Here is a 55,763-nt window from a genome sequence, read left to right on the forward strand (position 1 = left end):
CAAGATAAAAGCTCCTGAAAGGTTATTCAATAACCTTTCAGGAGCTTTTTTTGTATGTCTTGCTTTATACCCTTGGCAATTGGGGAATATAAATACTTCATACTATTATGTCGATATTCATATACTGCAAGAGAGAGAAAGAAGGGAAGCATAGATGGAGCATTACTTTAATGATCAATTTCTAACCGTAATGATGAAAATTATAATAGCAGTATTCCTTTCGGGGGCTATCGGGATGGAACGGGGAATGGGCAATCACCATGCGGGTTTGCGCACACATATTCTTGTAGGTGTCGGGTCCTGCCTGATGATGATTTTGTCCCTATATGGCTTTACAGACTTCAGTGAGGAACATGATTATGTTCAATTCGACCCCGCACGTATACCTTCGTATGTGATCAGCGGTATCGGATTCCTCGGAGCAGGAACAATACTGGTTAATGGTACGACTGTACGAGGACTTACGACAGCTGCCTCTGTCTGGACAGTAGCAGGACTTGGACTTGTTATAGGAGCAGGAATGTATATGGAAGCAGTATTCACTACTATCATCATCCTGCTGATTCTAATTTTCCTGAATAATTTTGAGAAGCTGTTTTTATCAAGTAAAAAGCAAAAAGCTTACTGCTTGGATATCGAACTAGATAGAGATGAAAGTGTAGGTCCTATCATGGAAATCCTCGAACGTCATCATATGGCATTAACTAACATGGAGATGAGAAAACATCATCATGACAGCAGAATGCTTCATATTGAGCTGGCAACGCGCCATGCTATTAATGAAATGGAACTCTTTGAGGAAATAACTAACCTGACAAATATCCGATCAGTGAGCACAGTAAAAAGTTAAAACCCTTTTAAGGGTTTTTTTCTGTTATTAGAGGCTATGCTATGGGAGAAGAGCTTTGCATTCCTCCTGCAAAATGTATATAATAAAGTCAAAGATAGTCAAAGTCAAAGGGAAGGGAGGCGACTTGTGTGAGCAATATATCGGACATCATTGAAGCTTACCTAAAGCAGATTCTTCAATCGACGGATACGCAGGAAGTGGAAATAAAGAGAAGTGAAGTAGCTAATCGTTTTCAGTGCGTGCCATCACAAATAAACTATGTAATAAAGACGAGATTCACTGTTGAGAAAGGGTATCTAGTCGAGAGTAAGCGTGGCGGCGGCGGTTATATTCGTATCATTCGGGTAAAGCACCATACAGAAGCAAGTTTGATAGATGATGTAATCGAGATGGTGCAGCCGCGTGTATCACAGCAGACTGCCAATAGTATTATTGAACGGCTTGCTGAAGAGAAGATACTGACTGAAAGGGAAGCGAAAATCATGCTTAGAGCAACCAGCCGGGAAACACTAGCCTTTCCTCTTCCGCTTCGTGATGAAGTCAGGTCCCGTATTTTAGTTTCAATGCTGACTGCTATCAAGTACTAGTCAGATAAGGAGGGCATCAGGATGGAATGTCAAGAATGTCATATAAGACCAGCAACCTTGCATTTAACAAATGTCGTCAACGGACAGAAGACAGAAATGCATGTTTGCGAGCAATGTGCAAAAGAGAATGGATATGTCTCCTACGGCCAAGAAGGGTATTCCCTGCATAACTTATTATCTGGTCTATTCCATATGAACCCATCGACTGTTCAAGGACATAAACACTTCTCACAAGTTCCATCAGCACTTGCTTGCCCCAAGTGCGGACTGACATATAATGAGTTCACCAGATTGGGGAAATTCGGCTGTGCTTCCTGCTATGAAACTTTTGAAGATAATCTGAATCCAATCTTCCGCCGTGTACACAGTGGTAATACAAAACACGAAGGGAAGATACCGAAGCGGATGGGAAGCGGTATAGAGAAAAAACGGAAGATCGCAGCATACCGGGAATCCATGCAGCAATACATCCAGGAGGAAGAATTTGAGAAAGCAGCAGAGCTCCGCGATAAAATACGCTCGCTGGAGCAGCAGACAGATGGACAGGAAGAGGGTGAAAGCTAATGTCACTTGAAAAGTTCATGAGTGATGCTATCAGCCCTTGGATGAAAGAAAATGGACCAGACTGTGATATCGTCATGAGCAGCCGAATCCGGCTGGCCAGAAACTTTGAAAATCGCACCTTTCCACTGATAGCTAAAGCAGAGGATTTGGATGATGTACTGAATTTCTTCCAGGAAAGTTATCAGGATACTGATTTTAATGATCGAGGGAAGATGCAATTCTTACGTATAGCTGATTTATCTCCGATTGAGAAGAAGGTATTCGTCGAAAAACACTTGATAAGTCCGCATTTGGCAGAACATGCGGAGGAGGCAGGAGTTTTGCTATCCGAAAGCGAACAAGTCTCTATCATGGTAAATGAAGAAGATCACCTGCGCATCCAGCTGTACCTGCCTGGCTTCCAGCTGAAAAAGGCACTTACAGAAGCTTTTGAGGTGGACGATTGGCTTGAGCAGAAGATAACTTATGCATTCGATGAGGAAAGAGGATATCTTACTACTTGCCCGACGAATGTAGGAACTGGACTGCGGGCCTCGGTAATGATGCATCTGCCTGCATTGACCATGACACATCAAATGAATCGGCTGACACCTGCAATCAACCAGCTCGGACTTGTCGTACGCGGCATCTACGGCGAAGGCACAGAGGCGCAAGGCAATATTTATCAGATTTCCAACCAAATCACTTTAGGGAAATCAGAACAGGATATTGTAGAGGATCTGGAGAGTGTAGTGAGCCAGTTGATCGAGCAGGAGAGGCAGGCTCGCCAGACTTTGACAGAGGAGCTGAGCATCCAGCTGGAGGATCGGATCTTCCGGTCTTACGGTACATTGCGGTACAGCCGTATTATTGAATCGAAGGAAGCAGCAACCTGTTTATCGGATGTTAGATTAGGCATTGATATTGGGTATATAAAAGATATGCCTCAATCCATACTTAATGAATTAATGGTATTGATACAGCCAGGCTTCCTGCAGCATTACGCAAAAAGGAGCTTATCTGGCAGAGAACGAGATGTATTACGTGCTTCCCTCATCAGAGAGCGGATGCATTTAGAAAATAACTGACTGACCAAGGAGGAATTCCTATGATGTTTGGACGCTTTACAGAAAGAGCACAAAAGGTCCTTGCACTTGCACAAGAAGAAGCAGTGCGCCTGGGACATAATAATATCGGTACAGAACATATCCTATTGGGTCTTGTGAGCGAAGGAGAAGGCATAGCCGCTAAAGCTCTGACAACACTAGGATTGGAAACAGAACGTATTCAGGAAGAGGTCGAGCAGCTGATTGGGCGCGGCCAGAAAATCACGGGCACACCTTATTACACACCTCGTGCGAAGAAAGTAATTGAACTTTCCTTGGACGAAGCAAGAAAACTTGGTCATTCCTATGTGGGTACAGAGCATATCCTTCTTGGTTTGATTCGTGAGGGTGAAGGGGTTGCAGCACGTGTGCTGAATAATCTCGGTGTAAGCTTGAATAAAGCTCGTCAGCAAGTGCTCCAGCTTTTGGGAAGCAATGAGTCTTCTGCTGGGAAACAGCGCGGCAGCCAGTCTGCTAGAGCGAATACGCCCACACTGGACAGTTTGGCAAGGGATCTTACGGCTATCGCTAAAGAAGGCAATATCGACCCGGTCATCGGCCGTGAGAAAGAGATCGAGCGTGTCATTCAAGTGCTCAGCCGCCGGACTAAGAACAACCCTGTCTTGATCGGGGAGCCAGGTGTCGGTAAAACGGCAGTAGCGGAAGGACTTGCGCAGCAAATCATCAATAACGAAATACCAGAAATCCTTCGGGATAAGCGCGTCATGACGCTTGATATGGGTACTGTCGTAGCGGGTACGAAATATCGCGGGGAATTCGAGGATCGTTTAAAGAAAGTAATGGAAGAGATTCGCCAAGCAGGCAATATCATCCTCTTCATCGATGAGCTGCATACACTTATCGGCGCAGGTGGAGCAGAAGGAGCGATTGATGCTTCCAATATTCTGAAGCCATCCCTTGCACGTGGTGAACTGCAGTGTATCGGTGCTACCACTTTGGACGAATACCGTAAATACATCGAAAAAGATGCAGCATTGGAGCGTCGTTTCCAGCCAATCCAAGTGGATGAACCATCTGTTGAAGAATCCGTTCAGATCCTTACTGGTCTGCGTGACAGATATGAAGCCCATCACCGTGTTACGATTACAGATGAAGCTATCCGTGCAGCAGCAGAGTTCTCTGATCGCTATATCACAGATCGCTTCCTTCCGGATAAAGCAATCGACTTGATCGACGAAGCTGCTTCCAAAGTGCGCTTGCGCTCTTACACAGCTCCGCCAAACTTGAAAGAGCTTGAGCAGAAGCTAGAGGAAGTACGCAAAGAGAAAGACGCAGCTGTGCAAAGCCAGGAATTCGAAAAAGCGGCTTCCTTGCGCGATACAGAACAGCGATTGCGTGATCAGCTGGATCAGACAAAGGATCAGTGGAAAGAAAAGCAAGGTCAGGAAAGCAGTGAAGTCACTGTAGAAGATATTGCTTCTGTTGTTTCCATCTGGACGGGTGTACCTGTTGCCAAGCTGACCAAGGATGAGTCGGAGCGTTTGCTTAATATGGAGCAGACACTGCATGGACGTGTCATCGGACAAGAGGAAGCTGTTGTGGCTATCTCCAAAGCAATTCGCCGTGCACGTGCTGGCCTTAAAGATCCGAAACGCCCTATTGGTTCATTCATCTTCCTTGGGCCTACTGGTGTCGGTAAAACAGAATTAGCACGAGCATTGGCTGATTCTATGTTTGGTGATGAAGATGCAATGATCCGTATCGACATGTCGGAATACATGGAACGCCATTCCACAGCACGTCTTGTCGGTTCTCCTCCAGGATATGTAGGGTATGAAGAGGGCGGACAGCTTACAGAGAAAGTCCGTCGGAAACCATATTCCGTTGTGTTGCTTGACGAGGTGGAAAAAGCGCACCCAGAAGTATTCAACATCTTGCTTCAAGTATTGGAAGATGGCCGTTTGACGGATTCCAAAGGTCGCTTGGTCGATTTCCGCAACACGATTCTGATCATGACTTCCAATGTCGGTGCCAGTGAGCTGAAACGCAGCAAGTCACTTGGGTTCACAATGGATAGCGAAGATCAGAACTTCAAGGATATGAAAGCGAAAGTAACAGAAGAGCTGAAAAAAGCCTTCCGTCCGGAGTTCTTGAACCGTATTGATGAAACGATCGTATTCCATCCGCTTGAAAAGAAACATATGAAGGATATCGTGACGTTGATGGCAGATCAGCTTAAGAAACGTCTTGCACAGCAGGATATTGAATTCACGCTGACAGATGCTGTTATCGAGAAGATTGCTAATGATGGCTTCGATGCGGAATATGGCGCTCGTCCATTGCGCCGTGCAATTCAGAAGAATATCGAAGATCTATTATCAGAGGAACTTCTGCGCGAGAATATCAGCAAAGGACAACAAGTGAATATTGATGTAGATAAAGAAGGTAAGTATGTCGTTACAGGCAAATAATGAATAGGGAGGTGTTTTTCGCCTCCCTTTTTGCTTTGATTTGTGTAATTTTTTCTATAATAATAATTTTGTTTGATATATTTCTGTAACTTTTATGCCGTAATTATCGTATAAAATGATGAAGAAGGATTTGATAGGTTTGGCAAAAAGAAAGACAAAGTATGTATGTCAGGAATGTGGATATGAATCTGCAAAATGGATGGGCAAATGCCCAAGCTGCAATAACTGGAATACCTTTACGGAAGAAGTTGTTACACCAGCTAGCAGCGGAGCCTTCCGCCATTCAAATACAACAACTACAGCTGCAAAGCCTCAGTCGATTACAGCCATTCACTCTGAAAAGGAACCGAGAGTAACAACAGATCTCCCGGAGTTCAACAGGGTGCTCGGCGGCGGAATCGTAGCAGGATCACTTGTGCTTATCGGGGGAGACCCTGGTATCGGTAAATCCACATTGCTTTTGCAAGTCAGTGCACAGCTGGCAGAAAAGGAATTGCCGGTCCTATATATATCAGGTGAGGAATCTGCCCGTCAGACGAAACTCAGAGCAGATCGCCTCGGTGTAAAGGCAGATCAGCTCTATGTATTATCGGAGACTAATCTGCAGGACATCACACGGCATATTGAAGAAGTGAAGCCGGCGTTTGTGGTAGTCGATTCCATCCAGACCGTGTATCGGGAAGAAGTCACCAGTGCACCGGGAAGTGTTACGCAGGTACGGGAATGTACAAGTGAGTTAATGCGGGTAGCCAAGACGAATGGCATTCCGATTTTCCTCGTTGGTCACGTAACGAAAGAAGGCGCCATCGCTGGCCCTAGAATGCTCGAACATATGGTGGATGCAGTTCTTTATTTCGAAGGGGAACGTCATCATACATTCCGAATCCTGCGCAGTGTAAAGAACCGGTTTGGAAGTACGAATGAAATGGGTATTTTCGAGATGAAGGAAGAAGGATTAAGGGAAGTGACGAACCCGTCTGAAATCTTCTTAGAGGAAAGATCGCAGGGTGCAGCAGGATCAACAGTTGTTGCATCGATGGAAGGGACACGTCCTGTTCTTGTCGAGATCCAGGCACTTATCTCCCCGACCAGCTTCGGAAACCCTCGTCGTATGGCTACCGGTACAGATCATAACCGGGTGCCGCTTTTAATGGCGGTTTTGGAAAAACGAGTCGGGCTTATGCTGCAGAATCAGGATGCATACGTGAAGATTGCCGGCGGTATGCGGTTGGATGAACCTGCTATCGATCTTGCGGTAGCTGCGAGCATCGCATCCAGTTTTAAGGACAAGCCGACAAAGCCAGACGACGTCTTAATCGGGGAAGTGGGTCTGACTGGTGAAGTGAGACGTGTATCCCGGATTGAACAGCGTGTCCAAGAAGCGGCCAAGCTTGGCTTCAAGCGGGCTATCGTACCGAAGAAGAATCTGGATGGCTGGACGGTTCCGGCAAGTATTAAAGTAGTCGGAGTGAACTCGGTAAGTGAAGCACTTCATATTGTCTTGGGAGAGGATTAACCTCTCCTGAATTGGTAATATTTTTTGACAACTTCTCTGAAACTATGCTACTATGTAATGTTTCCTAAATTGACTGGGAATCTAAAACGTGCTACGGTTAAACTGCAATTATTTATTTTTACGTCTAATATATTTTATTTCAGGTAATACTTTCTGTTAGGAGGTGACAGTAATGTTAAAGCGAATCGTGCAATTATTTATTATCGTTGCAGGCGGTATGGTCGGGTTTCTCTATATTCCTAGATTGATGGATCTAGTTAACCTGACCAACATTGGTTGGCTTGATTCCCCAATCGTCGGATTGATTGGCGGAGCTATTCTATTATTCTTATTACTGTTTTGGGTGGTCGATTATATTGTCGGCTTCATCCATTGGGTGGAGGACTCACTAGTCAAGACACCTGCTGCTGATTTATTCTTTGGCAGCATCGGGCTCATTATCGGATTGGTCGTAGCTTACTTGATTACGATTCCGATCCGAGGTATCGGTTTTGTGCTTGTTTCGGAGGTATTGCCGCTGTTTGTCACAATTTTCCTTGGCTACATCGGATTCCAGGTTGGTTTCAAGCGCCGTGATGAATTCCTGAATATGATGACGTTGGCGAAAAAGGATAAGAAGAAGACAGCAGATGAGCAAGAAGCTGGAGAAGAGAATGTCCAGGCTGTTCAGCCTAAATCAAAATTGCTTGATACGAGTGTTATCATCGATGGACGTATCGCGGATATTTGCGAAACGAATTTCTTGGAGGGTACGATTGTCATCCCGCAATTCGTATTGAATGAACTTCAGCATATTGCTGATTCTTCCGATGCGTTGAAGCGGAACCGCGGCCGTCGCGGTCTTGATGTCCTGAATCGCATCCAAAAAGAAATGCCAAGTGTCAAAGTGGAATTCTACGAAGGTGATTTCGAGGATATTCCGGAAGTGGATTCCAAGCTTGTCAAATTGGCAAAGGTAATTGATGGTATAGTCGTTACAAATGATTTCAATTTGAATAAGGTATGTGAGTTCCAAAACGTACCGGTGCTGAATATCAATGACTTGGCGAATGCCGTGAAACCCGTTGTCATTCCAGGCGAGGAATTGACCGTCCAGGTGATCAAGGACGGGAAAGAACATAATCAAGGTGTGGCTTACTTGGATGACGGTACGATGATCGTTGTCGAGGAAGGCAAGAATTATATCGGTAAGACAATCGAGGTGCTTATCACGAGTGTATTGCAGACATCTGCAGGCCGAATGATCTTCGCTAAGCCGAAATTACTTGAAAAAGCATTGTAAAAAAGTATAACATGATAGAAGTAAACAAAAGTGATAACATGGGATGTTATCGCTTTTGTTTGGATTCGACTTAAAATAAGGCGGTAAATATAGATGTATTATCAAGCTATCGTGTTAGCTGCCGGGCAAGGTAAACGAATGCAGGCTGGCCAAAACAAACAATTCCTTACAATTGGGCAAAAGCCGCTCATTGTACATACGCTGAATGTTTTCGATCAGGATCCTTGGTGTGCATCGATTACACTTGTTGTGAGCAATTCAGATCGTGAATTGATGCAGCAGCTATTGTCAGCACAGAAATGGACAACCCCAATAAACCTGACAGAAGGCGGAAGCGAGCGGCAGGAGAGTGTCCTGATGGGTCTGGAAGCATTGCCTGATAAGTCCGGTATCGTTTTTATACACGATGGTGCGCGGCCATTTGTCACAGTCGAGAGACTTCATGCCTTGGCTGAGGCTTGTCAGGAGCATCGGGGAGCGATACTTGCGGTGCCTGTCACAGATACAATCAAGCTTCGCCGTGGTAATCGTCTGGAAACGATGGACCGAGGGCTCCTGTGGGCTGCTCAGACACCGCAGGCTTTTGATTACCAGCTTATCTACGATGCCCATGTAACAGCCAAAGTTGACGGGGTGCTGGGAACAGATGATGCCTCATTAGTGGAGCGCCTCGATCAGGATGTGTTCATCGTAGAAGGCAGCTATGATAATATGAAGCTCACGACACCAGAGGACTTATACAAAGCGGAAGCATTTTTAAATGGAAAATAAAGCGAGGGTCACATTATGTTTCGAATTGGACAAGGATTTGATGTACATGCATTTGCAGAGAATAGACCGTGTATCATCGGCGGGATCACAATCCCTTACGAACTTGGATTGCTAGGCCACTCGGATGCGGATGTACTATTACATACGATTGCGGATGCGTGTCTTGGCGCATTGGCGCTGGGCGACATCGGCAAGCATTTCCCCGATACTGATCCTGCTTTCAAGGATGCGGATTCGGAAGTATTGCTGCGTCATGTATGGCAGCTTGTAAAAGAAAAAGGCTATAAACTAGGGAACTTGGATTGCACAGTTATTGCACAAGCACCTAAAATGGCACCATATATCGATCAGATTCGTGAAAATGTAGCGGGTATGCTCGATGCAGAACCGGGTCAGATCAATGTGAAAGCAACAACGACAGAACAGCTTGGCTTTACTGGCCGTAAAGAAGGAATCGCTGCGCAAGCAGTCGTCCTTTTGCAGCAAGCCTAACATAATCGAAAGGGAGTTATTCATATGTCAAAACCTGTACGTGTGCGCTATGCGCCGAGTCCGACTGGACATTTGCATATTGGAAACGCACGAACTGCACTATTCAACTACTTATATGCCCGTCACCATGACGGCAAATTCATCGTCCGCACAGAGGATACGGATCAGAAGCGGAATGTAGAGGGCGGCGAGGAAAGCCAGTTCAGCTATTTGAAATGGCTTGGTATCAAGTGGGACGAAGGCGCCGATATCGGCGGCGAATACGGACCATACCGTCAATTGGAGCGTCTGGATATATATAAGAAATATGTAGATGAATTGCTGGATCGCGGTCTTGCTTACAAATGCTACGTGACAGAAGAAGAGTTGGAAAAAGAGCGAGAAGAACAAAAAGCGAATGGACAAGTTCCTAAGTATTCTGGTGTGCACCGTGATCTGACACCGGAACAGCAAGAGAAGTTCGAAGCGGAAGGCAGACAGCCTAGTATCCGTTTCCGAGTTCCGGAAAATAAAACATATAAATTCAACGATATTGTTCGTGATGAAATCAGTTTCGAGTCCAGTGATTTCGGCGACTGGGTTATCGTGAAAAAGAACGGTATCCCAACATATAACTTTGCTGTGGCAATCGATGACCATTTGATGGAGATCTCTCATATCCTTCGCGGAGAAGAGCATATCTCCAATACACCGAAGCAGCTTATGATTTACGAAGCATTCGGTTGGGAACCGCCAGAGTTCGGACATATGACATTGATTCTTAACGAAAACCGCAAGAAGCTGTCCAAACGCGATGAGCATATCCTGCAGTTCATCGAGCAATATAAGAACTTAGGTTATCTGCCTGAAGCGATGTTCAACTTCATCAGTTTGCTTGGCTGGTCACCAGTCGGAGAAGAAGAGATCTTCTCCAAAGATGAAATCATCAAGATTTTCGATCCGAATCGTCTATCCACTTCTGCTGCAATCTTTGATCCGCAGAAGCTGAAATGGATGAACAACCAATATATCAAGTCGGAAGATGCGGGGCGTATCGAGAAGTTGACATTGCCTCATTTGATCCAGGCTGGCAAACTTCCTGAAAACATGGAAGATTCCCGTCGTGATTGGGCAGCAGAGCTTATCGCTCTTTACAAAGACCAGTTGAACTATGGTGCGGAGATTGTCGAGTTGACGGAGTTATTCTTCCAGGAAGAAATCGCTTATGATGAAGAAGCAATGGCAGTACTTCAGGATGAGCAAGTACCGGAAGTATTGAAGGCATTCTCCGAACAGCTTTCAGCATTGGAAGCATTCGAACCGGATACAATCAAAGGTGCAATCAAATCGACGCAAAAACAGACGGGTCAAAAAGGCAAGAAGCTCTTCATGCCGATCCGTGTTGCTACAACAGGCGCAACACACGGTCCGGAGCTGCCAAACTCCATCCATTTGCTTGGCGAGACAGTTGTCCAAAACCGTCTTCGTGCAGCAATCGAACAGCTGACAAAGTAAAATATTCACTTTTTTGCTGAAATATAATATAGTAGTACTACACATTCGAACGTTGAAGAGGAGAAGTATGCATCTGCCTTTCCATCCAGAGAGAGCCGCATTCGCTGCGAGCGGCTTTGGAGAGCTTTTGCTGAAATGCGCCTCGGAGTCTTTTGCCGAAATGATAGTAGGTAAAAGCGGTTCTCGCCGTTATCTGAGTGAAGCTGGGGAACGCCATAGGCTTTCCCAAATAGAGTGGAACCGCGCAAAAAGCGTCTCTGTCATTGTACAGGGGCGCTTTTTTTCGTGAAACGGTAGAAGCGGAAAGGAAGGGGAAAATGGGATTTTTCAAGATGCTGAAAGAGGATGTTATGGTAGTCTTCGACCAGGATCCAGCTGCTCGTTCTTATCTGGAAGTTATCCTAACGTATTCCGGTTTGCATGCCATTTGGGCACATCGAATCGCACACCAATTCTACAAGCATAAATTCTATTTCCTTGCCCGTGTTGTTTCACAAGTGAGCCGTTTCTTCACCGGCATTGAAATACATCCCGGAGCCACGATAGGCAGACGATTTTTCATCGATCATGGCATGGGTGTCGTCATAGGTGAAACGTGCGAAATCGGAGATAATGTAACGATCTTCCAAGGCGTGACTCTAGGAGGTACGGGGAAAGAAAAAGGCAAACGACATCCGACCGTCAAAGACAATGCGCTTATCGCGACAGGAGCTAAAGTGTTAGGTTCTATTACGATTGGTGCCAACTCGAAGATAGGTGCGGGTTCCGTTGTACTGCATGATGTTCCGGATTGCTCGACAGTAGTCGGCATCCCTGGACGTGTCGTCATAAAAGATGGGGAGCGTATCAGAAGAGATCTGGATCATCAGGATTTGCCAGACCCAGTTGCGGAGAAGCTAAGGAAAATGGATCAGGAAATTAAAGAACTACAGCGGGAATTAGCCGCAGCAAAAGGAGAGAAGCATCATGTCGGTAAAAATTTATAATACACTGAGCCGTAAAAAGGAGCCTTTCGTTCCGCTTGAAGAAGGAAAGGTAAGTATGTACGTCTGCGGCCCAACTGTTTACAACTATATTCATATCGGTAACGCAAGACCGCCGATCGTTTTCGATACAGTACGGCGATATCTTGAATATCGCGGTTATGATGTCAAATATGTCATGAACTTCACTGATGTGGATGACAAGATCATCAATGCGGCAAAAGAGATGGGCGAGGATGTTTACGCGGTTGCAGAGAAATTCATCCAGGCTTATCAGGAAGATACGTCTGCACTTGGTGTCAAAGAAGGCGCGCTTCACCCGCGTGTAACGGAAAGTATGGAAGAAATCATAGACTTTGTGCAAGGCTTGATCAATAAAGGGTATGCGTATGTATCAGAGGGGGATGTCTACTTCCGTACACGTTCCTTTGACGGCTACGGTAAATTGTCACATCAGTCCATTGATGAGTTGCGCTCAGGGGCCCGTATTCGTGTGGGTGAGCAGAAGGACGATCCACTTGATTTTGCTTTATGGAAAAATGCAAAGCCAGGAGAGATTTCATGGGAAACGCCATGGGGCGAGGGGCGCCCGGGCTGGCACATCGAATGCTCCGCTATGGTGAAAAAGCATCTCGGTGACACAATCGATATCCATGCAGGCGGAACCGATCTTACATTCCCGCACCATGAAAATGAGATTGCACAATCAGAGGCCCTTAATGGAAAGTCATTTGCGAACTACTGGATGCATAACGGTCACATCAATATCGATAACGAGAAAATGTCCAAATCACTTGGCAACTTCATTCTTGCCCATGATCTGATCAAAAAACATGATCCGCAAGTATTACGATTCTTTATGCTGAGCGTACATTACCGCAATCCGATCAATTTCACGGATGAATTATTGGAAAGTGCGAAGACTGGTTTGGCGCGAATCAAAAATGCTTATGATAATCTGCAGCATAGAAAAGCTGCCAGTACAAACCAGGATAATAATGCGGATGGTGTTATGGGAACGATCCAAGAGCTAAGGACTCGGTTCGAGGAAGAAATGGATGATGATTTCAACACAGCTAACGCTATATCCGTCCTATTCGATTTAGCAAAAGAAGCAAATGTTTATCTGCAGCAGGAGCAAACATCCGAGCCAGTGATCGAAGCCTTTATCAAGGCATTCGAAGAGCTTGGCAGTGTGCTTGGCATCAAATTTGCTGCTGAGACAGAATTGCTCGACGATGAAATTGAGGGCTTGCTCACGCAGCGTGTGGAGGCCCGTAAAAATCGTGATTTCCAGGAAGCAGACCGGATCCGTGATTTGCTTAAGGAGAAAAATATTATCCTTGAGGATACTTCACAAGGTACACGCTGGAAAAGAGGATAACTCATGGACGTGAAACAAATGAAAAGTCTGGCGCTCGCTTATATGGGGGACGCTGTATATGAGATTTATGTCCGCCGGCACCTCCTGCAAAAAGGAGAAGTAAAACCGAATCATCTGCACCAAGCAGCAGTCACCTTCGTTTCTGCAAAATCACAAGCGAAGGTGATTCGGGATTGGCTTGAACAGGACATGCTATCGGAAGGAGAACAAGCGGTCTTCCGGAGAGGGCGTAATGCCAAGTCGGGTACGGTGCCTAAAAATACGGACGTGCAGACTTACAGATATAGCACAGGCTTTGAAGCGCTAATTGGGTACCACTATCTTCTGGAAGATACAGAGCGTCTTGAAACCCTTATACAAGCAGCTATCAAACATGTAGAAGAAAGGAGTCAGCAGCATGGCAGATGAATGGATAATCGGAAAGAACCCTGTAACGGAAGCATTGCGGTCTGGCCGCTCCATTAATAAAATCATGGTTTCGGAGCATTTACAGCCAAAAACATGGCAGTCGATACAGGAACTTGCAAAAGCAAGCGGTACAATCGTGCAGAAAGTACCGAAAAGAAAATTGGATCAATTGATTGAGGGGGCTCACCAAGGGATTGTTGCTTCGGTCGCAGCCTACGAGTACAGCTCAGTGGATGATCTATTCCGTGTAGCGGAGGAGCGGGGAGAGGAGCCATTCTTCATCATCCTTGATGAAATGGAGGATCCGCACAATCTTGGTTCTATTCTGCGTACAGCGGATGCAGTCGGTGCTCATGGCGTCATTATTCCGAAGCGGCGTTCAGTCAGCCTGACAGCTACGGTAGCCAAGACATCTGCAGGAGCCATCGAGTATATTCCCGTCGCGCGCGTCACGAATCTGGCCCAGACGATCGATCATTTGAAGGAACGGAATGTATGGGTTGCTGGTACGGCAGCAGAAGGCGCGATAGATTATCGCCGTCTGGATGCAGTCGGAGCAATTGCCCTTGTAATCGGAAATGAAGGAAAAGGTATCAGCAGGCTTGTCCGGGAGAAATGTGATTGGACAGTCTCGCTGCCTATGCATGGTAAAGTCACTTCCCTTAATGCGAGTGTCGCGGCAAGTCTTCTCATGTATGAAGTAAACCGTCAGCGTCATCCCCTAGGGGAATAAAGATGGTCATTTTGGTGGTCGATGGCTATAACGTCATCGGGGCATGGGAAGAACTGCATGCACTCCGCGATACGGATTTTGAACAATCCCGCCAGCTGCTGATCGAGAAGCTGGCCGAGTATCAGGCTTACACAGGACATCGGGTAATTGTCGTATTCGATGCCTATCATGTGAGGGGATTAGAGAAAAAATACGAAAATTATAAAGTAGAAGTTCTCTATACAAAAGAAAAAGAGACGGCGGATGACCGTATCGAAAAACTGATTAAAACGTTGAAAAATGTCAAGACACAAGTTTACGTCGCAACTTCTGATTACGCAGAACAGAGTACTATATTTGGGCAAGGAGCTCTTCGTAAATCATCCAGGGAACTATATCTGGAGATAAAGCAGATAGAGCGTGAAATCGACCAGGAAATCAGAGAGTACAATACTCGACAATTTCCGCCAAAAATCCCTTTAAAACCCGAAGTAAGGGATATACTCGAAGCATGGCGCAGAAGGAAGAAATAACCAAAGTAGTATATTGACGGTTATTTGGACCGCCTGTATAATGACCCTATAAATTCGCGGTATATGGTCAGGGGGAATCCTTAAGTGACAATTGTCAAGCAGCGGACGGTAGGCCAGGATTACGCAGTGATGGAAGATAGTGCTCTTGTAGATTTAGTTAAAGCAGGTCATGTTGATGCCCTAGATTTTCTGATTAACAAGTATCGAAATTTTGTCAGAGCGAAAGCTCGCACGTATTTTCTGATTGGAGCCGACCGGGAAGACATTGTCCAGGAAGGGATGATCGGTCTTTATAAGGCCATTCGTGATTTTAATGGAGAGAAGCTTGCTTCATTCAAGGCGTTCGCCGAACTCTGTGTAACCAGGCAGATCATCACAGCAATCAAGACGGCGACCAGACAAAAGCATATTCCGCTCAATTCTTATGTATCGCTGGACAAGCCAATCTATGATGAGGAATCCGACAGGACTTTGCTTGATATCATAGTCAGCTCAAAAGCGGGTGATCCGCAAGACGTTTTGATTAATCAGGAACGGTTCCTCGATATGGAGGAGAAGATGGCACAGCTGCTCAGTGAACTGGAGAGACAGGTATTGGCTCTCTATCTGGACGGCAGATCCTATCAGGAGATTTCTGAGGAGCTGAAGCGGCATGTCAAATCGATTGATAATGCCCTGCAGCGGGTGAAGCGAAAGCTCGAGCGATATCTTGAAATAAGCGAAGTGACATTATAAGCTTCGTTGACAAGCTATTTCATGCGTGCTACAGTAAAATTGTGTCAAAATACCCGAGAGGGTGGAGATTTTTGCGTAAAACAATTACATTAGCGTGCTCGGAATGTTTGAGCCGCAACTATTCCACAGCAAAGAGTGGGAATCAATCACAGCGCTTAGAGACTAGGAAATTCTGCAAACGGTGCGACAAGCATACAGTCCATCGGGAGACAAAATAGACAACAATGCCTGTCGGCGAGAGTTTGGGGGTAGTACCATGAATCCTGTTACGTTTTTGAAAAATGTATCTAAAGAGATGAAGAAGGTTAGTTGGCCAACTGGTAAAGAGCTATATCGCTATACGATCGTGACAGTTTTAACAGTAGTGTTCGCTGCTATATTCTTCGGTTTAGTTGATTTAGGGATCTCTGAGATTTTAAATTTATTCTTTTGAATAATGCCCGCTGATATATGCTATAATGATATTAAATATTGCTCGTAGAAAAAAACCCGTTCCGTACGGGTTTTTTAAATTGGTCTTTTTGCCAGCATCGGCAATAACTAAACCAAAGGGAGGGAAGGACAAGCGTTTGTCCTGACAGCATGGAAAAAAGATGGTATGTCGTACACACCTATTCTGGATATGAAAACAAAGTAAAGGCCAACCTGGAGAAAAGACTCGATTCCATGGGAATGGAAGATAAAATCTTCCGCGTCGTCGTTCCTGAGGATGAAGAGACAGAAATCAAGAACGGTAAACGTAAGACAGCGATGAAGAAAGTCTTCCCTGGTTACGTATTGACTGAAATGGTCATGACGGATGATTCCTGGTATGTGGTCCGTAATACACCGGGCGTAACTGGTTTCGTCGGATCCACTGGTTCTGGTTCCAAGCCGACACCGCTTTTGGATGAAGAAGTCGAAACAATCCTCAAACGGATGGGTATGGAAGAGACACTGACAGAGTTCGATTTTGAAGAGAAAGAAAGCGTACGTGTAACGGATGGACCATTCAACGACTTTACTGGAACGATCGAAAATATCGACATGGATAAACAGAAAGTAAAAGTTCATGTAAATATGTTCGGACGGGAAACACCAGTGGAGCTTGATTTCTCCCAAATTGAAAAATTATAATCCTGCATCCGGAATTTATTTGGAAGCCCCTTGCATTGTTTATAGATAAATGCTAGAATCTTAATGTTAATGACTATAGTCTATAATATATAGCTATACAGACATGTTGAGTGGGAGGGTGACAAACCCTATTACCACATCACGGACTTAAGGAGGTGTGTCTCGTGGCTAAAAAAGTAATCAAAGTTGTAAAATTGCAGATCCCTGCAGCTAAAGCGAATCCAGCTCCACCAGTTGGACCGGCACTAGGTCAAGCAGGTGTGAACATCATGGGATTCTGTAAGGAATTTAACGCCCGCACGCAAGAACAAGCAGGCTTGATCATTCCAGTTGAAATCACGGTATTCGAAGACCGTTCATTTACATTCATCACTAAAACTCCGCCTGCTGCAGTCTTGCTTAAGAAAGCAGCTGGTATCGAATCAGGTTCAGGCGAACCGAACCGTAACAAAGTCGCTACTGTTAAACGCGATAAAGTAAGAGAGATTGCGGAATCTAAAATGCCTGACTTGAATGCTGCAAACGTTGAATCAGCAATGCGTATGGTTGAAGGTACTGCTCGCAGTATGGGAATTGTCATCGAAGACTAATTCTGATTCAATCATAGAAACTGACGAGGTTGCGTGAATGGAGTATACCATTTCGCAGCCTTTTTAAAAGCCGGCATTTCCGGCAATAGCGGACACTCGTCCGCTCCGCTTTAACAAGTGGGAGGTCCTACCGTTAAAACCACAATCCGAGGAGGAAAAGGAAATGGCTGTAAAAAGCAAAAAGAAACAAGAAGCACTTAAGCTTGTTGACCGTACTGCATTGTACGAAGTAAAAGAAGCTGTTGAGCTTGTCAAAAAGACTGCTACTGCTAAATTTGACGAAACAATCGAAGCTGCTTTCCGTTTGGGAGTAGACCCTAAGAAAGCTGACCAGCAAATCCGTGGCGCAATGGTATTGCCACACGGTACTGGTAAATCTCAACGCGTATTGGTATTCGCTAAAGGCGATAAAGCAAAAGAAGCGGAAGCTGCTGGTGCTGACTTCGTAGGCGAACAAGATCTAATCGCGAAAATCAACGGAGGCTGGTTCGATTTCGACGTTATCGTTGCAACTCCGGACATGATGGCTGAAGTTGGTAAATTGGGCCGTGTACTAGGACCAAAAGGTCTTATGCCTAACCCGAAAACTGGAACTGTTACATTCGACGTAGAAAAAGCTATCCAGGAAATCAAAGCTGGTAAAGTTGAATACCGCGTTGACAAACAGTCCAACGTCCATGTACCAATCGGTAAAGCTTCCTTCTCTGAAGAGAAATTGGAAGAAAACCTTGTTGCATTGATCGAACAACTTATTAAAGTGAAACCACAAGCTTCCAAAGGCCTTTACATGAAGAACGTAGCAATCGCTTCTACTATGGGTCCTGGAATCAAAGTTGACGTAGCACCATTCCGTTAATTGTCTGTTGACATCTAATTGGAAACACTATATAATCAACTGTGGTTAAAACCTAATAAACGTTATACCTAAGACAGCAGGTGCCCTAGGGCTTAATCTCCTGCCGAGGTGTGTGAGATATAAAGGCAGTCTGTTCCGACTGTTCCTTGTGATCATGCCTCCATGTCGAATGGAGGCATTTTTCATGTTAACTCCAGGTATAATTGTGAACAAGCTAACAGGAGGTGGAACATATGTCCAAGATCATCGAACAAAAGCAACAGGTTGTAACAGAAATCGCTGAGAAATTCCAAGCGAGCCAATCTACAATCGTAGTAGACTACCGAGGTCTTACTGTTTCTGAGGTGACTGAACTTCGCAAACAGCTTCGTGAAGCTGGAGTGGATTTCAAAGTCTACAAAAACACGTTGACTCGCCGTGCTACGGAAGTTGCTGGTTTGACAGAACTAGACGAGAACTTGACAGGCCCAACTGCTATTGCCTTCAGTAATGAAGATGTAATTGCTCCTGCTAAGATCTTGAACGACTTCGCGAAAAAGAACGAAGCACTAGAAATCAAAGCTGGTGTCATCCAAGGCAATGTAGCTTCTGTAGAACAAGTTAAAGAACTTGCGGATCTACCGAACTACGAAGGTTTGCTTTCTATGTTGCTTAGCGTGCTACAAGCACCAGTTCGCAACTTCGCTTACGCTGCGAAAGCAATCGCAGAACAAAAAGAAGAGCAAGGCGCTTAAGGCTGCCTGAGACTTCAAAACAAAATAAAACATTCCCCAAGGAGGAAATATCATGTCTAAAGAGACAATCATTGAAGAGATTAAAGGTATGTCCGTTCTAGAATTGAACGATCTTGTTAAAGCTATCGAAGAAGAATTCGGCGTAACTGCTGCAGCTCCTGTAGCTGTAGCTGGTGGCGGAGCTGCTGAAGCTGCTGAAGAGCAAACTGAATTTGACGTTGTTCTTACAAGCGCTGGCGCTTCTAAAATCAAAGTTGTTAAAGCTGTACGCGAAGCAACTGGCCTAGGTCTTAAAGACGCTAAAGATCTTGTAGATAACGCTCCTGGAAACATCAAAGAAGGCGTTTCTAAAGCTGATGCTGAAGAACTTAAAGCTAAACTTGAAGAAGCTGGAGCTTCTGTAGAAGTTAAGTAATAACAAGAAAGCTCGCCCTCGGGCGAGCTTTCCTTTTATCTATTTCTCCATGGCAATCGTGAATGGATCCTGAATAAAGAAGGTGACCAATATGTCGGATCATTATTATACCAATCAGCCGCAATCTAAAAGTGCTCCTGCTACATGGCGATTCACTTTAAAAGGCAATGAACTTATGTTCACTTCGGATAGCGGAGTATTTTCCAAGAAGGAAGTGGATTTTGGTTCCAGGGTTTTGATTGATGTCTTCAGGGAGCCTGAAATAGAAGGGGATATACTGGATCTTGGCTGTGGATATGGACCGATCGGCATTTCATTTGCGAAAGCATTCGCAAATCGCGAGATTGTGATGAGTGACGTCAATGAACGCGCAGTAGCACTTGCGAAACAGAATGCTGAGGCAAATGGAGCGGAAAATACACATTTTTATGTGAGTGATCGCTTAACCGCTTTTTCGGACCGGAAATTCGCGGCAATTGCCACCAACCCTCCAATCCGGGCAGGCAAGAAGGTTGTACATCAGATATTTGAAGAGAGCTACCAGGCACTGCTTCCACAGGGCGAGCTCTGGGTTGTCATTCAAAAGAAACAAGGTGCCCCATCTGCTCAGGAAAAATTGAATCAGTTGTTCGGCTCGTGTGAAATCGTCAAGAAGGAAAAAGGCTATTACATTCTATTAGCCAAAAAAGTTTGACTCGCATAAAAGCTTGTGGTAGTATTGTAAAATGCCAATAGATAACGATACTCGGAGAGGATTATAATTTTCTTAGAGAATCGTGTTTAAACTGTCGGCCGATTGGCAAGACTGCTATCATTATTATGTTTTTGCCTTCGTCGATTTTATCTAAATATGTATGATCAGGGTTATGTCGCCATTCGGAGGAGCTAGCAAGCTGAATTTTTAACGGTTTTTATGTAAAAACCTTTTTCGCTTTTAGCTTGAAGGCGGTACAGGAAGGACAGTAGGAGTGTTTCGCTGTTGGAACTATACCACTTTCTGATTTTTGTTAAACAGGAAGGGAAGCCCGTTTCATTACAACATTCACATCACATTCGTATTTATGCGAATGCTTTTCTATGTAAACAGAAGATGTGAACAATGCAAATATTGTGGCGATTCATTTATGTTAGCTACAATATATAATTTATTGCTTGGAAAGTCAATCGGCATTCCGGCAATTCAGGCAGACCTTTATCCGAAAAAAGGTCGGTCAAATGAGAGGCTCACAGCAGGAGATTCCTGCTGCAGGATGTTGATTTACTGCAGTCTACGGATTGCAGCTTGAATACATTACTAATGTTTGATTTGAGGGGTGAAGCTGTTGACAGGTCAAGTAGTTCAGTATGGACGACACCGCCAGCGCAGAAGCTATGCACGTATTAGTGAAGTGCTAGAGTTACCGAATCTTATCGAGATTCAAACCGCTTCTTATGAATGGTTCTTAGAAGAAGGATTACGAGAGATGTTCCAGGATATTTCCCCGATCGAGGATTTCGCGGGTAATTTATCGCTGGAATTTGTCGACTATAGCCTTGGCGAACCGAAATATCCAGTAGATGAAGCGAAAGAAAGAGACGTTACCTATAACGCTCCGCTTCGTGTGAAAGTTCGTTTGCTGAATAACGAGACAGGCGAAGTAAAAGAACAGGAAGTATTCATGGGTGACTTCCCATTGATGACAGATACAGGAACGTTCATCATCAACGGTGCTGAACGCGTTATCGTATCACAGCTTGTTCGCTCCCCTAGTGTTTATTTCAGTGAAAAAGTCGACAAGAACGGAAAACGCGGCCATACGGCAACTGTTATTCCAAACCGTGGCGCGTGGCTTGAGTTCGAGACAGATGCGAAGGATGTAGTCCATGTTCGTATCGACCGTACGCGTAAGCTTCCTATCACTGTCTTGCTTCGTGCGCTTGGATTCGGAAGTGATCAAGAAATCATCGATTTGATCGGTGAGAACGAGTACTTGCGAAACACATTGGAGAAAGATAACACGGAAACTACTGAAAAAGCATTGCTTGAAATCTACGAGCGTCTTCGTCCAGGAGAGCCGCCTACTGTAGAGAACGCGAAAAGCTTGCTGGTTTCCCGTTTCTTCGACCCAAAACGCTACGACCTAGCACATGTAGGCCGCTACAAAATGAACAAAAAGCTTCATATTAAGAACCGTTTGTTCAATCAGACATTGGCACAGCCAATCGTCGATGAAGAGACTGGTGAAGTACTTGCACAAAAAGGCGATAAGCTAGACCGTCGTCTGCTTGACAAGATTCTTCCTTATCTTGATGGTTCTAACGGCAAATTCGGCGAGAACATCTTGGAGCCGCATGATGGAGTAGTACAAGATCAAATCGTCGTGCAAACAATCAAAATCGTCGATCCAACTGACCCAGAAGGTGAACGTACACTAAGCGTTACTGGTAATGCTACAGTTGATGACAGTGTGAAGAATCTGGATCCTGCCGATATCGTGGCAGCAGTCAGCTACTTCTTTAACCTATTATATGAAGTTGGCGACACAGATGACATCGATCATCTTGGTAACAGAAGATTGCGTTCAGTAGGTGAATTGCTGCAAAACCAATTCCGTATCGGTCTATCCCGTATGGAACGTGTGGTACGTGAGCGTATGTCCATTCAGGATACGTCAGCTATCACGCCGCAGCAGCTGATCAATATCCGTCCGGTGATTGCATCTATTAAAGAATTCTTCGGAAGCTCCCAGCTTTCCCAGTTCATGGACCAGACGAATCCTTTAGGTGAATTGACGCATAAACGTCGTCTTTCTGCTTTGGGACCTGGTGGTTTGACTCGGGAACGTGCTGGCTTTGAGGTTCGTGACGTACACTACTCCCACTATGGAAGAATGTGTCCGATCGAAACGCCAGAGGGTCCGAACATTGGTTTGATCAACTCCCTTTCCACTTATGCGAAAGTGAACAAATTCGGTTTCATCGAGACACCTTACCGTCGTGTTGATCCGGAGACAAACCGTGTAACTGAACATATTGATTACCTAACTGCCGATGAGCAGGATAACTATGTTATCGCACAGGCAAACTCTCCGTTAACAGAAGACGGCAGCTTCGTAAATGAAGAAGTCGTTGCTCGTTTCCGTGAGGAGAATACAATCGTTGCTCGTGAACGTATCGATTACATGGACGTATCACCGAAACAGGTTGTATCTGCTGCGACAGCATGTATCCCGTTCTTGGAAAATGATGACTCCAACCGTGCACTGATGGGTGCGAACATGCAGCGACAAGCAGTACCGTTGATGCAGCCGGAAGCACCGATCGTAGGTACTGGTATGGAATATGTATCCGGTAAAGACTCCGGTGCAGCTGTTATCTGCCGCGCAGAAGGTATTGTAGAGCGCGTTGAAGCGAAAGAAATCATTGTACGCCGTGTAACAGAAGTCGGCGGCAGTGAAGTGAAAGGCGATACAGATCGTTATCGTCTGCAGAAATTCAATCGTTCCAACCAAGGAACTTGCTATAACCAACGTCCGATCGTCGCAGTAGGCGACCGTGTGACAAAAGGTGAAATCCTAGCTGATGGACCTTCCATGCAGGATGGAGAGCTTGCACTAGGCCGTAACGTACTAGTTGCCTTCATGACATGGGAAGGTTACAACTACGAGGATGCTATCATCATGAGCGAACGCCTTGTGAAAGATGATGTATACACATCTATCCACATCGAGGAGTATGAGTCTGAAGCACGTGATACGAAGCTAGGACCAGAAGAAATCACACGCGATATCCCGAACGTAGGGGAAGACGCACTGAAGAACCTTGACGAACGCGGAATCATCCGTGTTGGTGCTGAAGTTTCCGATGGTGATTTGCTTGTTGGTAAAGTAACGCCTAAAGGTGTAACTGAGCTATCTGCAGAAGAACGTCTATTGCATGCGATCTTCGGTGAGAAGGCTCGCGAAGTCCGTGATACTTCCCTTCGTGTACCTCACGGTGCCGGCGGTATCGTATTGGATGTTAAGATCTTCAACCGTGAAGATGGCGATGAATTACCTCCGGGTGTAAACCAGCTTGTACGTGCTTATATCGTTCAGAAACGTAAGATTTCTGAAGGAGATAAGATGGCTGGACGTCACGGTAACAAAGGGGTTATCTCTAAAATTCTTCCAGAAGAGGATATGCCATTCATGCCGGATGGCACACCAGTCGATATCATGCTTAACCCACTAGGGGTACCATCTCGTATGAATATCGGGCAGGTATTTGAGCTTCACTTAGGTATGGCAGCTCGTGCACTAGGCATCCACGTTGCAACACCAGTATTTGATGGTGCGCGCGAGGAAGATGTTTGGGAAACGCTCGAAGAAGCTGGTATGCCACGTGACGCGAAGACAGTCCTTTATGACGGAAGAACCGGTGAACCATTTGATAACCGTGTTTCCGTTGGTGTATCGTACATGATCAAGCTTGCGCACATGGTTGATGACAAGCTGCACGCACGTTCTACAGGTCCATATTCACTAGTTACGCAGCAGCCGCTTGGTGGTAAAGCACAGTTCGGTGGACAGCGTTTCGGTGAGATGGAGGTTTGGGCACTTGAAGCATATGGTGCGGCATATACCTTGCAAGAGATTCTTACTGTCAAATCCGATGACGTAGTCGGTCGTGTGAAGACATATGAAGCTATTGTTAAAGGTGATAACGTCCCAGAACCAGGTGTACCAGAATCGTTCAAAGTATTGATTAAAGAGCTTCAGAGTCTTGGTATGGATGTTAAAATCCTCAATGGCGAAGAAGAAGAAGTAGAATTAAGAGAACTCGAAGATGAAGACGAGACGCAAGTACCTGACCGCATCAATCTTGATGTACAGGAAGGGTAAGGCGGCGACACATCGACTGCATAGCAGTAACGGGATACTAAAAGGGAGGTAGGCCCCTTGATAGATGTAAATAATTTTGAGTTTATGAAAATAGGTTTGGCTTCACCTGATAAGATTCGTTCATGGTCTTACGGAGAAGTGAAAAAGCCGGAAACGATCAACTACCGTACGTTGAAGCCTGAAAAAGATGGTCTGTTCTGTGAGCGCATCTTCGGTCCTCAAAAGGACTGGGAATGTCATTGCGGTAAATACAAACGCGTCCGTTATAAAGGCGTTGTATGTGATCGTTGTGGCGTAGAAGTTACCAAAGCCAAAGTACGCCGTGAGCGTATGGGACACATCGAGCTAGCAGCTCCTGTGTCTCACATTTGGTACTTCAAAGGTATTCCGAGCCGTATGGGTCTTGTACTGGATATGTCTCCGCGTGCGTTGGAAGAAGTTATTTACTTCGCAGCGTATATCGTGACAGATGCCGGTGATACAGCACTTGAGAAGAAGCAGCTTCTTTCTGAGAAAGAATATCGCCTCTATCGCGAAAAATACGGTAACACGTTCCAAGCTCAAATGGGCGCGGAAGCAATCCGTAAGCTTCTTCAAGACATCGACTTGGAGAAAGAAGTGGAAGCACTTCGCGAAGAATTGAAAACAGCTCAAGGTCAGCGCAGAACACGTGCGATCAAGCGTTTGGAAGTAATGGAAGCATTCCGTCACTCTGGAAACGAACCTTCCTGGATGGTATTGGATGTACTTCCGATCATTCCTCCTGAGCTTCGTCCAATGGTACAGCTTGATGGCGGACGTTTCGCTACTTCTGACTTGAACGATCTTTATCGTCGAGTGATCAACCGTAACAACCGTTTGAAACGCTTGCTTGACCTTGGTGCACCTAGCATCATCGTACAAAACGAAAAACGTATGCTTCAGGAAGCTGTTGATGCGTTGATCGATAACGGTCGTCGCGGCCGTCCTGTTACAGGTCCTGGTAACCGTCCATTGAAATCTCTTTCTCATATGCTGAAAGGTAAACAAGGACGTTTCCGTCAGAACTTGCTTGGTAAACGTGTAGACTATTCTGGACGTTCCGTAATCGTCGTAGGTCCGCATCTGAAGATGTATCAGTGTGGTCTTCCGAAAGAAATGGCACTTGAGCTATTCAAACCATTCATCATGAAAGAATTGGTGGAAAAAGGTCTTGCGCATAACATCAAATCTGCAAAACGGAAAATCGAACGTTTGCATCCGGAAATCTGGGATGTACTCGAAGAAGTAATCCGTGAGCATCCAGTATTGCTTAACCGTGCACCTACACTTCACCGTCTAGGTATCCAGGCATTCGAACCGACATTGGTAGAAGGTCGCGCAATCCGTCTTCACCCGTTAGTATGTACAGCTTATAACGCTGACTTCGATGGTGACCAGATGGCTGTCCACGTTCCTCTATCAGCTGAAGCACAGGCTGAGGCTCGTATCCTTATGCTTGCCGCTCAAAACATCTTGAACCCGAAAGACGGTAAACCAGTCGTAACACCATCTCAGGATATGGTACTAGGTAACTACTACCTTACACTTGAGCGTGAAGATGCTATCGGCGAAGGTAAAGTCTTCAAAGATGTAAACGAAGCAATGCTTGCTTATCAGAACGGTTATGTACATTTGCATACTCGTGTGGCAGTAGATGCCGGTTCTTTGAACAACGAAACGTTCACAGAAGAGCAAAACAACCAAATCCTGCTCACAACAGTAGGTAAACTTATCTTCAATACAATCTTGCCGAGCTCGTTCCCTTACATGAACGAACCGACTCGCGAGAATTTGGAAGAGAAAACACCTGCTCACTACTTCGTTGAGAAGGGTGCGAATATCAAGGAGGAGATCGCGAAACGCGACATCATCTCTCCATTCAAGAAAGGTTTCCTGGGCGATATCATCGCGGAAGTGTTCAAGCGCTTCAAGATCAGTGAAACGTCCAAAATGCTTGACCGCATGAAGGACCTTGGATTCAGTTATTCCACTAAAGCAGGTATTACGGTTGGTATCTCTGATATCGTCGTATTGAAAGAGAAAACGGAAATCCTTGATGAAGCACAATCCCGCGTGGATAAAGTGCTGAAACAGTTCCGTCGTGGTTTGATCACGGAAGAAGAGCGATATGACCGTGTCATCTCAATCTGGTCTAAAGCGAAAGATGACATCCAGGAACGTCTGATGAAATCCTTGAGCAACCGTAACCCTATCTTCATGATGAGTGATTCCGGTGCCCGTGGTAACGCATCTAACTTCACGCAGCTTGCTGGTATGCGTGGTCTAATGGCCAACCCGGCAGGACGAATCATCGAGTTGCCGATCAAATCCAGTTTCCGTGAGGGTCTGACAGTACTCGAGTACTTCATCTCTACACACGGTGCGCGTAAAGGTCTTGCCGATACAGCACTGAAAACTGCCGATTCCGGTTACTTGACTCGTCGTCTAGTTGACGTAGCACAGGATGTTATCATCCGTGAAGAAGATTGTGGTACTGACCGCAGCTTGAGAGTCCGTGCACTGACTGAAGGAACTGAAATGATCGAGCCTTTGTATGACCGTCTTGTAGGCCGTACAGCGTTCGAGAATGTCAAACATCCGGAAACAGGCAATGTGATTATCGCTAAGAACGAATTGATCGACGAAGATACAGCAAGACAAATCGTAGAAGCTGGTATCGAAGAAGTGGCTATCCGTACTGTCTTCACATGTAACACGAAACATGGTGCATGTAAGAAATGTTACGGCCGCAACCTTGCAACTGGCAGCGACGTTGAAGTCGGCGAAGCAGTCGGTATCATCGCAGCACAATCCATCGGTGAACCAGGAACACAGCTTACAATGCGTACGTTCCACACAGGTGGGGTAGCCGGTGACGATATCACACAAGGTTTGCCGCGTATCCAGGAGTTGTTCGAGGCTCGTAACCCTAAAGGTCAAGCAGTCATCTCCGAGATCAAAGGTACAGTTATCGAGATTAATGATGTAAAAGAGAAGCAAGAAGTTACAGTTCAAGGTACAGTTGAAACGAAGACATACACAGCTCCTTATGGTGCACGCTTGCGTGTTTCCGAAGGTGACGCAATCGAAGCTGGTCAAGAGCTGACAGAGGGTTCTGTAGATCCGAAAGAACTTCTTCGAGTTCGCGGTGTAGCTGGCGTTCAGCAGTATCTACTGAAAGAAGTACAAAAAGTTTACCGTATGCAAGGGGTAGAGATCGGCGATAAACACGTTGAAGTAATGGTTCGCCAAATGCTTCGTAAAGTACGTGTCATCGATTCTGGTCAAACAGATGTATTGCCGGGCTCACTTCTTGAGATCCACCAATTCCGGGAAGCAAACCGTGAAGTCCTAAGAGAAGGCTTCCAGCCAGCAAGCGGTAAACCAGTTTTGCTTGGTATTACAAAAGCTTCTCTAGAAACGGATTCCTTCTTGTCTGCCGCTTCCTTCCAGGAAACAACTCGTGTCCTTACGGATGCAGCTATCAAAGGTAAGCGCGATGAACTTCTCGGCCTTAAAGAGAATGTTATCATCGGTAAGCTTGTTCCAGCTGGTACTGGCATGCCGCAGTACCGCAAGATCAAAGCGAAACTTGATACACCTGAAGAAGTGACAGAAGGTCAGGAGATCGAATCTGTAACACCGTAACGGTGGCCCTAATACACAAGGAAACAAAAAAATTGTCGGAAGCACTGTAAATCTCTCGTTAAGGTGATTGACATCAGCTTACTAGAGTGATACTATAATCAAGGTGCTTCCGATTCTCCTTGTTTACTTTGGAGGATATGCATATGTCTTATGAAAAAGTAGCGCAAGCTAATACGGGAATCGTTATCGGAACCAAACAAACACTCAAGGCCATGAAGCAAGGCCAAGTGAACTCAGTTGTCATTGCAAATGACGCTGCCGAGCAAATTACCAGCCAGGTAAGAAAGCTGGCAGAAGAATTAGGCATACCAGCGATCCAAGTCGATTCTATGAAGCGATTAGGTGAAGCTTGTGGCATAGATGTAGGGACAGCTACTGTGGCAATCAAAAGATAGTTTTGGCGAAGCTGATGCTAGCTCAGCTCGTGAAAGCTTTGTTTTTTGCCTAAAAATGAACCACCTGGATGTGTGGTATTACAAAAAGCTTTGAAAGGAGGAAAAAACATGCCTACTATTAATCAATTAGTACGCAAAGGTCGCGTAAGCAAAACAAGAAAATCTGACTCTCCAGCATTGAACAGAGGGTACAACAGTTTCAAGAAATCATTGACTAACCAGTCTTCTCCACAAAAACGTGGTGTTTGTACTCGTGTTGGTACAATGACTCCGAAGAAACCGAACTCCGCATTGCGTAAATATGCACGTGTGCGTTTGACAAACGGAATCGAGGTTACTGCCTACATTCCTGGTATCGGACACAACTTGCAAGAGCACAGTGTTGTTTTGATCCGCGGCGGACGTGTAAAAGACTTACCGGGTGTACGTTACCATATCGTACGTGGTGCGCTTGATACTTCAGGTGTTGACGGCCGCGCACAAGGTCGTTCCAAATATGGTACAAAACGCCCTAAAAAATAAAACTAATATAATATAACCATCATCGGAAAGGAGGAGAACATATGCCAAGAAAAGGTCCTGTAGCTAAACGTGACGTGTTGCCAGATCCGTTGTACAACTCTAAATTGGTAACTCGTTTGATCAACCAAATCATGGTTGACGGACAACGCGGTAAAGCACAAAAGATTCTTTATGCAGCATTTGAACTAGTTAAAGAACGTAGTGGAAACGATCCAATGGAGGTTTTCGAACAGTCCATGAAGAACGTCATGCCTGTACTTGAAGTACGCGCACGTCGTGTAGGTGGTTCCAACTACCAAGTACCAGTTGAAGTACGCCCAGAGCGTCGTCAAGCACTAGGTCTTCGTTACATTGTTAACTATTCCCGTCTACGCGGCGAAAAAACAATGGAAGAGCGTCTTGCTAACGAAATTCTTGATGCGTCTAACAACACAGGTGCTTCTGTTAAGAAACGTGAAGATATGCATAAAATGGCGGAAGCAAACAAAGCGTTTGCTCACTATCGCTGGTAAGATTTATCTGAAATTCACTCTAGGAAGGAGAAAGACCACATGGCTAGAGAGTTCTCCTTAGAAAATACGCGTAATATCGGTATCATGGCTCACATCGATGCTGGTAAAACAACTGCAACTGAGCGTATTCTATTCTATACAGGACGTATCCATAAAATCGGAGAAACTCATGAAGGTGCTTCTCAGATGGACTGGATGGAGCAGGAGCAGGAGCGTGGTATCACAATCACATCTGCTGCAACAACTGCTCAATGGAAAGGCCACCGTATCAACATCATCGATACACCAGGACACGTAGACTTCACAGTTGAAGTTGAACGTTCCCTGCGCGTACTTGATGGAGCGGTAGCTGTGCTTGATGCACAGTCCGGAGTTGAGCCTCAAACAGAAACTGTTTGGCGTCAGGCTACAACTTACGGTGTACCACGTATCGTGTTCGTTAACAAAATGGATAAAACAGGTGCAGACTTCCTTTATTCCGTTAAAACGATGCACGAGCGTCTGGGCGCTAATGCGCACCCAGTACAACTTCCAATTGGTGCGGAAGATGATTTCGAAGGAATCATTGACCTAATTACAATGGAAGCTCATTTCTACCTTGACGATCTTGGACAAAACTCTGAGGTTCGTGAAATCCCTGAAGACATGAAGGATCTTGTGGAAGAATACCGCACGAACCTGATTGAAGCAGTAGCTGAACAAGATGAAGATCTTATGGAACGCTACCTTGAAGGGGAAGAGATCTCTAACGAAGAGCTTAAACAAGCTGTTCGTAAAGCGACTCTAACTGTTGAATTCTACCCAGTATTCTGTGGTTCAGCATTCAAAAACAAAGGTGTTCAGCTTCTAATCGACGGTGTTGTTGATTACTTGCCTGCACCAACTGACGTACCAGCTATCGAAGGTATCGTTCCAGGTACTGAAGAGAAAATCGTACGTAAATCAAGCGACAGCGAGCCATTCAGTGCACTTGCTTTCAAAGTTGCAACTGACCCGTTCGTTGGTAAACTTACTTTCTTCCGTGTGTACTCCGGTACATTGGAAGCAGGTTCTTACGTGAAAAACTCCACGAAGGACAAGCGTGAGCGCGTAGGCCGTATCCTACAAATGCACGCAAACACTCGTGAAGAGATTTCCAAAGTTTACGCTGGTGATATTGCCGGAGCTGTAGGTTTGAAAGATACTTCGACTGGAGATACTCTATGTGATGAAAAATCACTAGTTATCCTTGAGTCTATGGTATTCCCAGAGCCAGTCATCTCTGTTGCGATTGAACCAAAAACAAAAGCGGACCAAGATAAAATGTCCGTTGCCCTTGGTAAACTAGCTGAGGAAGATCCTACATTCAGAACTGAAACAAACCCAGAAACTGGTCAGACTATCATCTCCGGTATGGGTGAGCTTCACTTGGATATCATCGTTGACCGTATGCGTCGTGAATTCAAAGTAGAAGCAAACGTAGGTGCTCCACAGGTAGCATACCGCGAAACATTCCGTGCTGCTGCTGAAGTCGAAGGTAAATTCGTACGTCAGTCCGGTGGTCGCGGTCAGTTCGGACACGTTTGGATCAAATTCGAGCCAAACGAAGAAGGCGCTGGTTTCGAGTTTGAAAATAAAATCGTTGGTGGTGTAGTTCCTCGTGAATACATCCCATCTGTTGAAGCTGGTATCAAAGAAGCAATGCAAAACGGTGTATTGGCTGGTTATCCGCTAATCGACGTTAAAGCATCTCTATTTGATGGAAGCTACCATGATGTCGATTCCAACGAGATGGCCTTTAAGGTTGCTGCTTCTTTGGCGCTTAAAAACGCGAAGAACAAATGTAACCCTGTCATCTTGGAACCACTTGTAAAAGTGGAAGTTGTTATCCCAGAAGAATACATGGGTGACATCATGGGCGATATCACTTCCCGTCGCGGACGTGTTGAAGGTATGGATACACGCGGACCTGCTCAGGTAGTTAATGCATTCGTGCCACTTGCTGAAATGTTCGGTTACGCAACAGCGTTGCGTTCCAACACACAAGGCCGTGGAACTTACACAATGACATTCGACCACTATGAAGAAGTGCCGAAAAGCGTTGGAGAAGAAATTATCAAGAAAAACTCTGGACAATAATTGATTTTTTGCCAGTAATCAAGTATAACTTGTATTGGAAGCGTGCGTGCACGCATGCTTCTGAGTACAAGAAACATACTATCTAATACATGAGATATTTCCATATTTAAGGAGGAATTACTAATGGGTAAAGAAAAATTCGACCGCTCCAAATCCCACGTTAACGTTGGTACAATCGGACACGTTGACCATGGTAAAACAACACTAACTGCAGCTATCACTACTGTACTTCATAAGAAAACTGGTTCAGGTACAGCAATGGCTTACGACCAAATCGATGGTGCTCCAGAAGAAAGAGAACGTGGAATCACAATCTCTACTGCACACGTTGAGTATGAAACTGATTCTCGTCACTATGCACACGTTGACTGCCCAGGACACGCTGACTATGTTAAAAACATGATCACTGGTGCTGCGCAAATGGACGGAGCTATCCTAGTAGTATCTGCTGCTGATGGTCCAATGCCACAGACTCGTGAGCACATCCTTCTTTCTCGTAACGTAGGTGTTCCTGCGATCGTTGTATTCCTAAACAAATGTGACATGGTTGATGACGAAGAGCTTCTTGAACTTGTTGAAATGGAAGTTCGCGATCTTCTAAGCGAATACGACTTCCCTGGTGATGATGTACCAGTTATCAAAGGCTCCGCTCTTAAAGCTCTTGAAGGCGACGCTGACTACGAAGCTAAAATCTTCGAACTTATGGACGCTGTTGATGAGTACATCCCAACTCCAGAACGCGACAAAGAAAAACCATTCATGATGCCAGTTGAGGACGTATTCTCTATCACTGGTCGTGGTACTGTAGCTACAGGCCGTGTTGAGCGTGGTGAAGTAAGAGTCGGTGACGAAGTTGATATCATCGGTCTTAACGAAGCTCCTAAGAAAACAACTGTTACAGGTGTAGAAATGTTCCGTAAGCTTCTTGATTACGCTGAAGCTGGTGACAACATCGGTGCTCTACTTCGTGGTGTATCCCGTGATGACATCAACCGTGGACAAGTACTTGCTAAACCAGGTACAATCACTCCACACACAAAGTTCAAAGCTGAAGTTTATGTTCTTTCTAAAGAAGAAGGTGGACGTCACACTCCATTCTTCACTAACTACCGCCCACAGTTCTACTTCCGTACAACTGACGTAACTGGCGTAGTTCACCTTCCAGAAGGTACTGAAATGGTAATGCCTGGCGATAACACAGAGATGTCTGTTGAGCTTATCTCTCCAATCGCTATCGAAGATGGTACTCGCTTCTCTATCCGTGAGGGTGGACGTACTGTTGGATCAGGCGTTGTATCTGTTATCGAAGCGTAAGCTGATATAACAATATAGAAGAAACAGACAGCAGACGTGCTGTCTGTTTTTTTATTTAACTATAGTAAAAGATTGGCAGCGCCAGTTAATTGTAAAAAATACTGAAATGACTTGAAAACACTAGTAAGCCTATGTATAATACATAAAGTGTCATCTTATGAAGGATTGCAGACTTTTAAGCTGTAAAACTAGATAAGACTTGCATTGACCGCGTTTTTTCTATATAATTATAATGTTGGTCATTTAAAGGCGATGATGCGGGAGGTTGTTGGCACACCAGGCCCCTTTGCCATGGCAGGGTGGTCAAGTTAATTTCCGCTGAGAATGTCCTAAATAATAAGGGCGATAAAGGAGGGAAAATAATGGCAAAAGAGAAAATCAGAATCCGTTTGAAAGCATACGATCACAGAATCCTTGATCAGTCTGCAGAGAAAATCGTAGATACAGCGAAACGTTCTGGTGCGAACGTATCAGGTCCGATTCCGCTTCCTACAGAGAAATCTGTATACACAATTCTACGTGCGGTGCACAAATATAAAGACTCTCGTGAGCAGTTCGAAATGCGCACTCACAAACGTCTTATCGATATCGTTAGTCCTACACCGCAAACAGTTGATTCTTTGATGAGACTTGACTTACCGTCCGGTGTGGACATCGAAATTAAACTATAATTTTACACAAAATAGGAGGTGTAACGGATGACGAAAGGAATCTTGGGACGCAAGATCGGCATGACACAGCTATTCACTGAAACAGGTGAACTTCAAGCTGTAACAGTTATCCAAGCTGAACCAAACGTAATTCTTCAAAAGAAAACTGTCGAATCTGACGGTTACAACGCATTGCAACTAGGATTTGCTGATCAGAAAGCAAACAACGCTAACAAACCTGCAAAAGGCCATGCTGAGAAAGCAAACACAACACCTAAGCGCTACATTCGTGAAATCCGTGACGCTGCTCTTGACGAACACGAAGTTGGACAAGAGGTTAGCGTAGAGATTTTCGCAGCTGGAGAAACAGTAGATGTAACAGGTACTTCTAAAGGTAAAGGATTCCAGGGCGCAATCAAGCGTCACAACCAATCCCGCGGACCTATGTCACACGGTTCACGTTACCACAGAAGACCAGGTTCCATGGGTGTAATTGACCCTATGCGCGTTTTCAAAGGTAAAGCACTACCAGGACAAATGGGCGGAGAGCAAATCACTGTTCAAAACCTTGAAATCGTTAAAGTTGACGCTGAGCGCAACCTTATCCTTGTTAAAGGTAACGTACCTGGTGCGAAAAAATCTTACGTGAAAGTATCAAGTGCCGTAAAAGGTAACTAATTCACAATACGAAGGGAGGATATATCATGCCTAAAGTAGCACTATTCAACCAGAGCGGGTCTCAAGTCGGTGAAATCGAATTGAATGATTCCGTTTTCGGTATCGAGCCACACACACATGTATTACACGAAGCAGTACTAATGCAGCGTGCTTCTATGCGTCAAGGTACGCACAAAGTAAAAGGACGTTCTGAAGTACGAGGCGGCGGAAGAAAACCATGGCGTCAAAAAGGTACTGGCCGCGCGCGTCAAGGATCCATCCGTTCACCACAATGGGTTGGCGGTGGAACAGTTTTCGGACCGACTCCACGCAGCTACAGCTACAAACTACCTAAAAAAGTTCGTCGTCTAGCGCTTAAATCAGCACTATCTTCTAAAGTACAAGAAGAAAACATCGTAGTTTTAGAGAGCCTTGCATTCGATGCTCCTAAAACGAAAGATGTCGTTGCTATGCTTAGCGCACTAAACGTTGATAAAAAGGTATTGATCGTTACTGCAGATAAAGACGAAACTGTTGTACGTTCTGCAAACAACCTTAAAAACGTTAAAGTGTTGACTCAAAGCGAAGTTAACGTTCTTGACTTGCTTACGCATGATAAGCTGATCTTAACGAAAGAGGCAGCTGAAAAAGCAGGGGAGGTGCTTGCATAATGAGAGAACCACGTGATATTATTAAGCGCCCTGTAATTACGGAACATTCTTCTGACCTTATGGTTGATAAGAAGTACACGTTTGAAGTTGACAAACGTGCTAACAAGATCGAAATCAAACAAGCGGTTGAAGTAATCTTTGGTGTAAAAGTGGAACAAGTGAACACTCAAAACCTTAAAGGTAAATTCAAACGTCAAGGTCGTTACGGCGGATACCGCCCAGATCGTAAAAAAGCAGTAGTAACACTATCTGAAGACAGTAAAGAAATCGACTTCTTCGAAGGTGTTTAAGAAATAATAGAGAAGGAGGGAAACAACGATGGCGATTAAAAAGTATAAACCGACCACTAACGGACGTCGTAATATGTCCGTATCGGATTTTGCTGAAATTACAACTGACAAGCCTGAGAAATCATTGCTTGCACCGCTTCACAAACGTGGCGGACGTAACAACCAAGGTAAATTGACTGTACGTCACCAAGGTGGTGGACACAAACGTCAATACCGTATTATCGACTTCAAACGCGACAAAGATGGAATACCAGGACGCGTTGCTACAATCGAGTACGATCCAAACCGTACTGCAAACATCGCTCTAATTCACTATGTAGATGGTGAAAAACGCTACATCCTTGCTCCGAAAGGCTTGGAAGTAGGAATGGAGATCTTATCTGGTGAAGGTGCTGACTTCAAAGTGGGTAACGCTATGGAGCTTGCTACAATCCCAGTTGGTACGATCATCCACAACATCGAATTGAAGCCAGGCCGCGGTGCTCAGCTAGCTCGTTCTGCTGGTGCACAAGCTCAAATCCTTGGCCGTGAAGGTAAATATGTTCTTGTAAGACTAACTTCTGGTGAAGTACGTCTAGTACTAGGTACTTGCCGTGCTACAATCGGTCAGGTTGGTAACTTGGAACACGAACTAATCGTAGTTGGTAAAGCAGGACGCTCTCGCTGGTTAGGCAAACGCCCTACAGTCCGCGGATCTGTAATGAACCCGAATGATCACCCACACGGTGGTGGTGAAGGACGCGCTCCAATCGGACGTAAATCACCAATGTCTCCATGGGGTAAACCGACACTTGGTTACAAAACACGTAAACGTAATAAGCAGTCCGATAAATTTATCGTACGTAAGCGTAAAAAATAATGTGGTAGCAAGGCGGGCGTTCTCACCCGTCTCCATATCGCAAAGGGAGGTTTATGTATGGGTCGCAGCTTGAAAAAAGGACCTTTCGCAGATGACCATTTGCTAAAGAAAGTCGACAAATTGAACGAAGACGACAAGAAACAAGTAATCAGAACTTGGTCCCGTCGTTCCACTATTTTCCCAACATTTGTTGGACACACAATCGCTGTGTACGATGGCCGTAAACACGTACCTGTTTATGTTACTGAAGATATGGTAGGTCATAAACTTGGTGAATTCGCGCCAACTCGCACGTACAGAGGACACGCAGCCGACGATAAGAAAACAAAACGCTAAGAGGGGAGGCAATCCTAAATGCAAGCAAAAGCTATGGCAAAATCAGTTCGCATTGCTCCTCGTAAGGTCCGCTTAGTTGTTGATTTGATTCGAGGAAAAAATGTTGGAGAAGCTATTGCGATTTTGCGTCACACTCAGCGTGGTGCATCATTGGCAGTAGAGAAAGTACTTCGTTCTGCAGTTGCTAACGCAGAACACAACTATGAAATGGATACGGATAACCTTGTTATCTCTGAAGCATTCGTTAACGAAGGTGCTACATTGAAACGTTTCCGTCCACGCGCTCAAGGCCGCGCAAGCCAAATCAACAAACGTACTAGCCACATTACAGTGGTTGTTACAGAAAAGAAGGAGGGTTAAGCAGTGGGTCAAAAAGTACATCCGATAGGTCTTCGCGTCGGCGTCATCCGTGACTGGGAATCCAAGTGGTACGGTGGCAAAGATTACGCTGATTTACTACATGAAGATATCAGAATTCGTGATTATCTAGAACAACGTTTGAAAGATGCTGCACTTTCCAAAGTGGAGATCGAACGTGCTGCTAACCGTGTAAATATCTCTATTCATACTGGTAAACCTGGTATGGTAATCGGTAAAGGCGGTTCTGAAGTAGAAGCACTTCGTAAAGCATTGAACAGCCTGACTGGCAAACGTGTTCACATCAACATCGTAGAAGTGAAACGTGTAGATCTTGATGCTAAATTGGTAGCAGACAACATCGCTCGTCAACTTGAAAACCGTATCTCATTCCGTCGTGCTCAGAAACAAACATTGCAGCGTGCAATGCGTGCTGGTGCTAAAGGTATCCGTACACAAGTTTCCGGTCGTCTAGGCGGAGCAGATATCGCTCGTGCAGAATCTTACAGCGAAGGAACAGTTCCACTTCATACTCTACGTGCTGACATTGACTATGGCACAGCTGAAGCTGATACAACTTATGGTAAGCTTGGCGTTAAAGTATGGATCTATCGTGGCGAAGTCCTTCCAACTAAAAACAACCGATAAGGAAGGGGGAAAAGCATTATGTTAATGCCTAAACGCGTAAAATATCGTAGACAACACCGTGGTAAATTGAATGGCCGTGCTAAAGGCGGTACAGAAGTGGCATTTGGTGAATGGGGTTTACAAGCTCTTGATCCTGCTTGGATCACTAGCCGTCAAATCGAATCTGCTCGTATCGCTATGACTCGTTACATGAAACGTGGCGGTAAAGTATGGATCAAAATCTTCCCAGATAAGCCATACACTAAAAAACCTCTAGAAGTCCGAATGGGTTCCGGTAAAGGTTCTCCTGAAGGCTGGGTAGCTGTAACGAAACCTGGTAAGATCATGTTCGAAATCGCTGGAGTATCTGAAGAGGTGGCTCGCGAAGCATTGCGTCTTGCTTCTCACAAACTGCCAGTAAGAACTAAGATCGTAAAACGTGAAGAAATTGGTGGTGAAATCAATGAAGGCTAATGAAATCAAAGAACTGACCACTGCCGAAATTGAACAAAAAGTTAAGTCTCTTAAAGAAGAACTTTTCAACCTGCGCTTCCAATTAGCTACTGGACAGCTTGAGAATACAGCGCGTATTCGCACAGTCCGTAAGACAATTGCTCGCATGAAGACAGTTGTTCGTGAAAGAGAATTAAGCGTAAATAACTAAATTCCGAGAGGAGGTTCGCGACATGAGTGAACGTAACAATCGTAAAGTATACGTTGGACGTGTTGTATCCGATAAAATGGATAAAACAATCACTGTTCTTGTTGAAACCTACAAAACTCACAAGCTGTACGGCAAGCGTGTTAAGTATTCTAAAAAGCTAAAAGCGCATGATGAAAACGGTACAGCAAAAACTGGTGACTTGGTTCGTATCATGGAAACTCGTCCATTATCCGCAACGAAACGTTTCCGTTTGGTTGAAGTGGTAGAAGAAGCAGTAATTATCTAATTAAAGATCGCTCGGAAGGATTCCGAAGGGAGGTAACACTCGTATGATTCAACAAGAGACTCGTTTGAAAGTCGCTGATAACTCTGGTGCTCGTGAAGTCCTAACAATTAAAGTGCTAGGCGGATCTGGTCGCAAAACAGCTAACATTGGTGACGTAATCGTTTGTACGGTGAAACAAGCAACACCTGGTGGCGTTGTCAAAAAAGGTGAAGTTGTTAAAGCTGTAATCGTACGTACGAAAAGCGGTGTTCGTCGTAAAGATGGTTCTTACATCAAATTCGACGAGAACGCAGCTGTTATCGTAAGAGATGACAAGAGCCCAAGAGGAACTCGTATCTTCGGACCAGTTGCACGTGAATTGCGTGACGCTAAGTTCATGAAGATCGTTTCCCTTGCTCCTGAAGTATTGTAAAACACTTAATGCCTTGTTAAGGAGGTGCAGTACACATGCATGTTAAAAAAGGTGACAAAGTTAAAGTAATCACTGGTAAAGATCGTGGTAAAGAAGGTACCATCCTTGAAGCTTATCCGAAGAAAGACCGTGTTCTTGTCGAAGGCGTAAACATCGTCAAAAAACACGCGAAACCTTCCCAGGATAACCCGCAGGGCGGAATCCTCGAAATCGAAGCAGCGATTCACGTTTCTAACGTAATGCTGATCGATCCTAAAACTGGAGAGCCAACTCGCGTAGGCTACGAAGTGAAAGACGGCAAAAAAGTCCGTATCGCTAAGAAATCCGGTCAAGCTATCGATAAATAATTTCTTCTGAAAGGAGGGCTACTCGATGAATGAATTGAAACAAAGATATCAAGGCGAAATTTCTCCATCTCTAATGGAAAAATTCAGCTATAAATCTGTAATGCAAGTACCAAAGATCGAAAAGATCGTTATTAACATGGGTGTCGGTGACGCCGTTCAAAACTCTAAAGCACTTGATTCTGCAGTAGAGGAATTGGCATTGCTTGCTGGTCAGCAGCCAATCATCACGAAAGCTAAGAAATCTATCGCAGGTTTCCGTCTTCGTGAAGGTATGCCAATTGGAGCGAAAGTTACATTGCGCGGTGAGCGTATGTACGAATTCCTTCAAAAACTAGTCGCAGTTTCCCTTCCACGTGTACGTGACTTCCGTGGTATCTCAAACAAAGCGTTTGATGGTCGTGGTAACTATACTCTAGGTGTTAAAGAACAGCTAATCTTCCCAGAAATTAATTACGATAAAGTAAGCAAAGTACGTGGAATGGACATCGTTATCGTAACTACAGCCAACACTGACGAAGAAGCTCGTGAGCTACTTACTCAGCTAGGCATGCCTTTCCAAAAATAAAGGTAAAAAGGAGGGAATATTGTGGCTAAAAAATCTATGATCGTGAAACAACAGCGCCCACAGAAATTCAAAGTACAAGAGTACACACGCTGCGAACGTTGCGGACGTCCACACTCTGTACTACGTAAATTCAAGCTATGCCGTATTTGTTTCCGCGAACTAGCCTATAAAGGTCAAATTCCTGGCGTTAAAAAAGCAAGCTGGTAATCCCCTAAATCAGGGAAGGAGGTAATGATTAATGGTTATGACAGATCCTATCGCAGATATGCTAACTCGTATTCGTAATGCAAACACTGTTCGTCATGAAAAACTGGAGCTTCCTGCTTCTAAGTTGAAAAAGGATGTTGCTGATATCCTTAAACGTGAAGGCTTTATTCGCGATTACGAATTCGTAGAAGATGACAAACAAGGTGTTCTACGCATCTTTTTGAAATATGGTAAAAACGACGAGCGTGTTATCACTGGTATCAAACGTATCAGTAAACCTGGTCTTCGTGTTTACGCGAAATCTACTGAAATCCCACGTGTCCTTAACGGACTTGGTATCGCAGTTGTTTCAACATCTAAAGGCGTATTGTCTGATAAAGAAGCACGTGAGCAAGCTGTCGGCGGCGAAGTGCTAGCATACGTTTGGTAATTCCCAACAATTAGTAAGGAGGTGCACATATGTCCCGCGTAGGTAAAAAGATTCTTGAAATCCCTGCAGGCGTTGAATTCAAAAATGAAAACAACACTGTGACTGTAAAAGGTCCTAAAGGTGAATTGACTCGTACATTCCACCAAGATATGGTGATCAAAGTTGAAGAGAACGTTCTTACTGTTGAACGCCCAACTGACAGCAAGGAACACCGTGCTCTTCACGGAACTACTCGTTCTATCCTTGGAAACATGGTACAAGGCGTACACGCTGGTTATGAGAAAGCTCTTGAAATCATCGGTGTAGGTTATCGTGCTACAAAACAAGGCAACAAAGTCGTGATCAACGCTGGTTACTCTCATCCAGTTGAAGTTGAACACCGCGATGGTATTGAAATCGAAGTTCCTTCCAACACTCGTGTAGTTGTTAAAGGTATCGATAAGGAAGCTGTTGGCGCAGTAGCTGCTAACATCCGTGCAATCCGTCCTCCAGAGCCTTACAAAGGTAAAGGAATCCGTTACGAAGGCGAATTCGTACGTCGTAAAGAAGGTAAAACAGCGAAATAAGGTTTTTCGTTAAACCAGAAAGGAGTGACCTGAATGATTACAAAAGTTGCAAAAAACGAATCGCGTAAGAGAAGACATAACCGTGTTCGTAAAAGCATTTCAGGAACATCTGAGCGTCCACGTTTGAACGTATACCGTTCTAACAAACACATTTACGCACAGTTGATCGATGATACAACTGGTAAAACACTTGCAAGTGCTTCTACTAAGGATGCTAGCCTTAGCCTAGAATCTACAAGCAATGTTGAAGCAGCTCAAAAGGTCGGAGAAGCAGTTGCTAACCGTGCGAAAGAAGCTGGCGTAACAACTATCGTATTTGACCGTGGAGGCTACCTTTACCACGGACGTGTTAAAGCATTGGCTGAAGCAGCTCGTGAAGCTGGTCTTAAATTCTAATCTAAAAAGGAGGGACACAACTTGCGTACAACAATTGACCCGAACAAACTTGATCTTGAAGAACGCGTAGTAACGGTTAACCGTGTTGCTAAAGTAGTAAAAGGTGGTCGTCGTTTCCGTTTCGCTGCTCTTGTAGTAGTAGGCGATAAAAACGGCCATGTAGGTTTCGGTACTGGTAAAGCACAAGAAGTACCAGAAGCGATCCGTAAAGCTATCGAAGACGCGAAGAAAAATCTAATTACTATACCTATCGTTGGTACAACTATTCCACATGAAATCATCGGTGAATTCGGCGCCGGCAACATCTTGATGAAGCCAGCTGCAGAAGGTACTGGAGTTATCGCCGGTGGACCTGTACGTGCGGTACTTGAGCTTGGTGGTATCGGAGACATCCTTTCTAAATCACTTGGTTCTAACACTCCAATCAACATGGTTCGTGCTACACTTAACGGACTTGGCAGATTGAAACGTGCAGAAGAAGTTGCGAAACTTCGTGGAAAGTCTGTAGAAGAACTGTTAGGATAAGGAGGGAAAGCACATGGCTAACAAATTAGAAATCACCCTCACGCGCAGTACGATCGGAAGACTGGAAAAACAGCGCAAAACTGTCGCTGCTCTAGGTCTTAGAAAGATCCGTCAGTCAGTTGTTTTGGAAGACAATCCAACTGTTCGCGGTATGATCAACAGAGTTTCTCATCTAGTATCAGTTAAAGAAGTATAATGATTTAAATGTAAAAGAGGAGGTGCCATTATGAAACTTCATGAATTGAAGTCAGCAGAAGGAACACGTAAAACTCGCAATCGTGTAGGTCGTGGTATGTCTTCAGGTAACGGTAAAACATCCGGCCGTGGACATAAAGGACAAAACGCACGTTCTGGCGGCGGTGTACGTCTAGGTTTCGAAGGTGGCCAAATGCCACTATTCCAACGTCTTCCTAAACGTGGATTCACAAACATCCACCGTACTGAGTACTCAATTGTAAACCTTGAAACCCTTAACCGTTTTGAAGAGGGCACAGAGGTAACTCCAGAGCTTCTACTTGAAAGCGGAGTTGTAAGCAAATTGAGAGCCGGTATTAAAGTTCTAGGAAACGGGAACATCGAAAAGAAACTTACTGTTAAAGCTCACAAGTTCTCTGCTTCTGCTAAAGAAGCTATTGAGGCAGCGGGCGGTCAAACAGAGGTGATCTAATGTTTCGTACAATCTCCAATTTTATGCGTGTAAAAGATATACGAAATAAAATCATCTTTACATTGCTTATGTTGATCATTTTCAGGATCGGTACGTTCATTCCTGTTCCATTTACCGATCGTTCCGCGATCGATTTTATGAACCAGCAGAACGTATTCGGGTTCTTGAATACATTTGGCGGCGGTGCATTGCAGAACTTCTCCATCCTTGCGATGGGTATCATGCCGTACATCACTGCCTCGATCATCATGCAGCTTCTGCAAATGGATGTCGTACCGACATTCAGTGAGTGGAAAAAGCAAGGAGAGATGGGACGTCGTAAGTTGGCACAAGTGACGCGTTACGCCACTATCGTGCTAGCGTTAATACAGGCGGTAGGTATGTCCATCGGATTCAACCAGTTATCCGGCGGTATGCTCATTTCCGATCCAAGTTTTTATAAGTTCGCTGTCATTACAATCGTATTGACTGCAGGAACAGCATTCTTGATGTGGTTAGGAGAACAGATCACAGCTCATGGTGTAGGTAATGGTATTTCCATTATTATCTTCGCCGGTATCGCTGCTGCAATTCCGAATGGTTTAAACCAGCTTTGGGAACAGTACTTCAGCAATCCTGGTGATGATCTATTCCTTAATGTCGTGATCGTTGCAATTATCGCTATCGTGATCATTGCCGTAATTGTTGGTGTGATTTATATCACGCAGGCACTTCGTAAAATTCCAATCCAGTATTCGAAGCGTACTACAAGTCGTTCCCAAGTAGGCGGCCAGTCCACCCACTTACCGATTAAAGTAAACGCTGCTGGAGTAATCCCTGTTATTTTCGCAGTTTCCTTTATCTATGCTCCGCGTACAATCGCGAGTTTCTTTGAAGGAAATGTAGCAACTACGATCGAGAACGTATTCGATTATACGCAACCAATTGGGATGGTAATCTATGTAGTCCTGATTCTTGCATTTAGTTATTTCTATACATTCGTTCAGGTTAACCCGGAACAAATGGCAGAGAACTTAAACAAGCAAGGTGGCTACATCCCGGGTATTCGCCCAGGGAAAAGCACGGAAACGTACCTCACCAGTGTGATGTATCGTTTAACCTTCGTTGGGTCTCTCTTCTTGGCTGCTGTAGCTGTATTGCCTATAATCCTAGGCTCTATTGCCAACTTGCCGACTTCTGTCCAAATCGGAGGAACGAGCCTGCTGATCGTGGTAGGGGTAGCGTTGCAGACGATGAAACAGCTAGAAAGCCAGTTAGTGAAGCGTCATTACCGAGGCTTCATGAAATAGAGAACAGTCTACAAACAGACGAGAGCGAGGGGAATTTCGTTGAATTTAATTCTTATGGGTCTGCCGGGTGCCGGTAAAGGTACGCAGGCAGAGAAGATTGTAGATAAATATAGCATCCCTCATATCTCAACAGGAGATATGTTCCGAGCTGCAATAAAAGAAGGAACGGAGCTTGGCCGTGAAGCGAAAGCTTTCATGGACCAGGGGAAACTAGTTCCGGATGAAGTAACAATTGGTATAGTCCGTGACCGTTTAGGCAAGGATGACACCAACAACGGATTTTTACTTGACGGTTTTCCTCGTACGCTTGCTCAGGCAGAAGCGCTTGACGCATTGCTGGACGATTTGAATGCTAATGTAGATTACGTCTTACATGTAGAGGTTCCGCAGGAGAATTTGGTGGAGCGTTTATCTGGCAGATGGGTTTGTCCGACATGCGGCACTACGTATCATACAGTCTATAACCCTCCGAAAGAAGAAGGGGTATGTGACAAGGATGGCACTGGGCTGATCCAGCGAGACGACGATAAGCCGGAAACGGTGAAAAAACGTTTGGAAGTCAATATCGAGCAGCAAAAACCGATATTGGACTTCTACAACGATAAGGGCTATCTTGTAACAGTGAACGGTGACCAAGCAATCGATCAGGTCTTCCACGACATCGATCAGCGCTTGAAAAATCTTCGCTGATACAGGTGTGCAAACTATACTCTCTTAGTACGGGTGGAATTGCACTTTGGGCTCCTAATAGCGTAAGGATGCATTCTATCCCTTGATAGAGTATAATAGACCTCGTGGTAGAGTTGAAACGATTTGCGGCTTTGCAATTCGTTCAAGCTTCCATCATCGGAACCGTGCCTTACTGATATCCTGACGCTAATTGACAAGGCTGAATATGAACAATCATGAAACAAATTGTGACTCAATTTGTGGACTTAATATAGATTCCCTAACATGCAGCTTTTCTAACCTGGACATTCAGGCAGAAAAGTGGTAGAATATGCTCCTTGTTTGCAGCATATAATGCTAACTTACGCACAGCTTCGATATAAGCTATGATGAAGGTGATCATGTTTGAGCGAAACGGATGCAAGTCCACTAATCGGTCAGGTTGTTCGTATCGTATATGGGCGAGAAGCAGGCCAGCTTGCGATTGTCATTCGAAAAATTGACAGTCGTTTTGTGTTGCTTGCCGACGGAGACAAACGAAAGTTCGATTCACCGAAGCGCAAAGCTTTGCGTCATGTGGATCCACTGCCGTATGTATCACCGGAAGTCCGACGTAGCCTTCTAGAAGCTGGTCGCGTAACCAATGGTAAACTGCGATTTGCGATATCTACTTATGTCAATCATACCGTGAAGAGATTTGAAGAAGGGAGATAGACCGATGGCGAAAGATGATGCAATTGAAGTAGAAGGAACTGTCACCGATACATTGCCTAATGCGCAATTTAAGGTAGAGTTAGAGAATGGCCACACCGTTTTAGCACATGTTTCCGGTAAAATTCGTATGCACTTCATTCGAATTCTTCCTGGAGATAAAGTAACGGTAGAGCTTTCCCCTTATGACTTAACTAAAGGACGTATTACGTACCGTTATAAATAATTTGACTAGCTCCGATACTAAAGGAGGAATAGATGATGAAGGTAAGACCATCTGTAAAGCCTATTTGCGAAAAATGTAAAGTCATTCGTCGTAAAGGCAAAGTAATGGTAATCTGTGAAAATCCTAAGCATAAGCAAAAACAAGGATAATACAAGGAGGTGCACGTAGCTAATGGCACGTATAGCAGGTATTGATATTCCGCGTGACAAACGCGTTGTTATTTCCCTAACATACATCTATGGAATTGGAAAAACTACAGCGCAAAAGGTACTAAAAGAAGCTGGTGTTTCTGAAGATACACGTGTTCGTGATCTTACAGAAGACGAACTATCCAGAATCCGTCAGGCAATTGACAGCTACACTACTGAAGGGGATCTTCGTCGTGAAGTATCTCTTAACATCAAGCGTCTGATTGAGATCGGTTCTTATCGTGGTCTTCGCCACCGTCGTGGATTGCCGGTTCGTGGTCAGAAAACGAAGAACAACTCTCGTACTCGTAAAGGCCCACGCCGTACAATCGCTAACAAGAAAAAATAAGTAAGGAGGTAAACAAACATGGCTCGTAAACAACAAACTCGTAAACGTCGTGTGAAAAAGAATATCGAAACTGGTATTGCTCACATCCGTTCTACTTTCAACAACACAATCGTTACGATTACTGATGTTCAAGGTAACGTAATCAGCTGGAGCAGCTCAGGTTCCCTTGGTTTCAAAGGTTCCCGTAAATCTACTCCATTCGCTTCTCAAATGGCTGCAGAAGCTGCTGCTAAAGGTGCTGTCGAAAACGGCATGAAGACTTTGGAAGTAACTGTTAAAGGCCCTGGTGCTGGCCGTGAAGCTGCGATCCGTTCCCTTCAGACTGCTGGTCTTGAAGTAACTGCGATCCGTGACGTCACTCCAGTTCCACATAACGGCTGCCGTCCGCCAAAACGTCGTCGCGTATAAGTTTTTCCTGCTTGCTGTATAGAATTTGTATCCCTGTCTATAATGGGTTATGATAGCTTAAAAGCGATCAGGTCATACAGTAAGAAACGTATCGTCAAGATGCAGAAACGGGAACCGCAATATGGGGAATTTCGGTTAGGAGTAATTCTAACCGGGGTTTCGACGTTTTAAAGGAGGGCTTTATAATGATCGAAATTGAAAAACCAAAGATTGAAACGGTTGAGATCAGCGATGATGCTACATTTGGAAAGTTCGTTGTAGAACCGCTTGAGCGTGGATATGGTACTACACTAGGAAACTCCTTGCGTCGTATCCTATTATCCTCACTTCCTGGCGCTGCTGTAACTTCCATTCAAATTGATGGAGTGCTCCATGAATTCTCTACGATTGAAGGCGTAGTAGAAGACGTGACAACCATCATTTTGAACTTGAAGAAACTGGCTCTCAAAATCTACTCTGATGAAGAAAAAACATTAGAGATCGATGTACAAGGTGAAGGGAAAGTAACTGCTGCTGACATCACTTTCGATAGCGATGTAGAAGTACTGAATCCGGATCTTCATATTGCAACATTGGGCAAGAATGCTCATTTGCACATGAAGCTTACGGCAGAACGCGGCCGCGGCTACCGACCAGCTGATCAGAATAACCATGAAGATCAGCCGATTGGTGTCATTCCAATTGACTCCATCTTTACGCCAGTTTCAAAAGTGACGTATCAAGTGGAAAACACGCGTGTTGGCCAGTTGGCTAACTTCGACAAACTGACGTTGGATGTATTCACTGACGGCAGTATCCGACCTGAAGAGGCAGTTTCTCTTGGTGCAAAGATCTATACGGAGCATTTGAATATCTTCGTAGGTCTTACTGATGAAGCGCAAAATGCCGAAATCATGGTTGAAAAAGAAGAAGACCAAAAAGAGAAAGTTCTTGAGATGACTATTGAAGAATTGGACTTGTCTGTTCGTTCATACAACTGTCTGAAACGTGCTGGAATCAACACGGTACAAGAACTTGCTAATAAATCTGAAGAAGACATGATGAAAGTGCGTAACCTAGGACGTAAATCATTAGAAGAAGTTAAAAAGAAACTAATCGATTTAGGACTTGGTCTTCGTAAAGAAGACTGATCCCGCTTAGCGGAGCATTTGACACCAGGAAAGGGAGGGATAACCTATGGCTAGAAAGTTAGGACGTACTACGGATGCTCGTATGGCGCTTTTGCGTAACCTTGCAACTGATCTTATCGTTCACGAAAGATTGGAAACAACGGAGGCGAAAGCTAAGGAGCTTCGTTCTGTAGTAGAAAAAATGATCACTCTTGGCAAACGTGGAGATCTTCACGCTCGTCGTCAAGCTGCTTCTTTCTTGTACGGAACTAAAGCGGACGAGAACCAAGATGCAGTACAAAAACTATTCAGCGATATCGCCGGACGTTATGAAGAACGTCAAGGAGGTTACACACGCGTGTTGAAACTTGGACAGCGTCGTGGTGACGGTGCCGCTATGGCAATCATTGAACTAGTATAAGGTAATAACAAGGGCAGGAAAATCTCTACCACGAGGTGTATTCCGGCCCTTTTTCTTTAGCAGATAAAGCAAGCGCCGACATTAGCGCTTGCTTTTCTTTTTTGTCGGGATTCTTTATACTAGCTATAGAAATGACAGGAACGGACAAACACGTTTAGTATTTCCCCGGAAATAGTCGGGTAATGACGAAGGAGCACGAAAGCATGCACGCGATTGAATTCAAGAATGTTTCTTTCCGCTACGAGGAAGAACAGCCCTATGTACTTCGCAATGTCAGTTTTCAAGTGGAGGCTGGGGAATGGCTGGCGATCATCGGTCATAATGGTTCAGGCAAGTCAACGATTGCCAAGCTGATGAACGGGCTGCTGTTTCCGACGGAGGGGGAGATCATTATCAATGGTATACCGCTTAATGAAGAGAATATATGGGAGATACGACGCCAGGTAGGTATGGTTTTCCAAAACCCAGATAATCAATTCGTCGGTACGACTGTTCGTGATGATGTAGCATTCGGTTTGGAGAACTGCGGGGTGCCCCGTTCTGAAATGATGAATCGGATCACTTCTTCTTTGGAACAAGTGCGTATGCAGGATTACCTGCTGCATGAACCCTACCGTCTGTCAGGCGGACAGAAGCAGCGGGTGGCAATAGCAGGTGTCCTGGCCATCTCTCCAAGCGTCATTATCCTGGATGAGGCAACAGCGATGCTGGACCCACTCGGCAGGAAGGAAATCCTTGATACTGTCCATCGTGTTCAAGCAGAACAGCAGCTTGGTCTGATTACTATCACCCATGATTTGAATGAAGTGATGCAGGCGCATCGGGTATTGGTCATGAATGACGGAGAAATATGGACGACTACTGTACCAAGGGAATTAGTGAAAAGAGAGACGGAACTGCAGCAAATCGGTTTGGACGTGCCGTTTGTTACGCAGCTTGCTCATGCTTTGGAAAGACAAGGTATTATCCTAAGCGAGCAGCCGATTGATCACGAGGAGTTGTTAGATGCATTATGGACATTACATTCAGACAAGTAGACTACACGTATCAGGCAAACTCCCCGTTTGAGCATAAAGCGCTAAAGGATTTATCCTTCCATTTGCCAGGAGGGAGCTTCACGGCTATTGTCGGACATACCGGCAGCGGTAAATCCACTCTGTTACAGCATTTGAACGGACTAGTGAGACCTACCAGCGGAAGCGTACAGATTGGTGAGCATACACTGGAGCCAAAGAAAAAACCTAAGCAAGCAAAAGAACTTCGTAAACAAGTAGGCATTGTGTTCCAATACCCAGAGCACCAGCTATTTGAAGAAACAGTAGAGAAGGATATTGCCTTCGGCCCGAGGAACTTCGGAGTAGCTGAGAATGAGATCTCAAAGCGTGTAAAGGAAAGTGCAGCAGCTGTAGGGTTGGATCTATCCTTACTGAGCCGATCTCCATTTGAGCTAAGCGGCGGGCAAATGCGTCGTGTTGCGATTGCAGGTGTGCTTGCTGTGCGGCCTCGTGTCTTGGTTCTGGATGAGCCTACAGCAGGATTGGATCCACGCGGGCAGCGGGAGATCATGGATATGTTTTACCGGCTTCATAAAGAACAGCAGCTTACAACGATATTGGTAACACACAGTATGGAGGATGCGCTGACGTATGCTGATCATATGCTTGTACTCGATAAAGGGGAAAAGTATATGGAAGGGTCTCCTGTAGAAGTATTTCAAAATCGGCAAGCTCTCCAGCAGGTGCAGCTTGATGTACCGGAGATATTCCAGTTTCTTCAGAAGGCATCCGAACGTTTCGGCAAACCGCTCGCCTTTGAGGGAGAGAATATGGACAGGCTCGCTGAGCGGCTGGCGGATTTGGCAGGTGATAAGAAATGAACAATCTGCTGATTGTCGGTCAGTATGTTCCGACCAATAGTATTGTCCACCGGATGGATCCGAGGATAAAGATGCTGATCATCTTCTTTTATGTGATTTTCATTTTCTTTGCTAATAATGTCGTCAGTTATGCACTGTTCACAGTATTTGCAGTGGGAGGTACACTTCTGACGAAGGTTCCATGGCGTTTTATCGCCAAAGGGCTGACACCGGTATGGTTTTTAATTATCTTTACGTTTATCCTGCACTTATTCGTTACAAAGGAAGGCACAGTATTGGTGAACGTATTCGGATTGCCGATTTATAGCGGAGCACTGGAACAAGGAGCCGTTATCTCACTGCGTTTCTTTTTGCTCATCCTTTTGACATCTCTGCTGACGTTGACGACAACGCCGATCGAGATTACTGACGGAGTCGAGTCCTTGCTTGGTCCTCTGCGCCGATTCAAGTTCCCAGTCCATGAACTAGCACTGATGATGTCCATCTCCTTGCGTTTTATCCCTACTTTGCTTCAGGAGACCGAGAAGATTTCCAACGCTCAAGCTTCCAGGGGCGTGGATTTCCGTACAGGGCCATTCAGGGAGCGTGTACGGGCTGTAATTCCCTTGCTGGTGCCTTTGTTTGTCAGTGCCTTTAAACGGGCAGAGGAGCTTGCTATGGCCATGGAAGCAAGAGGCTATCGCGGCGGAGAAGGACGTACGAAGCTTCGGGAGCTGCGCGTGATGAAGCGTGATGTTGCAGCACTTGTCATCTTCATTGTAGTGGTGGCTGCTGCCTTGATAACGAGAGACTATAGTTAGGAGTTACAAAGATGACGCAACGTATGAAGGCGACTGTCAGCTATGACGGCACGCATTTTTCCGGCTTCCAGGTGCAGGAGAAAAACCGCACGGTCCAAGGGGAGCTGGAGAAGGCACTTACGAAGATTCATAAGGGACAGCAGATCAGGATCCAAGCATCTGGCCGTACAGACGCAGGTGTGCATGCCAGAGGGCAGGTGATCCATTTCGATACCGAGCTTCGCATGGGAGATTACAATTGGCGCAAGGCGCTCAATACCTTGCTGCCGGATGATGTGCGGATAACAGATATAACACAAGCAGAAGAGGATTTCCATGCACGCTACAGTGTGAAACGGAAGCAGTATAAGTACTTTGTCCATAATGCGCCGGAACAGGACGTGTTCAAGCGTCATTACGTGCATCATGTTCCTTATCAGCTAGAGTTGGATAGAATGCAGCAAGCTATCACAGCAATCGAGGGAACCCATGACTTCAGCGCTTTTTGTTCTGCAAGGACAGGAGTCAAAGGAGACAAGATCCGTACCGTCTATGAAGCTCTATGTGAAAAGCAGGACGATATGCTAGTGTTTACCTTCACGGGAAGCGGCTTCCTGTACAATATGGTGCGTATACTTGCAGGTACACTCATCGACATCGGGAATGGCCGCAAAGAGCCGGAAGACATGGCTAGAATACTAGAGTCGAAGGACCGGCAGCTGGCGAGTAAAACCGCTGCTGCGAGCGGACTTTGCCTCTGGAAAGTGGACTACTGAAAACTTTTTTGCAAAACAACGCATTCGGGTGTTACATGCCCTTGACATGAGGGTCTATGATGATATACTATGGTTTATGGCATTTTATTTCTATACCACGATTAGCCCCGGAAGACTAATTGTGTAGAATAATAAATGAACGATTCAATCGAAAAAATGGAGGAAATGACATGCGTACAACATTCATGGCGAACGAAAGCAATATCGAACGCAAATGGCTTGTTGTGGATGCAGAAGGCCAAACTCTTGGTCGTCTTGCAAGTGAAGTTGCTGCTATCCTGCGCGGTAAGCACAAACCAACTTACACTCCACATGCCGACACTGGTGATAACGTAATCATCATCAACGCTGAGAAAATCGAACTTACTGGTAACAAACTTGCTGACAAGATCTACTACCGTCACTCTAACCACCCAGGTGGTTTGAAACAGCGTACAGCTGACGAAATGCGTACAAAATACCCTGAGCAAATGCTTGAGCTTGCTATCAAAGGCATGCTTCCTAAGGGACCACTTGCACGTAAAATGATCAAAAAGCTTCACGTATACCGTGGCGCTGAGCACAAACACCAAGCACAACAACCAGAAGCTTATACACTTCGCGGTTAATTAAAAAGGAGGTAAACGATAGTGGCACAAGTACAATACTACGGCACCGGTCGCCGTAAAAGCTCTACTGCCCGCGTACGTCTAGTACCAGGCACAGGTCAAGTAACAGTAAACAACCGTAGTGCGGAAGATTACTTCCCATACGAAACACTTCGTACAATCATCAACCAACCTCTAGTTGCAACAGAAACTGCTGGCAACTACGACGTTCTTGTAACTGTACAGGGTGGTGGATTCACAGGACAAGCAGGTGCTATCCGTCACGGTATCTCTCGTGCGCTTCTTGAAGCTGACCCAGAATACCGCGGTACACTTAAAAAAGCTGGCTTCCTAACTCGTGACGCACGTATGAAAGAACGTAAAAAATACGGTCTTAAAGGTGCACGTCGCGCTCCACAGTTCTCAAAACGTTAATTTTTGGGCACTCACGAAAGACTCTCAACCTATTGGTTGGGAGTCTTTTTTTGTTTATTTTTAGGATACGTAAGGAATTGAACTGAAATATTGATCATTCTGGTCTATTTGCCCGTGGTATTCGTATCATATTACGAATATAAAGAAGCGGAGGTTGGCTATGAAGTCTATTGTTTACAAAAAGTATGGACCTCCAGAAGTTCTTCAGCTAAACGATGCAGAAAATCCGGTCCCGAAAGAACATGAAATATTAGTGAAAGTAAAAGCGACAACTGTCACAGCAGCAGATATACGAGCTCGAAGCTTTACCGTTCCTCTGGTCTTTTGGCTGCCAGCCCGGTTTGTAATACTAAGTCGAAACGTACCTGAAACACCGGAAGCGCTAAATTTTCTCGGCGAACTCATAAAGATAGGGAAATTGAAAGTGGTAATTTAAGGGTGGCACTTATATAAATATCACAGAGCCGCTGCCGAGTGTTCGGATGTTATGGACTATATTAACAACAGGTAAAAAATTGATAGGTCTTATGAATTTGAAGAAATAGTGGAAGCACATCGTTATGTCGAGAAGGGACATAAAAAAGGGAATGTCATTATTAATGTAGAATAACTTAATAAAGCTTTGTAACTATGAATTGGATAGGGCACTAAGTAATCTTTAAAAGAATCTCACTTGATTGGAGTCTTTTTATTTGCGCTATTAGTGTATGGTGCACATATAAAAGCTCCTCTCTTACAGGAAGATATATTATCTGAAAGGAGAAATTCAAATGCAAAAACGTAATCTCATACTATTTATTGCTGCAAGTCTGGATGGGTATATCGCAACCAAGGAAGATTCATTGGATTGGCTCTTTGCTGTAGAAGGTGAGGGGGATAATGGTTATTCGGAATTCTACGAGACAGTTGATACGGTTATTATGGGCAAGAAGACGTATGATTGGGTGATAGATAATATAGAAGAATTTCCCTACCAAAATAAAGCGTGTTATGTCTTTACGCGTTCAGATATCAAAGATACTGAGCACGTACAATTTGTCCAGGGAGATATTGCGCATTTCACGAATAAGTTAAAACAACAAGATGGCAGGAATATCTGGATAGTCGGCGGCGGAGAGCTGTTGTCTTCGTTCATTGAAGAGCAACTGATAGATGAAATGATACTTACTATTGCACCTGTGGTTATTGGCAATGGTATACCTTTATTCAAGGAGGGTCATAATCAAACCGAATTTACTTTAAAAAGAACAAGAACATTCAATCAGTTTGTGGAACTGCATTACGAGGTCAAGACATAGAGCAAGGCGCTAACGGCATCCTCGAAGACAGTGTGATATCAATCTTTCGAATATGCGATTTAAGAGCTACACAACATACTTACCTAAAATACAAGGAGTCATCTATGCACTTTTCGACGAATCAGCTCAACTTTTATAAACTAGATATTTTCAAACGCCAGCTCCCCATCGCCTGCGGATAGCAACTTCCCATTTTGAAGATAATTCCAGACTGGTGATTCTCCGGGATTTTGTATACTCTATTTTCCCCGAACATAAACCAATTTCCATGACTGGCATTATTGGATACTATATAGGTTCAAAACGAATATGGGAGAGGCAATACTTGAAGAATATCACGAAACTCTCCAATTGGAAGGAAACGTATGTGGGAAACGGGACAGGTGAAAGATTAATCTATATGGCTGTTGAGAATATCACGTCACAGGATGTATATGCTTTATGCAAACAGACTGCCCAAGGGCGGAAGTGTTCCTCTCTTACGTTCTATACAGAAGATCGGGTGTTATATATCAGCTCGGATGTGTTTGATTTGGTAATGGCAACCGAGCAGCAATTAAGGGATCTGTGTACCAAGTTTTATCCATGGATTGATACTTATCATCCAAATATAAAGACAATGTAAAGTGCAATCCGCGTTTGCTTTCATTCTTAACACTAGCTGCATGGTATTCTATACCATGCTCTTTTAGATTAACAGTATGAGACAATCTTTTGTATTTTTATTGGTATGTGTGCTGTTGCTATCAGGCTGTTCATTGGCCCACACAGAAGCTGCCTATGATTCCGAATATAGCCCATTGGTTATTGCCCATCGCGGAGCGTCTGCTGTTGAACCTGAGCATACGTTCTCTTCATATGATCAGGCAATGGAGGATAGAGCAGATTATATCGAAATTGATTTGCGCAGAACGGCGGATGGCGAATTGATTGCGATGCATGATGACACGGTTGATCGAACAACAAACGGAAAGGGATTGGTCGAGGAGCTAACTTTGAAAGAGATAAAAGCACTTGATACCGGAAAAGGGCAGATGGTTCCGACACTAAAAGAGATTCTTATACGGTATGGGAGTGAGGTGCAATATTATATTGAAACACGCGAAGATGATAAGGGAAAGCTCGTCATGGAGAGGCAAGTCCTGCAATTGCTGAAGCAGTATGCTATCCCGAAGGATCAAGTCATCCTGCAGTCGTTCAGCAAAGACAGCATTCGTACATTACATGAACTCGATCCGGAGCTTACGCTTGTACAGTTGTTGAAGAAGAAAGACGTGGAGCAGCTAAATGGGAAAGATCTTCAGGAGATAAGAGGGACAGCAATTGGCGTGGGTATCTATGCCGGCATATTAGAAGAATCAGTAGTAGATCTGATTCAGCATCATGATCTCGAAATCCATGCTTATTACCGAGGAGACGAAAGAGAGTGGACAGAGGAGATGCTTCATTACGAAGTGGATGGCATTTTTTCGGATGATCCGGCCTTTTTGGCGAGTATGATGGAGAAGAAGGAGTAATCACAACTAGTGATATATTCCTTTTTTTGTGTCCAAATGTTTAGCTTCCCGCTGGGGTGATATAGAGATAAAAGAATTATTGCAGCAATGAAGGGAGTTTTGTTCTATGAAAACAGTTGCAACAGTAGGAGGCATATTCGGTATCATTGCCTCACTTCTAGCTATGTTCTTTACCTTAATTGAAAATACGTACACAGTCGGCAATTTTGGCTTACTTGGAATTGCTGCGGGTATCCTCGGAATTATTGCCGCAGTCTTGCTCAATAAAAAACCAGTACTTGCTGGAGTTCTCCTTATTGTGGCAGCTTCAGTCGGTATCTACGGCGTGCTATTATACTTCTTCGTACCAGCTGCATTGATGCTGATTGCAGCATTTGTGAAAATGAGCCGTAAAAGGGAAAGTTACTGAAAGAAGGCATACCAATTGAGGTATGCCTTCTTTGCATTTTGTTATGTAGTCGCTTGACGCTCAATTTCAGCCTTCAATCTTTTTTCGGGAGCGTAATCTCTTTCCCAGTTTTCCGGTTTGAGTATTTTTCCATCACTTTCACGATACTTAGCAACACCATTATGCAGCTTGCCCATATTTGCTTCATGTACTATATCAAACAGTGGTGCAGGCTCAACGCCTAGAATAGCAAATGAACCATTGTTAAAATAGGCCTCATCAATCAGTGCATCT

72 protein-coding genes, 2 pseudogenes and 2 other annotated features (1 of these 76 running past the window's edge) are annotated in these 55,763 nt (G+C 44.7%); of the genes and pseudogenes, 73 read left to right on the forward strand and 1 reads right to left on the reverse strand.

What is annotated here, in order from left to right; translation table 11 throughout:
• Positions 1-154: 154 nt before the first annotated feature.
• From CHH91_RS16905 to CHH91_RS17265, 73 genes and pseudogenes are all read left to right on the forward strand, one after another.
• On the forward strand, positions 155-850 hold the full coding sequence (locus CHH91_RS16905; protein ID WP_095224615.1) for an MgtC/SapB family protein: 696 nt from the start codon (positions 155-157) through the stop codon (positions 848-850).
• Between the two features lie 128 nt (positions 851-978).
• A complete protein-coding gene (locus CHH91_RS16910; protein WP_095224616.1) occupies positions 979-1,437 on the forward strand; it encodes a CtsR family transcriptional regulator in 459 nt (152 codons plus the stop codon).
• A gap of 21 nt (positions 1,438-1,458) precedes the next feature.
• Entirely contained in the window at positions 1,459-2,001 is a 543-nt protein-coding gene (mcsA, locus tag CHH91_RS16915) for a protein-arginine kinase activator protein McsA (RefSeq protein ID WP_095224617.1), read from the forward strand.
• Positions 2,001-3,068 carry a protein-arginine kinase McsB gene (mcsB, locus tag CHH91_RS16920; RefSeq protein ID WP_095224618.1) on the forward strand — a complete coding sequence of 356 codons (1,068 nt, stop codon included), beginning with the start codon at positions 2,001-2,003 and terminating at the stop codon, positions 3,066-3,068. The genes mcsA and mcsB overlap by 1 nt, the downstream gene beginning before the upstream one ends.
• Before the next feature lie 20 nt (positions 3,069-3,088).
• Positions 3,089-5,518 carry an ATP-dependent protease ATP-binding subunit ClpC gene (gene clpC / locus CHH91_RS16925; protein ID WP_095224619.1) on the forward strand — a complete coding sequence of 810 codons (2,430 nt, stop codon included), beginning with the start codon at positions 3,089-3,091 and terminating at the stop codon, positions 5,516-5,518.
• 139 nt (positions 5,519-5,657) lie between these two features.
• The gene (gene radA, locus CHH91_RS16930; RefSeq protein ID WP_095220634.1) at positions 5,658-7,034 is read left to right on the forward strand and encodes a DNA repair protein RadA; all 1,377 of its coding nucleotides are present in this window, start codon (positions 5,658-5,660) and stop codon (positions 7,032-7,034) included.
• A 172-nt stretch (positions 7,035-7,206) separates the two neighbouring features.
• A complete protein-coding gene (locus CHH91_RS16935; RefSeq protein ID WP_095224620.1) occupies positions 7,207-8,316 on the forward strand; it encodes a PIN/TRAM domain-containing protein in 1,110 nt (369 codons plus the stop codon).
• Positions 8,317-8,409: 93 nt separating this feature from the next.
• Positions 8,410-9,087 (forward strand): 2-C-methyl-D-erythritol 4-phosphate cytidylyltransferase, encoded by a 678-nt coding sequence (gene ispD, locus CHH91_RS16940; RefSeq protein ID WP_095224621.1) that lies wholly within the window; start codon positions 8,410-8,412, stop codon positions 9,085-9,087.
• Positions 9,088-9,102: 15 nt separating this feature from the next.
• Positions 9,103-9,579 (forward strand): 2-C-methyl-D-erythritol 2,4-cyclodiphosphate synthase, encoded by a 477-nt coding sequence (ispF, locus tag CHH91_RS16945; protein ID WP_095224622.1) that lies wholly within the window; start codon positions 9,103-9,105, stop codon positions 9,577-9,579.
• Positions 9,580-9,603: 24 nt separating this feature from the next.
• Positions 9,604-11,073: a glutamate--tRNA ligase gene (gene gltX / locus CHH91_RS16950; protein ID WP_095224623.1), complete on the forward strand. Its 1,470-nt coding sequence runs from the start codon at positions 9,604-9,606 to the stop codon at positions 11,071-11,073.
• A 43-nt stretch (positions 11,074-11,116) separates the two neighbouring features.
• Positions 11,117-11,335, forward strand: a binding site (T-box leader).
• 1 nt (position 11,336) lies between these two features.
• Positions 11,337-12,059: a serine O-acetyltransferase gene (gene cysE, locus CHH91_RS16960; RefSeq protein WP_286160824.1), complete on the forward strand. Its 723-nt coding sequence runs from the start codon at positions 11,337-11,339 to the stop codon at positions 12,057-12,059.
• The gene (gene cysS, locus CHH91_RS16965) at positions 12,040-13,440 is read left to right on the forward strand and encodes a cysteine--tRNA ligase (protein WP_095224625.1); all 1,401 of its coding nucleotides are present in this window, start codon (positions 12,040-12,042) and stop codon (positions 13,438-13,440) included. Before cysE ends, cysS begins: the two co-directional genes overlap by 20 nt.
• A gap of 3 nt (positions 13,441-13,443) precedes the next feature.
• Positions 13,444-13,848 (forward strand): Mini-ribonuclease 3, encoded by a 405-nt coding sequence (locus CHH91_RS16970; protein WP_095224626.1) that lies wholly within the window; start codon positions 13,444-13,446, stop codon positions 13,846-13,848.
• A complete protein-coding gene (rlmB, locus tag CHH91_RS16975; RefSeq protein ID WP_095224627.1) occupies positions 13,838-14,581 on the forward strand; it encodes a 23S rRNA (guanosine(2251)-2'-O)-methyltransferase RlmB in 744 nt (247 codons plus the stop codon). The genes CHH91_RS16970 and rlmB overlap by 11 nt, the downstream gene beginning before the upstream one ends.
• A gap of 2 nt (positions 14,582-14,583) precedes the next feature.
• Positions 14,584-15,093, forward strand: coding sequence for an NYN domain-containing protein (locus CHH91_RS16980; RefSeq protein ID WP_095224628.1), 510 nt, complete (start codon positions 14,584-14,586; stop codon positions 15,091-15,093).
• An 84-nt stretch (positions 15,094-15,177) separates the two neighbouring features.
• On the forward strand, positions 15,178-15,828 hold the full coding sequence (gene sigH / locus CHH91_RS16985; RefSeq protein ID WP_095224629.1) for an RNA polymerase sporulation sigma factor SigH: 651 nt from the start codon (positions 15,178-15,180) through the stop codon (positions 15,826-15,828).
• 71 nt (positions 15,829-15,899) lie between these two features.
• Complete coding sequence (gene rpmG / locus CHH91_RS16990; protein WP_095224630.1) at positions 15,900-16,046, forward strand: 50S ribosomal protein L33; 147 nt, start codon at positions 15,900-15,902, stop codon at positions 16,044-16,046.
• Positions 16,047-16,084: 38 nt separating this feature from the next.
• On the forward strand, positions 16,085-16,261 hold the full coding sequence (secE, locus tag CHH91_RS16995) for a preprotein translocase subunit SecE (protein ID WP_038565135.1): 177 nt from the start codon (positions 16,085-16,087) through the stop codon (positions 16,259-16,261).
• Positions 16,262-16,410: 149 nt separating this feature from the next.
• On the forward strand, positions 16,411-16,944 hold the full coding sequence (nusG, locus tag CHH91_RS17000; protein WP_095224631.1) for a transcription termination/antitermination protein NusG: 534 nt from the start codon (positions 16,411-16,413) through the stop codon (positions 16,942-16,944).
• A gap of 164 nt (positions 16,945-17,108) precedes the next feature.
• Positions 17,109-17,534 (forward strand): 50S ribosomal protein L11, encoded by a 426-nt coding sequence (rplK, locus tag CHH91_RS17005; protein WP_141234182.1) that lies wholly within the window; start codon positions 17,109-17,111, stop codon positions 17,532-17,534.
• A 163-nt stretch (positions 17,535-17,697) separates the two neighbouring features.
• Entirely contained in the window at positions 17,698-18,390 is a 693-nt protein-coding gene (rplA, locus tag CHH91_RS17010; RefSeq protein WP_095224633.1) for a 50S ribosomal protein L1, read from the forward strand.
• A 49-nt stretch (positions 18,391-18,439) separates the two neighbouring features.
• Positions 18,440-18,584, forward strand: a sequence feature (ribosomal protein L10 leader region).
• Between the two features lie 39 nt (positions 18,585-18,623).
• A complete protein-coding gene (rplJ, locus tag CHH91_RS17015; RefSeq protein ID WP_038565146.1) occupies positions 18,624-19,124 on the forward strand; it encodes a 50S ribosomal protein L10 in 501 nt (166 codons plus the stop codon).
• Between the two features lie 52 nt (positions 19,125-19,176).
• Positions 19,177-19,539, forward strand: a complete 363-nt coding sequence (gene rplL, locus CHH91_RS17020; RefSeq protein WP_095224634.1) for a 50S ribosomal protein L7/L12 — start codon at positions 19,177-19,179, stop codon at positions 19,537-19,539.
• A 91-nt stretch (positions 19,540-19,630) separates the two neighbouring features.
• A complete protein-coding gene (locus CHH91_RS17025; RefSeq protein WP_095224635.1) occupies positions 19,631-20,233 on the forward strand; it encodes a class I SAM-dependent methyltransferase in 603 nt (200 codons plus the stop codon).
• Positions 20,234-20,861: 628 nt separating this feature from the next.
• Positions 20,862-24,401, forward strand: coding sequence for a DNA-directed RNA polymerase subunit beta (rpoB, locus tag CHH91_RS17030; protein ID WP_095224636.1), 3,540 nt, complete (start codon positions 20,862-20,864; stop codon positions 24,399-24,401).
• Between the two features lie 57 nt (positions 24,402-24,458).
• The gene (gene rpoC, locus CHH91_RS17035; protein WP_095224637.1) at positions 24,459-28,070 is read left to right on the forward strand and encodes a DNA-directed RNA polymerase subunit beta'; all 3,612 of its coding nucleotides are present in this window, start codon (positions 24,459-24,461) and stop codon (positions 28,068-28,070) included.
• Positions 28,071-28,213: 143 nt separating this feature from the next.
• Positions 28,214-28,465: a 50S ribosomal protein L7ae-like protein gene (locus CHH91_RS17040; protein ID WP_095224638.1), complete on the forward strand. Its 252-nt coding sequence runs from the start codon at positions 28,214-28,216 to the stop codon at positions 28,463-28,465.
• A gap of 108 nt (positions 28,466-28,573) precedes the next feature.
• Positions 28,574-28,987: a 30S ribosomal protein S12 gene (rpsL, locus tag CHH91_RS17045; RefSeq protein ID WP_095224639.1), complete on the forward strand. Its 414-nt coding sequence runs from the start codon at positions 28,574-28,576 to the stop codon at positions 28,985-28,987.
• 41 nt (positions 28,988-29,028) lie between these two features.
• Positions 29,029-29,499, forward strand: coding sequence for a 30S ribosomal protein S7 (gene rpsG / locus CHH91_RS17050; protein ID WP_093728583.1), 471 nt, complete (start codon positions 29,029-29,031; stop codon positions 29,497-29,499).
• Positions 29,500-29,538: 39 nt separating this feature from the next.
• Positions 29,539-31,617 (forward strand): elongation factor G, encoded by a 2,079-nt coding sequence (fusA, locus tag CHH91_RS17055; protein WP_095224640.1) that lies wholly within the window; start codon positions 29,539-29,541, stop codon positions 31,615-31,617.
• Between the two features lie 123 nt (positions 31,618-31,740).
• Positions 31,741-32,931, forward strand: a complete 1,191-nt coding sequence (gene tuf, locus CHH91_RS17060) for an elongation factor Tu (protein WP_095224641.1) — start codon at positions 31,741-31,743, stop codon at positions 32,929-32,931.
• A gap of 362 nt (positions 32,932-33,293) precedes the next feature.
• Positions 33,294-33,602, forward strand: coding sequence for a 30S ribosomal protein S10 (rpsJ, locus tag CHH91_RS17065; RefSeq protein WP_038565171.1), 309 nt, complete (start codon positions 33,294-33,296; stop codon positions 33,600-33,602).
• Between the two features lie 27 nt (positions 33,603-33,629).
• Positions 33,630-34,259: a 50S ribosomal protein L3 gene (rplC, locus tag CHH91_RS17070; RefSeq protein ID WP_095224642.1), complete on the forward strand. Its 630-nt coding sequence runs from the start codon at positions 33,630-33,632 to the stop codon at positions 34,257-34,259.
• Positions 34,260-34,285: 26 nt separating this feature from the next.
• Positions 34,286-34,909: a 50S ribosomal protein L4 gene (gene rplD, locus CHH91_RS17075; RefSeq protein WP_095224643.1), complete on the forward strand. Its 624-nt coding sequence runs from the start codon at positions 34,286-34,288 to the stop codon at positions 34,907-34,909.
• Positions 34,909-35,199 carry a 50S ribosomal protein L23 gene (rplW, locus tag CHH91_RS17080; protein ID WP_038565180.1) on the forward strand — a complete coding sequence of 97 codons (291 nt, stop codon included), beginning with the start codon at positions 34,909-34,911 and terminating at the stop codon, positions 35,197-35,199. The genes rplD and rplW overlap by 1 nt, the downstream gene beginning before the upstream one ends.
• 28 nt (positions 35,200-35,227) lie before the next feature.
• Complete coding sequence (gene rplB / locus CHH91_RS17085; protein ID WP_095224644.1) at positions 35,228-36,058, forward strand: 50S ribosomal protein L2; 831 nt, start codon at positions 35,228-35,230, stop codon at positions 36,056-36,058.
• Positions 36,059-36,115: 57 nt separating this feature from the next.
• A complete protein-coding gene (rpsS, locus tag CHH91_RS17090) occupies positions 36,116-36,394 on the forward strand; it encodes a 30S ribosomal protein S19 (RefSeq protein ID WP_038565186.1) in 279 nt (92 codons plus the stop codon).
• An 18-nt stretch (positions 36,395-36,412) separates the two neighbouring features.
• Positions 36,413-36,754, forward strand: a complete 342-nt coding sequence (gene rplV / locus CHH91_RS17095) for a 50S ribosomal protein L22 (protein WP_093728576.1) — start codon at positions 36,413-36,415, stop codon at positions 36,752-36,754.
• A 3-nt stretch (positions 36,755-36,757) separates the two neighbouring features.
• Positions 36,758-37,424 (forward strand): annotated as a pseudogene (gene rpsC, locus CHH91_RS17100) (30S ribosomal protein S3).
• Positions 37,418-37,852, forward strand: a complete 435-nt coding sequence (rplP, locus tag CHH91_RS17105; RefSeq protein WP_093728574.1) for a 50S ribosomal protein L16 — start codon at positions 37,418-37,420, stop codon at positions 37,850-37,852. Before rpsC ends, rplP begins: the two are co-directional and overlap by 7 nt.
• On the forward strand, positions 37,842-38,042 hold the full coding sequence (rpmC, locus tag CHH91_RS17110) for a 50S ribosomal protein L29 (RefSeq protein ID WP_038565198.1): 201 nt from the start codon (positions 37,842-37,844) through the stop codon (positions 38,040-38,042). Before rplP ends, rpmC begins: the two co-directional genes overlap by 11 nt.
• A gap of 22 nt (positions 38,043-38,064) precedes the next feature.
• Positions 38,065-38,328: a 30S ribosomal protein S17 gene (rpsQ, locus tag CHH91_RS17115; RefSeq protein ID WP_038565201.1), complete on the forward strand. Its 264-nt coding sequence runs from the start codon at positions 38,065-38,067 to the stop codon at positions 38,326-38,328.
• A 43-nt stretch (positions 38,329-38,371) separates the two neighbouring features.
• On the forward strand, positions 38,372-38,740 hold the full coding sequence (gene rplN / locus CHH91_RS17120) for a 50S ribosomal protein L14 (protein ID WP_038565204.1): 369 nt from the start codon (positions 38,372-38,374) through the stop codon (positions 38,738-38,740).
• A 35-nt stretch (positions 38,741-38,775) separates the two neighbouring features.
• Entirely contained in the window at positions 38,776-39,087 is a 312-nt protein-coding gene (gene rplX, locus CHH91_RS17125; protein WP_093728571.1) for a 50S ribosomal protein L24, read from the forward strand.
• Positions 39,088-39,112: 25 nt separating this feature from the next.
• Positions 39,113-39,652, forward strand: coding sequence for a 50S ribosomal protein L5 (rplE, locus tag CHH91_RS17130; RefSeq protein ID WP_095224645.1), 540 nt, complete (start codon positions 39,113-39,115; stop codon positions 39,650-39,652).
• Positions 39,653-39,673: 21 nt separating this feature from the next.
• A complete protein-coding gene (locus CHH91_RS17135; RefSeq protein WP_038565213.1) occupies positions 39,674-39,859 on the forward strand; it encodes a type Z 30S ribosomal protein S14 in 186 nt (61 codons plus the stop codon).
• A gap of 31 nt (positions 39,860-39,890) precedes the next feature.
• Complete coding sequence (gene rpsH, locus CHH91_RS17140; RefSeq protein WP_038565217.1) at positions 39,891-40,289, forward strand: 30S ribosomal protein S8; 399 nt, start codon at positions 39,891-39,893, stop codon at positions 40,287-40,289.
• A 29-nt stretch (positions 40,290-40,318) separates the two neighbouring features.
• A complete protein-coding gene (gene rplF / locus CHH91_RS17145) occupies positions 40,319-40,855 on the forward strand; it encodes a 50S ribosomal protein L6 (RefSeq protein WP_038565220.1) in 537 nt (178 codons plus the stop codon).
• Between the two features lie 33 nt (positions 40,856-40,888).
• Entirely contained in the window at positions 40,889-41,251 is a 363-nt protein-coding gene (rplR, locus tag CHH91_RS17150) for a 50S ribosomal protein L18 (RefSeq protein ID WP_095224646.1), read from the forward strand.
• Between the two features lie 21 nt (positions 41,252-41,272).
• A complete protein-coding gene (rpsE, locus tag CHH91_RS17155) occupies positions 41,273-41,776 on the forward strand; it encodes a 30S ribosomal protein S5 (RefSeq protein ID WP_095224647.1) in 504 nt (167 codons plus the stop codon).
• A 13-nt stretch (positions 41,777-41,789) separates the two neighbouring features.
• A complete protein-coding gene (rpmD, locus tag CHH91_RS17160; RefSeq protein WP_095220654.1) occupies positions 41,790-41,972 on the forward strand; it encodes a 50S ribosomal protein L30 in 183 nt (60 codons plus the stop codon).
• A 30-nt stretch (positions 41,973-42,002) separates the two neighbouring features.
• Complete coding sequence (gene rplO, locus CHH91_RS17165) at positions 42,003-42,443, forward strand: 50S ribosomal protein L15 (RefSeq protein WP_038565232.1); 441 nt, start codon at positions 42,003-42,005, stop codon at positions 42,441-42,443.
• The gene (gene secY, locus CHH91_RS17170; protein ID WP_095224648.1) at positions 42,443-43,732 is read left to right on the forward strand and encodes a preprotein translocase subunit SecY; all 1,290 of its coding nucleotides are present in this window, start codon (positions 42,443-42,445) and stop codon (positions 43,730-43,732) included. The genes rplO and secY overlap by 1 nt, the downstream gene beginning before the upstream one ends.
• Positions 43,733-43,771: 39 nt before the next feature.
• Positions 43,772-44,422 (forward strand): adenylate kinase, encoded by a 651-nt coding sequence (locus tag CHH91_RS17175; RefSeq protein WP_095224649.1) that lies wholly within the window; start codon positions 43,772-43,774, stop codon positions 44,420-44,422.
• A gap of 384 nt (positions 44,423-44,806) precedes the next feature.
• A complete protein-coding gene (locus tag CHH91_RS17180) occupies positions 44,807-45,115 on the forward strand; it encodes a KOW domain-containing RNA-binding protein (protein WP_095224650.1) in 309 nt (102 codons plus the stop codon).
• 4 nt (positions 45,116-45,119) lie between these two features.
• Positions 45,120-45,338, forward strand: a complete 219-nt coding sequence (gene infA, locus CHH91_RS17185; RefSeq protein WP_038565240.1) for a translation initiation factor IF-1 — start codon at positions 45,120-45,122, stop codon at positions 45,336-45,338.
• A 35-nt stretch (positions 45,339-45,373) separates the two neighbouring features.
• The gene (gene rpmJ / locus CHH91_RS17190) at positions 45,374-45,487 is read left to right on the forward strand and encodes a 50S ribosomal protein L36 (protein ID WP_003156543.1); all 114 of its coding nucleotides are present in this window, start codon (positions 45,374-45,376) and stop codon (positions 45,485-45,487) included.
• A 22-nt stretch (positions 45,488-45,509) separates the two neighbouring features.
• On the forward strand, positions 45,510-45,875 hold the full coding sequence (gene rpsM / locus CHH91_RS17195; protein ID WP_095224651.1) for a 30S ribosomal protein S13: 366 nt from the start codon (positions 45,510-45,512) through the stop codon (positions 45,873-45,875).
• A gap of 18 nt (positions 45,876-45,893) precedes the next feature.
• Positions 45,894-46,283, forward strand: a complete 390-nt coding sequence (gene rpsK / locus CHH91_RS17200) for a 30S ribosomal protein S11 (protein ID WP_095224652.1) — start codon at positions 45,894-45,896, stop codon at positions 46,281-46,283.
• A gap of 185 nt (positions 46,284-46,468) precedes the next feature.
• Positions 46,469-47,413 carry a DNA-directed RNA polymerase subunit alpha gene (locus tag CHH91_RS17205; protein WP_038565251.1) on the forward strand — a complete coding sequence of 315 codons (945 nt, stop codon included), beginning with the start codon at positions 46,469-46,471 and terminating at the stop codon, positions 47,411-47,413.
• A gap of 46 nt (positions 47,414-47,459) precedes the next feature.
• Positions 47,460-47,813 (forward strand): 50S ribosomal protein L17, encoded by a 354-nt coding sequence (gene rplQ / locus CHH91_RS17210; protein ID WP_077304172.1) that lies wholly within the window; start codon positions 47,460-47,462, stop codon positions 47,811-47,813.
• Between the two features lie 203 nt (positions 47,814-48,016).
• Complete coding sequence (locus CHH91_RS17215) at positions 48,017-48,850, forward strand: energy-coupling factor ABC transporter ATP-binding protein (protein ID WP_095224653.1); 834 nt, start codon at positions 48,017-48,019, stop codon at positions 48,848-48,850.
• Positions 48,826-49,689 carry an energy-coupling factor ABC transporter ATP-binding protein gene (locus CHH91_RS17220; protein ID WP_095224654.1) on the forward strand — a complete coding sequence of 288 codons (864 nt, stop codon included), beginning with the start codon at positions 48,826-48,828 and terminating at the stop codon, positions 49,687-49,689. The genes CHH91_RS17215 and CHH91_RS17220 overlap by 25 nt, the downstream gene beginning before the upstream one ends.
• A complete protein-coding gene (locus CHH91_RS17225; protein ID WP_095224655.1) occupies positions 49,686-50,489 on the forward strand; it encodes an energy-coupling factor transporter transmembrane component T family protein in 804 nt (267 codons plus the stop codon). Before CHH91_RS17220 ends, CHH91_RS17225 begins: the two co-directional genes overlap by 4 nt.
• Before the next feature lie 11 nt (positions 50,490-50,500).
• Positions 50,501-51,244 carry a tRNA pseudouridine(38-40) synthase TruA gene (truA, locus tag CHH91_RS17230; RefSeq protein WP_095224656.1) on the forward strand — a complete coding sequence of 248 codons (744 nt, stop codon included), beginning with the start codon at positions 50,501-50,503 and terminating at the stop codon, positions 51,242-51,244.
• Between the two features lie 170 nt (positions 51,245-51,414).
• Entirely contained in the window at positions 51,415-51,852 is a 438-nt protein-coding gene (gene rplM / locus CHH91_RS17235) for a 50S ribosomal protein L13 (RefSeq protein ID WP_095220661.1), read from the forward strand.
• 21 nt (positions 51,853-51,873) lie between these two features.
• Complete coding sequence (gene rpsI, locus CHH91_RS17240) at positions 51,874-52,266, forward strand: 30S ribosomal protein S9 (RefSeq protein ID WP_038565267.1); 393 nt, start codon at positions 51,874-51,876, stop codon at positions 52,264-52,266.
• Positions 52,267-52,426: 160 nt separating this feature from the next.
• Positions 52,427-52,610 (forward strand): annotated as a pseudogene (locus tag CHH91_RS21595) (NAD(P)-dependent alcohol dehydrogenase); the annotation flags it as partial.
• Between the two features lie 170 nt (positions 52,611-52,780).
• Positions 52,781-52,876, forward strand: a complete 96-nt coding sequence (locus tag CHH91_RS21600; protein ID WP_483372410.1) for a zinc-binding dehydrogenase — start codon at positions 52,781-52,783, stop codon at positions 52,874-52,876.
• Between the two features lie 160 nt (positions 52,877-53,036).
• Positions 53,037-53,564 carry a dihydrofolate reductase family protein gene (locus CHH91_RS17250; protein WP_095224657.1) on the forward strand — a complete coding sequence of 176 codons (528 nt, stop codon included), beginning with the start codon at positions 53,037-53,039 and terminating at the stop codon, positions 53,562-53,564.
• A 325-nt stretch (positions 53,565-53,889) separates the two neighbouring features.
• On the forward strand, positions 53,890-54,189 hold the full coding sequence (locus CHH91_RS17255) for a hypothetical protein (protein WP_095224658.1): 300 nt from the start codon (positions 53,890-53,892) through the stop codon (positions 54,187-54,189).
• 133 nt (positions 54,190-54,322) lie between these two features.
• Positions 54,323-55,081: a glycerophosphodiester phosphodiesterase family protein gene (locus CHH91_RS17260; protein WP_176465837.1), complete on the forward strand. Its 759-nt coding sequence runs from the start codon at positions 54,323-54,325 to the stop codon at positions 55,079-55,081.
• 106 nt (positions 55,082-55,187) lie between these two features.
• Complete coding sequence (locus tag CHH91_RS17265; RefSeq protein WP_095224660.1) at positions 55,188-55,490, forward strand: hypothetical protein; 303 nt, start codon at positions 55,188-55,190, stop codon at positions 55,488-55,490.
• A 41-nt stretch (positions 55,491-55,531) separates the two neighbouring features.
• On the opposite strand, the gene CHH91_RS17270 is transcribed toward CHH91_RS17265, so the two are convergent.
• Positions 55,532-55,763, reverse strand: partial view of a pyrophosphohydrolase domain-containing protein gene (locus CHH91_RS17270; RefSeq protein WP_095224661.1) — the 3' end only. 269 nt of this gene lie beyond the right edge of the window; the window shows 232 of its 501 coding nt (coding positions 270-501); the start codon falls outside the window, past its right edge — the gene reads right to left on this strand; its stop codon occupies positions 55,532-55,534.

The sequence above is a fragment of the Virgibacillus sp. 7505 genome (assembly GCF_002272135.1).
In the GTDB taxonomy this organism is placed as follows: domain Bacteria; phylum Bacillota; class Bacilli; order Bacillales; family Amphibacillaceae; genus Terribacillus.

Excerpts from the sequence above, each read along its gene's own strand:
- gltX (WP_095224623.1), top strand. The coding sequence starts at position 9,604 with ATGTCAAAACCTGTACGTGTGCGCTATGCGCCGAGTCCGACTGGACAT.
- rplO (WP_038565232.1), top strand. The coding sequence starts at position 42,003 with ATGAAACTTCATGAATTGAAGTCAGCAGAAGGAACACGTAAAACTCGC.
- mcsB (WP_095224618.1), top strand. The coding sequence starts at position 2,001 with ATGTCACTTGAAAAGTTCATGAGTGATGCTATCAGCCCTTGGATGAAA.
- CHH91_RS17025 (WP_095224635.1), top strand. The coding sequence starts at position 19,631 with ATGTCGGATCATTATTATACCAATCAGCCGCAATCTAAAAGTGCTCCT.
- ispF (WP_095224622.1), top strand. The coding sequence starts at position 9,103 with ATGTTTCGAATTGGACAAGGATTTGATGTACATGCATTTGCAGAGAAT.
- CHH91_RS16980 (WP_095224628.1), top strand. The coding sequence starts at position 14,584 with ATGGTCATTTTGGTGGTCGATGGCTATAACGTCATCGGGGCATGGGAA.
- CHH91_RS17265 (WP_095224660.1), top strand. The coding sequence starts at position 55,188 with ATGAAAACAGTTGCAACAGTAGGAGGCATATTCGGTATCATTGCCTCA.
- rplE (WP_095224645.1), top strand. The coding sequence starts at position 39,113 with ATGAATGAATTGAAACAAAGATATCAAGGCGAAATTTCTCCATCTCTA.
- CHH91_RS16935 (WP_095224620.1), top strand. The coding sequence starts at position 7,207 with ATGTTAAAGCGAATCGTGCAATTATTTATTATCGTTGCAGGCGGTATG.
- CHH91_RS16905 (WP_095224615.1), top strand. The coding sequence starts at position 155 with ATGGAGCATTACTTTAATGATCAATTTCTAACCGTAATGATGAAAATT.
- clpC (WP_095224619.1), top strand. The coding sequence starts at position 3,089 with ATGATGTTTGGACGCTTTACAGAAAGAGCACAAAAGGTCCTTGCACTT.
- rplJ (WP_038565146.1), top strand. The coding sequence starts at position 18,624 with ATGTCCAAGATCATCGAACAAAAGCAACAGGTTGTAACAGAAATCGCT.
- infA (WP_038565240.1), top strand. The coding sequence starts at position 45,120 with ATGGCGAAAGATGATGCAATTGAAGTAGAAGGAACTGTCACCGATACA.
- ispD (WP_095224621.1), top strand. The coding sequence starts at position 8,410 with ATGTATTATCAAGCTATCGTGTTAGCTGCCGGGCAAGGTAAACGAATG.
- rplM (WP_095220661.1), top strand. The coding sequence starts at position 51,415 with ATGCGTACAACATTCATGGCGAACGAAAGCAATATCGAACGCAAATGG.
- rplL (WP_095224634.1), top strand. The coding sequence starts at position 19,177 with ATGTCTAAAGAGACAATCATTGAAGAGATTAAAGGTATGTCCGTTCTA.
- rpsJ (WP_038565171.1), top strand. The coding sequence starts at position 33,294 with ATGGCAAAAGAGAAAATCAGAATCCGTTTGAAAGCATACGATCACAGA.
- rplA (WP_095224633.1), top strand. The coding sequence starts at position 17,698 with ATGGCTGTAAAAAGCAAAAAGAAACAAGAAGCACTTAAGCTTGTTGAC.
- secY (WP_095224648.1), top strand. The coding sequence starts at position 42,443 with ATGTTTCGTACAATCTCCAATTTTATGCGTGTAAAAGATATACGAAAT.
- CHH91_RS17220 (WP_095224654.1), top strand. The coding sequence starts at position 48,826 with ATGGACATTACATTCAGACAAGTAGACTACACGTATCAGGCAAACTCC.
- rpsH (WP_038565217.1), top strand. The coding sequence starts at position 39,891 with ATGGTTATGACAGATCCTATCGCAGATATGCTAACTCGTATTCGTAAT.
- CHH91_RS17205 (WP_038565251.1), top strand. The coding sequence starts at position 46,469 with ATGATCGAAATTGAAAAACCAAAGATTGAAACGGTTGAGATCAGCGAT.
- rlmB (WP_095224627.1), top strand. The coding sequence starts at position 13,838 with ATGGCAGATGAATGGATAATCGGAAAGAACCCTGTAACGGAAGCATTG.
- rplR (WP_095224646.1), top strand. The coding sequence starts at position 40,889 with ATGATTACAAAAGTTGCAAAAAACGAATCGCGTAAGAGAAGACATAAC.
- rpsS (WP_038565186.1), top strand. The coding sequence starts at position 36,116 with ATGGGTCGCAGCTTGAAAAAAGGACCTTTCGCAGATGACCATTTGCTA.
- rpsM (WP_095224651.1), top strand. The coding sequence starts at position 45,510 with ATGGCACGTATAGCAGGTATTGATATTCCGCGTGACAAACGCGTTGTT.
- secE (WP_038565135.1), top strand. The coding sequence starts at position 16,085 with ATGAATCCTGTTACGTTTTTGAAAAATGTATCTAAAGAGATGAAGAAG.
- rplW (WP_038565180.1), top strand. The coding sequence starts at position 34,909 with ATGAGAGAACCACGTGATATTATTAAGCGCCCTGTAATTACGGAACAT.
- CHH91_RS17225 (WP_095224655.1), top strand. The coding sequence starts at position 49,686 with ATGAACAATCTGCTGATTGTCGGTCAGTATGTTCCGACCAATAGTATT.
- rpmD (WP_095220654.1), top strand. The coding sequence starts at position 41,790 with ATGGCTAACAAATTAGAAATCACCCTCACGCGCAGTACGATCGGAAGA.
- rpsQ (WP_038565201.1), top strand. The coding sequence starts at position 38,065 with ATGAGTGAACGTAACAATCGTAAAGTATACGTTGGACGTGTTGTATCC.
- rplQ (WP_077304172.1), top strand. The coding sequence starts at position 47,460 with ATGGCTAGAAAGTTAGGACGTACTACGGATGCTCGTATGGCGCTTTTG.
- mcsA (WP_095224617.1), top strand. The coding sequence starts at position 1,459 with ATGGAATGTCAAGAATGTCATATAAGACCAGCAACCTTGCATTTAACA.
- rplB (WP_095224644.1), top strand. The coding sequence starts at position 35,228 with ATGGCGATTAAAAAGTATAAACCGACCACTAACGGACGTCGTAATATG.
- nusG (WP_095224631.1), top strand. The coding sequence starts at position 16,411 with ATGGAAAAAAGATGGTATGTCGTACACACCTATTCTGGATATGAAAAC.
- rpmC (WP_038565198.1), top strand. The coding sequence starts at position 37,842 with ATGAAGGCTAATGAAATCAAAGAACTGACCACTGCCGAAATTGAACAA.
- rpsG (WP_093728583.1), top strand. The coding sequence starts at position 29,029 with ATGCCAAGAAAAGGTCCTGTAGCTAAACGTGACGTGTTGCCAGATCCG.
- tuf (WP_095224641.1), top strand. The coding sequence starts at position 31,741 with ATGGGTAAAGAAAAATTCGACCGCTCCAAATCCCACGTTAACGTTGGT.
- rplD (WP_095224643.1), top strand. The coding sequence starts at position 34,286 with ATGCCTAAAGTAGCACTATTCAACCAGAGCGGGTCTCAAGTCGGTGAA.
- rplP (WP_093728574.1), top strand. The coding sequence starts at position 37,418 with ATGTTAATGCCTAAACGCGTAAAATATCGTAGACAACACCGTGGTAAA.
- CHH91_RS17215 (WP_095224653.1), top strand. The coding sequence starts at position 48,017 with ATGCACGCGATTGAATTCAAGAATGTTTCTTTCCGCTACGAGGAAGAA.
- CHH91_RS17250 (WP_095224657.1), top strand. The coding sequence starts at position 53,037 with ATGCAAAAACGTAATCTCATACTATTTATTGCTGCAAGTCTGGATGGG.
- rplC (WP_095224642.1), top strand. The coding sequence starts at position 33,630 with ATGACGAAAGGAATCTTGGGACGCAAGATCGGCATGACACAGCTATTC.
- rplF (WP_038565220.1), top strand. The coding sequence starts at position 40,319 with ATGTCCCGCGTAGGTAAAAAGATTCTTGAAATCCCTGCAGGCGTTGAA.
- rplX (WP_093728571.1), top strand. The coding sequence starts at position 38,776 with ATGCATGTTAAAAAAGGTGACAAAGTTAAAGTAATCACTGGTAAAGAT.
- rplV (WP_093728576.1), top strand. The coding sequence starts at position 36,413 with ATGCAAGCAAAAGCTATGGCAAAATCAGTTCGCATTGCTCCTCGTAAG.
- fusA (WP_095224640.1), top strand. The coding sequence starts at position 29,539 with ATGGCTAGAGAGTTCTCCTTAGAAAATACGCGTAATATCGGTATCATG.
- rpsL (WP_095224639.1), top strand. The coding sequence starts at position 28,574 with ATGCCTACTATTAATCAATTAGTACGCAAAGGTCGCGTAAGCAAAACA.
- rpsK (WP_095224652.1), top strand. The coding sequence starts at position 45,894 with ATGGCTCGTAAACAACAAACTCGTAAACGTCGTGTGAAAAAGAATATC.
- CHH91_RS17040 (WP_095224638.1), top strand. The coding sequence starts at position 28,214 with ATGTCTTATGAAAAAGTAGCGCAAGCTAATACGGGAATCGTTATCGGA.
- truA (WP_095224656.1), top strand. The coding sequence starts at position 50,501 with ATGACGCAACGTATGAAGGCGACTGTCAGCTATGACGGCACGCATTTT.
- cysS (WP_095224625.1), top strand. The coding sequence starts at position 12,040 with ATGTCGGTAAAAATTTATAATACACTGAGCCGTAAAAAGGAGCCTTTC.
- rplN (WP_038565204.1), top strand. The coding sequence starts at position 38,372 with ATGATTCAACAAGAGACTCGTTTGAAAGTCGCTGATAACTCTGGTGCT.
- rpmJ (WP_003156543.1), top strand. The coding sequence starts at position 45,374 with ATGAAGGTAAGACCATCTGTAAAGCCTATTTGCGAAAAATGTAAAGTC.
- CHH91_RS16970 (WP_095224626.1), top strand. The coding sequence starts at position 13,444 with ATGGACGTGAAACAAATGAAAAGTCTGGCGCTCGCTTATATGGGGGAC.